The sequence below is a fragment of the Ollibium composti genome, assembly GCF_004801285.1.
Taxonomy (GTDB): domain Bacteria; phylum Pseudomonadota; class Alphaproteobacteria; order Rhizobiales; family Rhizobiaceae; genus Mesorhizobium; species Mesorhizobium composti.
In genome coordinates, this window is the sequence record NZ_SSNY01000003.1 from 453,933 (window position 1) to 510,945 (window position 57,013).

Below are 57,013 nucleotides of genomic sequence, written 5' to 3' on the forward strand. Positions count from 1 at the left end.
GCACGGCGCTGAGGTTGGCCATGAAGAAATCGTTGGCGTAGGTGATCGCCTCATCATCGGAGGCGCCCGACGAAATGTAGCGGGCCGTGGCGATGCCTGCGGCGTCGAGCGCGTTCAGCGTATCCTGTTTTTCACGCACCATGCCGGTGTAATCGACCGCCAGCGCCACCGCACCCATGATGGGAACCAGGGCAAAGGCCGTCAGCATGCCGAAGTTGCCTCGCCGATCTTTCCAGAAACTGCGCAACATGATTTTGATCCCGCCACCCACGCGATGGCGGTAACATCGCAGAAAACCTTAAATTTCAGGTTCCTGAAATGCCGGTAAAGCTGAACGCGCCGTTGCACCTTCGTTAACCCTGTCGCATGCGGATCGCCTCGCACCGGTTCGGCTGTATCGCGATGCGCGGGGCGAAAGCTGGTGACAGGATGGAAAGCTTCGGTTAATTCGGGCTGCCGGCCGTCCGCCGGCACTATCCGGAAGCATGGCGCATGGGACGCGGTATGGCGCAGTTGCCCGAAACGATCGGTTCTCTCGATGCGCTCAGCCCCCGCTATGCGGCGCTGCTGTGCGACGTCTGGGGCGTGGTCCACAACGGCGAGACGCATTTTCCGGCTGCCGCCGCCGCCTTGCAGCGCGCGCGTGGGGCCGGGCTGGCGGTCGTGCTCATCACCAATTCGCCGCGGCGCAGCGCCGACGTGGCGGCCCAGATCCGCGCCATCGGCTTTCCGACTGAGGCCTTCGACCGCGTCGTCTCGTCCGGTGACGTCACCCGCGACCTGATCGCCCAGGGGCCGCGCAAGGTGCTGCATATCGGCCCCGAGCGGGATTTCAGCCTCTATGACGGGCTCGACGTCGAACTGGTCGAGGAGTTCGAGGCGCAGGCTGCCGTCTGCACCGGCCTCTACGACGACGAAACCGAGACGCCGGAAGATTATCGTGACCTGCTCATGCGGTTGCGGGCGAGGAACCTGCCGTTCATCTGCGCCAACCCCGATATCGCGGTGGAACGGGGCGAGCGGCTGATCTGGTGCGCCGGCGCGATTACCCGCGACTATGCCCAACTGGGCGGCCGTACCCTGATCGCCGGCAAGCCGCACGCGCCGATCTACGACGTCGCGCTGAGGGTGGCCGGCGAGGTGCTCGGCCGCGAGCTTGCGCGCGGCGAAGTGCTGGCAATCGGCGACGGTATGATGACGGATGTGAAGGGCGCCGCCGACAACGGCTTCGACGTGCTCTACGTCTCCGGCGGCCTGCACGCGCGCGAATACGGCGAGCCGTCGGCGCCCGATCCCGTGCGCCTTGCCGCCTTCCTGGAAACGCATGGCGGCTACCGTCCGGTGGCGATCATGCCAAAGCTGCGGTAGGCCGTCCATGGCAGGCTCGTTCACGCATCTTCCGGCCGATGCGCCGCTGCCGCAGCATCTGCGCGGCGGTGTCGTCGCCATCGGCAATTTCGACGGCGTCCATCGCGGCCACCAGGCCGTCCTCGGCCGGGCGCTGGAGGAAGCGGCGCGGCGCGGCGTGCCGGCCCTGGTGCTGACCTTCGAGCCGCATCCGCGAAAAGTGTTCCGGCCGGACCAGCCGCTGTTCGTGCTGACGCCGCCGCCGATGAAGGCGCGGCTGCTGTCGCTGCTCGGCTTCGATGCCATGGTCGAGCAGGCGTTCACGCGCGCCTTCGCCGCGCAGTCGCCCGAAACCTTCATCACCGACGTGCTGGAGCGGTGCCTCGGCGTCACCCATGTCGTCACCGGCTTCGATTTCCATTTCGGCAAGGACCGCCAGGGCGGGCCGGCCTACCTCATGGAAGCGGGCGAGCGGCACGGCTTCGGCGTGACGCTGGTGGACGCCTTTCGTGACGAGGGCACGGACGTGATTTCGTCGAGCCGCATCCGCAAGCTGCTCACCGAAGGAGACGTGGCCGAGGCCGCCGGCCTGCTGGGTTATCGTTTCACCGTCGAGGCCGAGGTCGTCGGCGGCCAGCAGCTTGGCCGCACGCTCGGCTTTCCGACCGCGAATATGGCTTTGCCCGCCGATACGGCCCTGCGGCACGGCATCTATGCGGTGCGCTTCCGCCGCGCCGACGGCACGCTGCACGATGGCGTGGCCAATTTCGGCCGCCGCCCGACCGTCGACGACAACGGCGCGCCGCTTCTGGAAACCTTCCTGTTCGATTTCTCCGGCGATCTCTATGGCGAGACGTGCGCGGTGTCGCTGTTCGGCTGGCTGCGCGGCGAAGAGAAGTTCGACGGGTTGGATGCGCTGGTCGCCCAAATGAAGCGCGACGACGCGGAAGCGCGGGCGCTGCTTTCAGGGGTGCGCCCGTTGTCGGAACTCGACGGGAAAATTACCTTTTAGATCGCCTTCTTCAACGCCAGGCCGAAGGCGATGAAGGTCCAGCCCTGGAACACCAGGTCGATGGCCAGGAACAGGCCGAGCACCCACAGGCTGTTGACCGGCCAGTGCATGGCGATGACCAGGCCGGCCAGCGCGGTGACCACGCCGGCGGTGACGATCCAGCCGGAACCCTTTTCCGACCAGTGCTGGTAGCCGACCCAGACCCGAAGCAGCCCTGCGGCGATCAGCGCGACCGCCAGCAGGAATGTGAACACCGTCGAGGCGAGCAGTGGATTGTAGAAGGCGAAGAAGCCGGCCACGGCGTAAAGCAGGCCGGACAGGAACCAGTAGAAGAACCGTCCCCACGTCTTCACGCCGAACGAATGGACGATCTCGATCGCGCCGGCGAACAGCATGAGCCAGCCGATCATGTAGACCGAGGCCACCGTGGCGATGAACAGGTTTCCGAAGGCGATGCCGCCGAAGATGAGCAGCAGCACGCCGAGCGCGATGAACCAGCCCCATTTGTCGCGGGTTTCGCCGATGGCTTTTTTCAGGGAGTCGCCTTGCAGTGTCATCGTTCCAGTCTCCGCCGCAGGAAGTTGAACCACGGCTGAAAAGCTAGCGCCGGTTGTGGTCGGCGTCCATGGGCAAGTTCGCGGCGGCCAGTTCCCGTGGATCGAGGGGAATTAAATCAAATTTTACGGAATCCGAGGCAAGGCTTCCGTCAACGGCAAGTTGTGCGTAAGGTGCCAGAATGACTCGTTCTTCGATGGTGGCTGCGGCCTCGGCTCTGCTTTTGATGGCGCCGGCGGCAGCCGGGGCGGGCGAGGGGGCATCCGGCTGGCTTTCCGGCGACTGGTATCTGACCGTCGGCGTGACCGGACTCGTCGCGCCGAATTTCGAGGGCGGCAAGAAGTATCTTCTCAGCGCCCAGCCGATCATTTCGCTCGGCAAGGCCGGCCCCGAGGCGCGTTTCTCCTCGCGCAACGACAACATATCGCTGGCGCTGGTCGACGACGGCCATGTGCGCGCCGGCCTGACCGGCAAGTTCCTGTGGGGGCGCGACAACTCCGCCGACAAACTCAAGGGGCTGGAGCCGGTGAAGTGGGGCGGCGAGGCCGGCGGCTTCTTCGAGTTCTATCCCACCGACTGGATGCGGGTGCGCTCCGAAGTCCGCCACGGCATCCGCTCCCATAGCGGCGTCGTCGCCGATTTCGCCGCCGACGCCTTTTACGACGTCACGCCGGACGTCCGTATTTCCGGCGGTCCGCGCCTGTCGCTGGCGACGGCAAAGTATTTCGATGCCTATTACGGCGTCGACGCGGCGGAATCGGCTGCTTCCGGTCTCAGCGAGTATCACCCGGGCAGCGGGCTGAAATTGGTCGGCGTCGGCGGCGCCATCACCTGGAAGGTCACCGACCCGATGACGGCGAGCCTGTTCGGCGAATATTCCCGCCTGATGGGGCCGGCGGCCGATTCCAGCCTGGTGAAGGAGCGCGGCTCGCCCGACCAGTTCATGATCGGTGTCTCGACCTCCTATCGTTTCGATTTCTCGATGTGACGGCTTTATTCCGGCCGTTTCATCCGCTAGAAGCCGGCCCATGACGTTCCGGCGTGCCATCGCGATACGAATTACCGGCCCGGTGTTCCGGGCGGCCTAAGGGTCATAGACCTGAGACGCCGCCGGAGCCGCCGGGATTTTTCGCGCGACGAACCCCTCGCGCTTTTTCCAGAACATGATAGTTCAACGCCCCGGGCTTTTTCGCGGCCTTTGGGCCAACGCATATGGCAGACCGATGACCGATACCGCCGACACGATCGACTATTCCAAAACGCTTTACCTGCCGCAGACGCAGTTTCCGATGCGTGCCGGCCTGCCGGAGAAGGAGCCGCTGCTGGTCAGGCGCTGGCAGGACATGGATCTCTACCGGCGCCTGCGCGAGACCTCCGCCGGCCGGCCGAAATACGTGCTGCATGACGGCCCGCCCTACGCCAACGGCAACATCCATATCGGCCACGCGCTGAACAAGATCCTCAAGGACATCATCAACCGCTCCTTCCAGATGCGCGGCTACGACGCCAATTACGTGCCGGGCTGGGATTGCCACGGTCTGCCGATCGAATGGAAGATCGAGGAGGAGAACTACCGCTCCAAGGGAAAGGCCAAGCCGGACCTCACCGACCCGGCGGCGATGATCGAGTTCCGCCGCGAATGCCGCGCCTATGCCGAGCACTGGATCAAGGTGCAGGGCGACGAGTTCCAGCGGCTCGGCGTCATCGGCGATTTCAAGAACCCGTACCTGACGATGAGCTACCACGCCGAGGCGCGCATCGCCGGCGAGCTGCTGAAATTCGCCGCCAGCGGCCAGCTCTATCGCGGTTCCAAGCCGGTCATGTGGTCCGTGGTGGAACGCACCGCGTTGGCCGAGGCCGAGATCGAGTACCACGACTACGAGAGCGACACGATCTGGGTGAAGTTCCCGGTGGCCGGTGGCTCCGGCGACTTCGTTGGCTCGTCCGTCGTCATCTGGACGACCACGCCGTGGACGATCCCCGGCAACCGCGCGGTGGCCTATTCCCCGCGCATCGCCTACGGCCTTTATGAAGTCACGGCGGCCGAGAACGATTTCGGGCCGCAGCCGGGTGAGAAACTGATCTTCGCCGACGCTCTGGCCGATCCCTCGGCCGAGAAGGCCAAGGTAACCCTGAGGAGGGTTCGCGACGTTTCCGCCGAAGCACTTGGAAGCCTTACGCTTTCCCACCCCTTCAAAGGGCTCGGCGGTGGCTACGAATTCGCCGTTCCGATGCTTGCCGGCAACCACGTTACCGACGACGCCGGCACCGGTTTCGTCCACACCGCGCCCGGCCATGGCCGCGAGGACTTCGAGGCGTGGATGGATCATGCCCGCGAGTTGCAGGGCAGGGGCATCGACCCGGCGATCCCGTTCACCGTGGACGACGGCGGTTACTTCACCAAGGACGCGCCCGGCTTCGGCCCGGATCGCGAGGGCGGCCCGGCGCGCGTCATCGACGACAACGGCAAGAAGGGCGACGCCAACAAGGCCGTCATCGAGGAACTGATCGCCCGCAACGCGCTGTTCGCGCGCGGCCGGCTGAAGCACAGCTACCCGCATTCGTGGCGTTCCAAGAAGCCGATCATCTTCCGCAACACGCCGCAGTGGTTCGTCTACATGGACAAGGCGCTGGGCGGGTACGGCCTTTCCACGGAAGGGAAAGCGGTTGCCTCTGGCGAATCCGACACCCTGCGCAACCGCGCGCTGAAAGCCATCGACGACACGCGCTTCGTGCCGGCGGCCGGGCAAACCCGGTTGAGGGCGATGATCGAGGAGCGGCCGGACTGGGTGCTGTCGCGCCAGCGCGCCTGGGGCGTGCCGATCGCCGTCTTCGCCGACGCCGACGGCAACGTCCTGAAGGACGAGGCGGTCAATGCCCGCATCGTCGAAGCCTTCGAGAAGGAAGGCGCCGACGCCTGGTTCGCCGCCGGCGCGCGCGAGCGCTTCCTCGGTTCCCGCGCCAACGAACCCTGGGTCATGGTCAAGGACATCCTCGACGTCTGGTTCGATTCCGGCTCCACGCACACCTTCACGCTGGAGGACAGGCCTGACCTGAAATGGCCGGCCGACGTCTATCTCGAAGGATCGGACCAGCATCGCGGCTGGTTCCATTCCTCGCTGCTGGAAAGCTGCGGCACGCGCGGCAGGGCGCCCTACAACGCCGTCATCACCCATGGCTTCACCATGGCAGAGGACGGCCGCAAGATGTCGAAATCGCTGGGCAACCAGGTGTTCCCGCAGGACGTCATCAAGCAATCGGGCGCCGATATTCTGCGCCTGTGGGTCGCCACCACCGACTATTGGGAAGACCAGCGCCTCGGCAAATCGGTGATCCAGACCAATGTCGACGCCTATCGCAAGCTGCGCAACACGGTCCGCTGGATGCTGGGCACGCTGGCGCACGACGAGGGCGAGGACGTGCCGCTGGCCGAGATGCCCGAACTTGAGCGGCTGATGCTTCACCGCCTGTCGGAATTGGACGAGATCGTGCGCGCCGGCTACGACGCCTTCGACTTCAAGCGTGTCGCCAAGTCGCTGCTCGATTTCATGGTGGTGGACCTGTCGGCCTTCTATTTCGACATCCGCAAGGACGCGCTCTACTGCGACGGGCCGTCGAGCGTGAAGCGCAAGGCCGCCTTGCAGGTGGTGCGCCACCTGTTCGAGTGCCTGACGAAATGGTGGGCGCCGATCCTGCCGTTCACCACCGAGGAGGCGTGGCTGGACCGTCATCCCGATGCGCAGTCGCTGCATCTCGACCAGATGCCGGATGTGCCGGCGACGTGGCGCAACGAGGCGCTCGCCGGAAAATGGCGTAAAGTCAGGCAGATGCGGCGTGTCGTTACCGGAGCGCTGGAAATCGCGCGCGCCGAAAAGCGCATCGGCTCGTCGCTGGAGGCCGTGCCGGTGGTCTATCTCGGCGACCGCAAGCTGGAACAGGAACTCGCCGGCGTCGACATGGCCGAGATCGCCATCACCAGCGGTCTCGTCTTTTCCTATGACGGCGCACCCATCGATGCTTTCAGGCTCGACGACGTCGAGGGTGTCGCCGTGGTGGTCGAGCGGGCCGAGGATCAGGGTCTGCGCAAATGCGCGCGGTCCTGGCGCTACACCGACGATGTCGGTTCCGACCCGGCGTTTCCTGACGTGTCGGCCCGCGACGCCGCGGTGCTGCACGAACTGCAGGCGCTCGGCCGCCTGTAGGCGGTGCACAAATGTCACGGCCGGATCGATAAGACCGGCCGTGCGTTGCCCCCGGCTAGCTGTTGAGATAAACACGCCCGAGCCGTGCCGGACAACGTGCAAGACAAATTGTCGCCGGATTTCCGTTGGATGAGCGGGCGGGAACGATGTCGGCAACGGCGGCACGGCAGAGAGCGAGAGTGGGATTTGGGCATGAACCACGGACATTGCAGGCGCGCGGCTCTTGTGGCGCCGCTTGTCGTCTCGGCGCTGGCACTGGCCGGATGCATGAGTTCGCCCACCTACGGTACCGACAAGACGGCCAGCGAACAGCTCGTCGGCGACCTCAGCAGCGCCCTCTCGCTGGCGCCGCAGGAGCGTGAGCACATCGACTACAGGCCGCGTCCCGAACTGGTGAAACCGGCGCCGGGGCAGAAAGAATCGCTGCCGCAGCCGCAGGACAGCATCACCCAGACGGCGAGCGCCCAGTGGCCCGAGTCGCCGGAGCAGCGACGCCAGCGCTTGCGTGACTATGCCACCGAGCATCGGGGCGATATCAACTACGATCCGCAGATCGTCAACGATATGGGGGCCAAACCGGAAGTGCCCCAGCAGGTGACGAACGGCCCCGGTTCGATCACGACGAAGAGTTCCGGCAACGGAACGGCGCGCCGCGCCGAGATCAATCGCCGCCTGGCCGAGAGCAGGCAGGGCGATCCGACGACGCGAAAGTATCTGAGCGAGCCGCCGCTGACCTATCGCCAGCCCGCTGCCGATGCTCCGCAAGACGACATCGGCGAGGACGAATACAAGAAGGAGCGCCGCCTGAGGGCGGAGGCGAAGGGCAAGAGCAGCTGGGGCGACTGGTGGCCCTGGTAAGGGCGGTCGCGTAAGGATCGCTGCCCGTCGGGCAGACGGCCCCGCGAGGCTTTTCGTCAGCGCCGACTGCCGAAGAATGTCCTGAGCATTGCCGCCGATTCGACTTCACCCAGGCCGGCATAGACGTCCGGGACGTGGTGGCAGGTGGGCTGGGCGAAGAAGCGCACGCCGTTCGTCACCGCGCCGCCCTTGTCGTCGGCGGCGCCGAAGTAGAGCCGCCGCAGGCGCGCGAAGGAGATGGCTCCCGCGCACATGGTGCAGGGCTCCAGCGTCACATAAAGGTCGCAGCCGTTGAGCCGTTCGCTGGCAAGCGCGCGGCAGGCTTCGCGGATCGCCAGCATCTCGGCATGCGCGGTCGGATCGGCGAGCTCGCGGGTGCGGTTGCCGGCCGAGGCGACGACCTTATCGCCCTGGGCGACGACGGCGCCGATCGGCACTTCGCCGCGCGCCGCCGCCGCTTTTGCCTGTTCCAGCGCCAGGGCCATGAAATTCGGTCGTTTCACGCGTTGTCGGGTCCCGATTAACCTCGCCTCCCGGCGACGATCCTGTTATCTAGCCGCGCAAACGGGCAAAGACCATGGACGATAGAGACAACAAACCGCCGCGCGGCCGCAAGCCGGGCGGACAACGCCCCTCAGGTGCAGGCCATTCCGGCCCGCGCTCCCCTGGCGCCGGCAAGGGCGGCAAGCCCGCCTTTGGCGGCGGCAAGAAGCAGTTCGGCAAGCCGCGCACGGCTGCCGGCGGGCCGGAGCGCGATTTCAAGCGCGACCGCAAGCCCTACAAGCCGCGCGAAGAGCGAAGCGGCGAGCCCGGCGAACGGCCGCAGCGCGCCTTCGGCGGCGAGCGTCCTTTCCGCAAGGATGCGGCGGCCGAAGGCGGGGCGCAAGCGCGGCCTTTCCGCAAACCGTACCAGAAGCGCGAAGGCGATGACCGGCGCTCGTCCGCCGGCGACAAGCCTTACCGGACGCGGGAGGGCGGCAAGCCCTACGAAAAGCGCGATGAAGGGCGCAAGCCGTTCAGGCCACGCGGCGAGCGTCCGGCCGGCAATGACGGCGAAAGGACGGGACGCCCGTTTCGACGCGACGAGCGCCCCGAAGGCGAAAGGGCAGGCGGCGGATTTCGCGGCGATCGCAAGCCGTTCCAGAAGCGCGAAGGGGACGACAGGCGACCGTCCGGTCCACGCCCCGGCCGTTTCGAGCGCAGCGCGGCGCGTAGCGGTACCGATGCGGTGCGCGGCGAACGTCCGCCGCGGCAATTCTCCGACGGGCCGAGGCCGCCGCGCAAGCCGTACGACAAGCCCGCAGGCGGAGAGCGGGAGGCTCGCTTCGACGAGCCCAAGCGCGACTTCGGCGACCGCCCGAAGCGCGATTTCGAAGATCGCCCCAAGCGTGACTTCGGTGACCGTAAGCCCGGCGGCTTCAGGTCCCGTCCGCGCATCGAGGATGCGGCCGAGGAAAGCGGCGAGCGCATCGCCAAGCGGCTGGCGCGCGCCGGCATCGCCTCGCGCCGCGACGCCGAGGAACTGATCGCCGCCGGCCGGGTGAAGGTGAATGGCAAGGTCGTCGAGACGCCCGCCTTCAACGTCTTGGCAAGCGATGTCATCCATCTCGACGGCATGGAGATCCCGCCGGTCGAGCGCACGCGCCTGTTCCTGTTCCACAAGCCGGCCGGCGTGGTGACCACCAACCGCGACCCGGAAGGGCGCAAGACCGTGTTCGACGTCCTGCCGGTCGACCTGCCACGGCTGATGACGGTCGGGCGGCTCGACATCAACACCGAGGGCCTGCTGCTTCTGACCAATGACGGCGGCCTGTCGCGTGTCCTGGAACTGCCGGCCACCGGCTGGTTACGCCGCTATCGCGTCCGCGTCCACGGCAAAGTGGAAGAGCAGGCTCTGGCCGGTCTGAAGGACGGCATCGCCGTCGACGGTGTCTTCTACGGCGCGGTCGAGGCCTCGCTGGAGCGCACGCAGGGCACCAACGCCTGGCTGACCATCGGCCTGCGCGAGGGCAAGAACCGTGAGGTCAAGAACATCCTCGGCGCGCTCGGCCTCGACGTGACGCGGCTGATCCGTATCTCCTACGGGCCGTTCCAGCTCGGCGAACTGCCGGAAGGCCATGTGCTGGAGATCAAGGGGCGCACGCTGCGCGAACAGCTCGGCGAGCGGCTGGTCGAAGAGTCCGGCGCGAATTTCGAGGCCGACGTGCTGAAGCCCTTCTCCAACAAGCCGGTGCGCCGGACGGAGCCGAGGCCGGAGCAGCCCGAGCGCGCGCGGCCCATGCGCGACGGCAACCGCCAGCCGATCGGCGAAGGCGGGCTCATCAAGGCGCGCAAGCGCCGCGAAAACAGCCGCGACGAGGCGCTTGGCAAGCTTTCGACCCGGCCGGAGCGAGGCGGCTTCGGCGAAAAATCCGGGTTCGGCGGCAGGCCGGGCCGGGATTTCTCCGACAAGCCCAACCGGGGTCCCGACCGTGGCCCGGCGCGTGGTGGCAAACGCGAGCGCGATGAGCGCCCGATGGACCCGCCTGGCCAGCGCCGTGCCAATGTCTGGATGGCGCCGGGGGCGAGGCCGCAAAGCAAGAAAGCCGAGGGCGAAGAAAACCGCAAGCCGCGCAACGCCCGGCCGCCTCGCTCCGGATCGGGTGGCGATCGGCCACGCCCGAAGTCGGGCGGACCGAAGAAGCGCTGATGCGCATCGTTGGCGGCGCCTTGCGCGGACGGCCGTTGGCCACGCCGCGCGATCACTCCATCCGCCCGACCACCGACCGCGCGCGCGAGGCCGTCTTCAACGTGCTGGCGCATCGCTTCGCGGATCGGCTGGAGGGCGCGCGGGTGCTCGACCTGTTCGCCGGCACCGGCGCGCTGGGGCTGGAGGCGCTGTCGCGGGGAGCTGGCTTTGCGCTCTTCATTGAGGAATCGGCCGAAGGCCGCGGCCTGATCCGCTCCAATGTCGAGGCCTTCGGGCTCACCGGCCGCACCAAGATCTTCCGCCGCGACGCCACGGCATTGGGCGAAGCGGGCACGATGGCGTCTTTCGGTCTGGTCTTCGCCGATCCGCCATACGGCAAGGGGCTGGGGGAGCGCGCGCTGCGCTCGGCCGCCGACGGCGGCTGGCTGGCGCCCGGCGCCCTGTGCGTGGTCGAGGAGGCGGCCTCCGCTCCGTTCGAGCCGGGAACCGGCTTCGCGATCATCGACGAACGCGGCTACGGCGAAACCGTCATCCGCTTCATCGAGGCCGAATGACGGCGCTTTGCCCGACTTCGGCCGCGTTTGCCGGGCAGATGACGGATAATTCATTTCCCGCGCCTTTGCGCCCAACCTATCGTTTCGCAATGATTTTCCACCGGAGTCGTCGATGACAATGCTGGCCGCGCGGCTCCGCTCCTGCTTCGTCGTCCTGGTGCTGGTGGCAGGCTCCGTCATTCCGGCGGCGGCCGAGCAGAAGGCCGGGCAGGCCGATATCACCGATTTCACGCTGGCCAACGGCATGCAGGTCGTCGTCATTCCCGACCGCCGCGCGCCGATCGTCACCCATATGGTCTGGTACAAGGTGGGCAGCGCAGACGAACCGCCCGGCAAGTCCGGCATCGCCCATTTCTTCGAGCACCTGATGTTCAAGGCGACGAAGACCTATCCGGAAGGCGCCTTCGACAAGGCCATCGCGGCCATCGGCGGCAGCAACAACGCCTTCACCTCCTACGACTACACTGCCTTCTATGAGACCGTGCCGCCTGCGGCGCTGGGCGAGATGATGGCGTTCGAGGCCGACCGGATGCGCAACCTCATCCTCGACGACAAGACCATCGTCACCGAGCGCGACGTCATCCTGGAAGAGCGCCGCGCCCGCGTCGACAACGATCCGGGCTCCCTTCTGGAGGAGGAAGTGGACGCCACGCTGTGGCAGAACCAGCCCTATCGCATCCCGGTCATCGGCTGGAAACAGGAGATCGAGAAGCTGGACCGCGCCGACGCGCTGACCTTCTACGACCACTATTATCGCCCCAACAACGCGATCCTCGTGGTGGCCGGCGACGTCGATGCCGAGACGGTGCGCGCGCTGGCGGAAAAGTCTTACGGCAAGCTGGAGCGCGGACCGGACCTGCCGCCGCGCATTCGCCCTGTCGAGCCCGAGCAGAATTCGCGCCGCACGGTGACGCTGACCGACGCGCGCGTCGGCGAGCCGAGCTTTTCGACGCAATGGGTGGTGCCGTCCTACCATACGGCGAAACCCGGCGAGGCCGAGGCGCTGGACCTGTTGTCGGAAATCCTCGGCGGCGGCCCGCGCAGCCGGCTCTACCAGGAACTGGTGGTCAGGAAGAAGATCGCCACCAGCGCCGGCGCCTCCTTCCAGGGCAACATGCTGGACGATACCAATTTCGCCGTCTACGCCGAGCCGCGCGACGGCAACAGCGTCGCCGATGTCGAAGCGGCGGCGAATGCCGAGGTGGCGCGCATCGCGACCGGCGGCGTCACCGAAGAGGAACTCGACCGCGCGAAGGACCGTTTTATCCGCTCGACCGTTTTCGCCCGCGACAGGCAGGATGCGATGGCCAACATGTATGGCGCGACGCTCGCCACAGGCGGAACGATCGAGGATATCACCGGCTGGCCCGACCGCATCGCCAAGGTGACGGCAGACCAGATCAAGACGGCTGCGGCGCGTTATCTGGTGCCGGACCGCTCGGTGACGGGCTATCTTCTGCCCAAGACGCAGGTGGCCAACTGATGGAAGCCGCTCCGAAGCCTTTCCATGCACGCCTTGTTCTCGGCGTCGCCACGCTTTTCCTGTCGGCTTTCTTCCTGATCCTGCCGGCGCTCTCGGCGCGCGCGGCCGTCGCCATCCAGGAAGTGAAATCGGACAAGGGCGTCACCGCCTGGCTGGTCGAGGATTACACGGTGCCGATCGTGGCGGTCCGTTTCGCCTTCGACGGCGGTTCGACACAGGACCCGCCCGGCAAGGAGGGACTGGCGAACCTGATGACCGGCCTGTTCGACGAGGGCGCGGGTGATCTCGACAGCGACGCCTTCCAGACGAGCCTCGACGACGCCGGCGCCGAGATGAGTTTCAACGAGACGCGCGACGCCGTCTACGGCTCCATGCGCATGCTGGCGGAGCGCAAGGACAAGGCCTTCGACCTGCTTCGGCTGGCTGTGCAGCATCCGCGTTTCGACAAGGCGCCGATCGACCGCATCCGCGCCCAGATCGTCGCCGGCATCGTTTCGGGCGAGCGCGATCCCGATACGGTCGCCGCCCGCAAATGGGCCGAGGCGATCTATGGCGGCCATCCCTATTCGCGCTCCGGGCAGGGCACGAAAGAAAGCGTCGCGTCGCTGACCGCCGAAGACCTGCATGCCCTGCACAAGGCGCTGTTCGCCCGTGGCGGCCTGCATGTGGCGGTGGTCGGCGCCATCGACGCGGCGACGCTGAAGCGCAAGCTGGACGAAGTATTCGGCGACCTGCCGGCGGAGCCCGCGCTGCAAGCCGTGCCGGACGCCGAACTCAAGCTCGGCCAGCGGCTTGAGGTGAACTACGACCGCCCGCAGACCTCGCTGCAATTGGCCTGGCCGGGCGTTCCCCGCGATGCACCGGAATTCTACGCGGCAGCCCTGATGAACGAGATCCTCGGCGGCGGCACCTTCACCTCGCGGCTGTTCAAGGAAGTGCGCGATAAGCGCGGGCTCGCCTACAGCATCAGTTCCGGGTTGATGAACAGCGAGCATTCGTCCTCGCTGGTGATCGGCACGGCGACCCGCTCCGACCGCGCCGCCGAGACGCTGGCCGTCATCCGCGACGTGGTCAAGGGCATGGCCGGGCAGGGGCCGACCGAGGAGGAACTTGCCGCCGCGAAGGCCTACACTGTCGGCGCCTACGCCATCAACAACCTGGATTCCTCCGCGTCGATCGCCTCGACGCTGGTCGAACTGCAGATCGAAGGGCTGGGCATCGACTATATGCAGCGGCGCGCCGGCTATATCGACGCGGTGACGCTGGACGAGGTGAAGGCCGTCGCCAGAAAGCTTCTTTCGGTCGATCCCGCCGTCATGGTCGTTGGCCCGCCGCTACCCGACGGGAGCAAGGGATGAGCCCGACCTTCGGCATCGCCTTCGGCGGCGGCGGTGCGCGCGGCCTTGCCCATATCCATGTCATCGAGGCGCTGGACGAACTGGGCATCCGCCCGGTCGCCATCGCCGGTTCGTCCATCGGCGCCATCATGGGGGCCGGCATGGCCGCCGGCATGAAGGGCCGGGACATCCACGACCATGCCCGTTCCATTCTCGGCACCCGCGCGCAGGTGGCGAGCCGCATGTGGAAGGCGCGGCCGGGCAGTTTCGCCGAAGCGATGCAGGGCGGCCTGCATGTCAGCCAGTTCAATGTCGAGCGCATCCTCAAGGCGTTCCTGCCGGAAGCCGTTCCGGACCGTTTCGAGGACCTCGCGATTCCGCTGAAGGTGACGGCCACCGACTATTTCGGCCATGAACTGGCGGTCTTCGACAGCGGCGACCTGCATTCGGCGCTTGCCGCCTCGGCGGCGATCCCCGCTGTCTTCCGGCCGGTCTCGCGTGACGGCCGCCTGTTGATCGACGGCGGCATCTACAACCCGGTGCCGTTCGACCTGATCGAGCGCGACGCCGACATCGTCGTCGCCGTCGATGTCGTCGGCGCGCCCTCGGAGGCCGAGCGCAAGCGGCCGAGTTCGGTCGACCTGATGTTCGGCGCCACGCAGCTGATGATGCAGTCGATCATCGCCAACAAGCTGATGCAGTGCCGCCCGGATATTTTGATCCGGCCGCCGGTCTCGCGCTTCCGCGTCCTCGATTTCCTCAAGATCGACGCGGTCATGGCGGAGACGGTTGCCGTGAAGGATGAAGTGAAGCGCGAGGTCGAGCGGGCCCTGGCCGCGCACTACCAGCCGCAGAAGCACTGAGGTGCAGCCGGCGGCGCCCACCATTGCACAAGCCGGATCGGAACAATAGATGGTGGTCCGGGAAACAGGAAAGTGGACATGACCGACAGGCTGGATTCGGCCAAACTCACCGATCGCGTCGCGGCCCTCGTCGAGGCCGCCACGCGCGCCGGCGCCGATGCGGCCGATGCCGTGGTGGTGCTCGGCCGCTCCACCGGCGTCTCGGTGCGGCTGGGCAAGGTGGAAAACACCGGCGCTTCCGAGAACGAGGACGTTTCCCTGCGCGTGTTCGTCGGCAAGCGCGTCGCCTCGGTGTCTGCCACCGCCTCCTCCGACCCGAAGGCCCTGGCGGAACGCGCCGTGGCGATGGCGAAAGTCTCGCCGGAGGACCCCTATCAGGGATTGGCCGATCCGGCGCTGCTCGCAAAGGCGCCGCGTGACCTTGACCTTTTCGATGCCACCGAGGTGTCGGCGGAGCAGTTGAAGAACGATGCGCTGGCCGCCGAGGAAGCAGCCCTCGCAGTGAAGGGCGTGACCAATTCCGCCGGCAGCGGCGCCAGCGCCGGCATGGGCGGACTGGTGCTCGCCACCTCGCACGGGTTTCTCGGCCAGTATGTCGCCACCCGCTTCTCGCGCTCCGTCAGCGTTATTGCCGGCGAGGGCACCGGCATGGAGCGTGACTACGAATTCTCCTCTCGCCAGCATTTCTCCGATCTCGACGCGCCCGACTGGATCGGCCGTTCGGCCGGCGAGCGGGCGGTGAAGCGGATCGGCGCGCGCAAGGCCGCGACCGGTCCGGTCGACGTGGTGTTCGATCCGCGCGTGGCGCGCGGCATCGCCGGCCACCTTGCCGGTGCGGTCAACGGCGCTTCGGTCGCCCGCAAGACCAGCTTCCTGCGCGACATGATGGGCAAGCAGGTGGCGTCAGCCGCCATCACCGTCACCGACGAGCCGCTGCGCGTGCGCGGCCAGGCGTCCCGGCCGTTCGATGGCGAGGGCGTCGAGGGCGAGCGGCTGCTGCTGATCGAGAACGGCGTCTTGAACCACTGGACGCTTTCCACCTCGGTCGGGCGCGAACTCGGGCTGGCGACCAACGGGCGCGGCGCGCGCAGCGGCTCGCAGGTGTCACCGTCCTCCACCAACCTCGCCATCGAGCCCGGCAGCCGCACGCCGCGGGACCTGATCGGCTCGCTGAAATTCGGCTTCTACGTGACGGAGGTGTTCGGGCAGGGCGTCAACATGGTGACGGGCGAGTATAGCCGCGGCGCTTCCGGCTTCTGGATCGAGAACGGCGAACTCGCCTACCCGGTATCTGAGGTAACCATCGCCTCCAATCTCAAGACGATGTTCCTCGCCATGGAAGCCGCGAACGACCTCGACCGCAATTTCGGCACCGCGGCGCCGACCCTGATGATCACGGGCATGACCCTTGCCGGAAGCTGAGACACGAGCGCGGATCGCTCCGGAAGCCGACCTTGCCCTACTGCGCGACGCGGCGCGGCAGGCGGGGGCGATCGCCTTGCGCTATTTCGGCAAAGACCCGCAGGTCTGGATGAAGGAAGGCGCTTCGCCGGTCAGCGAAGCCGACTACGCCGCAGACGCCTATCTGCGCGAGACGTTGCTTGCCGCCCGTCCCGACCATGGCTGGTTGTCGGAGGAAACCGCCGACGATCCGGCCCGGCTAAAGGCGCGGCGCCTGTTCGTCGTCGATCCGATCGACGGCACGCGCGGCTTTCTTGAAGGGAAGGATACCTGGTGCGTCAGTGTCGCCCTTGTCGAGGACGGCCGCACCATCGCCGGCGTGCTCGAATGCCCGGCCAAGCGGGAAACCTATTGGGCGCTGCCGGGGCAGGGCGCGTTCTGCAACGGCAGGCGCATCACGGTGCGCGCTGACTCGGCGCGGCCCGATGTCGCCGGCCCGAAGCCGATGCTGGACGCCTTGCCGCCGGAGTGGAGCGAGCGCATCCATCGCGCCGCCTATGTTCCCTCGCTCGCCTATCGGCTGGCGATGATCGCCAACGGTTCGCTCGACGCGACCTTCGTCAAGCCGAACGCGCATGACTGGGACATCGCCGCTGCCGACCTCATCCTGCACGAAGCGGGCGGGCGCCTGCTCGACCGTGAAGGCCGCCGGCCCCGCTACGGCGGTGCGGAAATCCGCCACGGTGCGCTTTGCGCGGGCAGCGGCGCGCTGCTGGACGTCATGGCCGGGATCGTCGCCGGCTACGGTCGTTGACGTTTCGATGGTTTCAAAGTGACGCGCTTTGTTCTAGAGCATTTTGCAGCCGGGCGGAATCGTCAGGCGTCGCATGAATGCGGCAAGGGAAATCAGGCTGGAGCAGCGGCATCGCGTTCGCCGGAACGCACGCTGCTTTGAAGCGCCCAAATCGAAAAGATGCGAAGGACGGTCCATGACCGGCGAGAATGCGAACAAGCAACTGCTTCACCTCGTCTTCGGCGGCGAGCTGAAGACGCTCGGCGGGACAGAATTCCGCGACCTCGACCAGCTCGATATCGTCGGCATCTATCCCGACTACGAGAGCGCGAAGACCGCCTGGAAGGCCAAGGCCCAGGCAAGCGTCGACAACGCCCACATGCGCTATTTCGTCGTGCATCTGCACCGCCTGCTCGACCCTGAAAGCAAGGCCGGCGCGTGACGATGGACGAACGGGCGGCCGATCCGCGGGCAGGGCAGGCTTCGGCGCCGAAGAAGCGCGGGGCGGTCAAGACCCTGTGGAAGCGGGTTCGCGCGCCGCTGGCGCAGTCCAGCCTGGTCAAGAACATGATCGCCAGCCTGATCAAGCTCACCATGCACTTCATCCGGCTGACCAATCCGAAGGTGGCCGGCCAGCCGGCCTTCGAGAACACCGTCTTCGAGCGGGAGGAGCCGGCGATCCTGGCGCTGTGGCACGGTCAGCACATCCTGCTGCCGGCCTTCTATCCCAGCCGCAGGCCGCTGGTCGCCATGGTGTCGCGCAGCGCCGACGCCGAGGTCAACGCGCTGGTGGTCGAGAAATTCGGCATCGAGACCGTGCGCGGCTCCGGCGGCCGCGAGAGCGCCCGCAATCTCGACAAGGGCGGAGCGAAAGCCCTGATCGCCCTGAAAAAGGCGCTGGTGGCGGGCAAGAACGTCTGCATGATCGCCGATATCCCGCACGGCACGCCGCGCGACGCCGGTCTTGGCGTCATCCTCCTGGCCAAGCTCTCCGGCCGGCCGATCTATCCGGCCGCCCTTGCCACCAGCCGCCGCAAGGTGCTGGAGAAAAGCTGGGACAAGACCACCATCAACCTGCCGTTCGGCCGCTCGGCCCTGATCGCGGCCCAGCCGATCTTCGTGGCGTCCGACGCCGACGAGGCGGAGATGGAGCGCAAGCGCCTTGAGGTTACCGACGCGCTGAACGCCGCCACCGCCGAAGCCTACCGCATGGTGGACGGCACGAAATGAGCGAACGCCGGGCCCGCGCGCTGCTGTCCATGTACCGGTTCGCCGGCGCGGCGGCCTATCCGCTGATCGGCCCCTACGTCGCCTGGCGCGCTTCCAGGGGCAAGGAAGACCGCGCCCGCAGCCGCGAACGCTATGGTTTCGCCGGTCGCCCGCGCCCGGAAGGGCCGCTCATCTGGGTGCATGCCGCCAGCATCGGCGAGATGATCGCCGTCGTATCGCTGGTGGAAAGCATCCTCGACCACGGCGTCAACATCGTGCTCACCACCGGCACGGTGACGTCGGCCAGGATCGCGGAGGAGCGCCTGGGCGGACGCGTCATCCACCAATATGTGCCGCTCGACCTCAAGCCGGCGGTCAGCCGTTTCCTCGACCACTGGCAGCCCGACCTCGCCGTCATCGCCGAATCGGAAATCTGGCCGATGACCATCCTCGAACTCGGCGCGCGCAGCGTTCCGCAGGTGCTCGTCAACGGCCGCCTGTCCGACCGCTCCTTCGCCTCGTGGAAGAAGCGACCCAGCCTGGCCGAGGCGCTGTTCGAGAACCTCGCCCATGTCGTTGCCCAGTCGGATATCGACGGCGAACGCTTCCGGGCGCTCGGCGCGCGGCCGGTGACGGTTTCCGGCAACCTCAAAGTCGACACGCCGCCGCCGCCGGTGGATGAGCGCGCGCTGGCTGCCTTGCAGCGGCAGATCGGAGATCGCCCGAGCTGGGCGGCCGTTTCCACCCATGACGGCGAAGAGATGATCGCGGCGGAAGTGCATGTGACGCTGCGCCATCGCCATCCCGGCCTGCTCACCATCATCGTCCCGCGCCATCCCGATCGCGCCGAAGCGCTGCTGACCGCCTTCGAGGGCATGGAACTCAAGGTGGCGCAGCGCAGCAAGGGCGAAAAGATCACTGCCGACACCGACATCCTGCTCGGCGACACGGTGGGCGAAATGGGCCTCTATCTCAGGCTCACCGAGATCGCCTTCGTCGGCCGCTCGCTGACCTCCGAAGGCGGCCAGAACCCGCTGGAACCGGCCATGCTGGACACCGCCGTGCTGGCCGGGCGCAATGTGCAGAATTTCCGGGAATCCTACCAGAAGCTGCTCGACAGCGGCGGCGCCAAGCTGGTGCGCGACCGCAACATGCTGGCCGGCGCGGTCAATTTCCTGCTCTCCAACGAAGCGGCGCGGCACGACATGATGGCCGCCGGTGCGGCGACCGTGGAGGAGATGCGCGGCGCGCTCGCTCGGACCCTGAAGGCGCTGGAGCCGTTCATCCAGCCGCTCATCGTCAAGGCGCGCCTCAAGGGCGCCAACGGGAAGTAATGGCGAGCGAAGCGCCCCCTTTCTGGTGGGAGAAGGCGGACTGGCGCGCTTTCGCCCTGTCGCCGCTGTCGCTCGCCTACGGCATGGTCGCCGGCCGCCGCATGAAGAAGGCGCGGCGGCAAAAGGTCGGCGCGCCGGTGCTGTGCGTCGGCAACTTCACCGTCGGCGGCAGCGGTAAGACGCCGGTGGCGATTGCACTGGCCGGGCAGGCGAAGCGCATGAATCTGAAGCCCGGCTTCCTGTCGCGCGGCCATGGCGGCAGCTTTTCCGAGCCGCATGTCGTCGATGCCTCGCACGACAGCGCCAGGCATGTCGGCGACGAGCCGCTGTTGCTGGCCGAGCACGCGCCGGTCGCCGTGACGGCCGACCGCGCGGCCGGAGCGCAACTGCTGATCGACCGGCACGGATGCGACTTCCTCATCATGGACGACGGTTTCCAGAGCGCGCGCATCCATATCGATTTCGCGCTGCTGGTGGTAGACGCCCGCTACGGGCTGGGCAACGGCCATGTCATTCCCGGCGGGCCGTTGCGCGCGCGCCTCGGCGATCAGCTCCTGTTCGCCGACGCGCTTTTGAAGGTGGGCGAGGGAACGGCGGCCGACGCGGTGGTGCGCCGCGCCGCACGCGCCGGCAAGCCGATTTTCGACGCCCGCACGCGCCCGCTCGACGGTCAGGATCTCGCCGGCCGGCGCTTCCTCGCCTTCGCCGGCATCGGCCATCCGGACAAATTCTTCGCCAGCGTCGCGGAGGCGGGCGGCGAGGTGGCGATGGCCCGCGCCTTCCCCGATCATCATTTCTATGCTGCCGACGAACTCGACGAACTGGCTTCGACGGCGCGCAAGGAGGGGCTGTCGCTCATCACCACCGCGAAGGACGCGGCGCGCCTTTCCCACGACACGGCGCCGCCGGCGCTGCTCGACCACCTCGAAATCCTGCGGATCGGCACGGTCTTCGACCTCGACCATGCGCCCCAGCGCATCGTCGAGGAAACTCTTTCCGCCTGGCGGCGGCGTAAGCTGGCTGCGCTCGAAAAGGGCCAATAAGTCCGGCGCTCAGCGCCGGCTGCGCAGGTCGGGGTTCATCACGATCTCGCGGTCGAGCGAAACGGCGGCGCTGACATACGGCTCCTGCCGGGCGACGCTCCAGTAGCGCAATTCGTCGAGCGGAATGGATTCGCCCGTCACCGCGCAGCGCACGAAGGCGCCCGGACTGGTGACCTGGAAATCGCCGTCGAGATAGCGGATGCCGGCCTCGCGGCCGCCGGGGCCTTCAAAGCGGTTCATCATTGCGCAGGGTCCATCTTCATGCCCGCCATCGGCCACAAATGCGCGGCGAGGTCAAGCGGACACGACGCCCGCGGATATGCGCCATCCTATTCCTCGGCGGCAAGGAAGGCCTCGATCCGCTCCGCCGGAACACCGGCCATGCGGCCCAGGCGATGCGCCAGTTCGCCGGCTGCCGCACGCGGCCGGCCGATCGGCCGGTCGAGCCAGTAGGAGACCGGGTTGAGAACCTTGCGTTCATCCACCGGCACGATACGGCCGGCGGCCAGCTGCCGCTCCGTCAACGGCGGGCGGGCGAGCGCGATGCCGAGCCCGTAGGAAGCGGCGTCGAGAACGAGGTTGTAGTCCTCGAAACGGCGGTCCTGCGGCCGGGGATGGTAGTTCATGCCGAACTGGCCGAACCATGCCCGCCATCCGGAAGCGTCGGAATCGTTGATGAGCGGATAGTGCAGCAGGCGCGCCGGCTCGCCACCGCCGATCTTTGCCGCCAGCTCCGGCGACGCGACGGGGAAGATGTGTTCTTCGAACAACTGAAGGGATATGCGTTCGGCGATGCGCCCGCGGCCGCAGCGGATCGACAGGTCGAAGCCTTCGTCGGCGAGGTCCGACTGGCGAATATCGATGTCGAGCATGATGCGCAGGCGGGTGTCGCCGTTCTCCAGCACTGAGAGCCGAGGCATCAGCCACAACCCGCTGATCGAGGGGATCGAGGTGAGCTTGACGACGGCGCTGCCGCGCGGTTCCACCCAGCGGTCGGAATGGCTGGAAATCAGCGCGAAGGCCTCGCTGACGCGGATATGCAGCCGGTTGCCCTCGATGGTGAGGGAAACGCCGCGCGCGCCGCGCTCGAACAATTTGAGGCCGACCCAGCCCTCCAGCTTGGCGATCTGCCGGCTGACCGCGCCATGCGTCAGGTTCAGCCGCTCCGCCGCCGCCGAGAAACTGCCGGTGCGCGCCGCCGCGTCGAAGGCGCGCAGCGTTTCCAGTGGCAGCATCGCTTCCAAGCTGTGATCCATGCTCACAGCTGATCCTCGATCAACTCGTTTGTCAACGGCGCGAAACAGGTGTCATGTGCCGGGCGAAAACGCTACAGCAGCACGAATTTCCCAAGGAAATCATCCGAGGGAACGCACAAGGGCCGTTCGATGAGCACGACGACAGCGACCAGCGACGCGAAGGGCTTCGACATCGTGGCCGCCGCCGCCATCACCTTGACGGTGATCGGCTGGGCGTCCGCCTTTCCCGGCATCCGGGCGGGGCTCACCGCATTCGCTCCGCTGGAGCTCGGAGCGCTGCGCTTCGCCATCGCCGCGGTGCCCGCCGCGCTCTTCCTGGCCGTCCGCCGCCCGGCTATGCCGCGGCTCGGCGACTGGTGGCGGCTGGCCTTTGGCGGCGCCGTCTTCGTCGCGCTTTACACGGCCGTGCTCAATATCGGCGAGACGATGGTTTCGGCGGGCGCCGCCGCCTTCATCATCAATGTCAGCCCGATCCTCACCGCCTTGATGGCCATGCCGCTGCTCGGCGAGCGGTTCTCGACATGGGCGTGGATCGGCACGTTCCTGTCCTTCGCCGGCATCGGCATCATCGCCATGGGCGAGGGACACGGGTTTCATATCAACGCCGGCGCGCTGCTGGTGCTGGTCGCGGCGCTGTGTTCCTCGCTCAACACCATCGTACAGAAGCCGCTGTTCCTGCGCCTCAAGCCGCTGGACGTGGCGGCCTCCAACATGGTGCTAGGCGCGCTTTGCCTGTCGCCCTTCCTTCCCGAGGCACTGGCCCAGGCACGGGTGGCCGACACGGCCGGTCTCGGCGCGGTGATCTATCTCGGCATCGTGCCGAGCCTCATCGCCTATGCGGCCTGGGCGGTGGCGCTATCGCGCCTGCCGGCCGCGCGCGCCACGAACTTCCTCTACATCGTCTCGCCGACCGCCGTGCTGATCGGCTATTTCTGGCTGGGCGAGGTGCCGACGCTGATGGGCATCGTCGGCGGCGTGCTGGCGCTCGGCGGCGTGGCGATCGTCAACCTGAAAAGGTAAACCGTCATCGCCGCCCGAACAGTCTTTCGATATCGGCGAGCTTGAGTTCGATATAGGTCGGACGGCCGTGGTTGCAGGTGCCGGAGCCGGGCGTCGCCTCCATCTGCCTCAGCAGCGCGTTCATCTCTTCCGGCTTGAGCAGCCGTCCCGAACGCACTGAACCGTGGCAGGCCATGGTGGCGGCGATGTGGTCGAGCCGGTCCTTCAGCGTGTCGACGGTGTCGTTGTCGGCGATCTCGTCGGCGAGGTCGCGCACCAGCCGTCCGATATCGACCTCGCCCAGCATGGCGGGTGTCTCGCGCACCGCCACCGCGCCCGGCCCGAAGCGCTCCAGCCTGAGCCCGAAGCGGGCCAGCGTGTCGCCGTGCAGCGCCAGCCGCTCGGCGTCCTCCTCGGGCAGGTCGACGATTTCCGGCAGGAGCAGCATCTGCGAGGGCAGGGGGCGCGAATGCAGCGCCTGTTTCAGCGCCTCATAGACCAGCCGTTCGTGTGCCGCGTGCTGGTCGACGATGACCAGCGAATCGCGCGTCTGCGCCACGATGTAGTTCTCGTGCACCTGTGCGCGGGCAGCACCCAGGTCGGTGTCGAGCAGCGATTCCTCGACAATGCCGTGGCCGGCGCGGGCATCGGCGCTGGCGAGCGGGCCGGTGTCGAGGATCGCTTGGGCGGCCTCGGCGAAGCCGTTGGCGCGAGGCGCCTCGAACGGCCGGTAGGGAGAGCGGGCCGCGTCGAAACCGACTGGGCCTGAGGCTCGAAAAGCCGTGTCATAACTACGATGGCCGTTGGCCTGCGCGGGATGGTCGTAGGCGGGGCCGCCCGGCCGGAACGCCGCCATCATGCCGGCGGCGCCCGTGGTGGCGGGGCGGATTCCGGCACCGGCAAGCGCGGCGCGAATGGCGCCGACGATCAGCCCGCGCACGAGGCCGGGATCGCGGAAGCGCACGTCGGCCTTGGCCGGATGCACGTTGACGTCGACCAGCGCCGGCTCGAGTTCGAGGAACAGCGCCGTCACCGCGTGGCGGTCGCGCGGCAGCACGTCGGCATAGGCGCCGCGGATGGCGCCAGCCAGCAGCCGGTCGCGCACCGGCCGCCCGTTGACATAGACATATTGCAGCAAGGCGTTGGCGCGCGTGAAGGAGGGGATGGAGACGTGGCCGGTGAGCCGCACGCCCTCGCGTTCGGCGTCGATGGCCAGCGCATTGTCGGGAAACTCCGCCCCCATCACCTGCGCGACGCGGGCAAGCCGGTCGTTTTCGGTGACGGCCGGCAGTTCCAGCGTCGAGCGGTCGGAGCCGGCCAGCGTGAAGCGCACCGCCGGGAAGGCGACGGCGATGCGCTTGACCACGTCGGTGATGGCAGTGGCCTCGGCGCGCTCGCCCTTCATGAATTTCAGACGGGCGGGCGTGGCAAAGAAAAGGTCGCGCACCTCCACCGTCGTGCCGCGGTTGGCGGCGGCGGGGCGGACCGCCGAGACGTGGCCGCCGTCGATGCCGATCTCGGCGGCGCTGTCGCCGGCTGCGGTGCGCGAACGGATCGACAGCCGCGCCACCGAGCCGATGGACGGCAGGGCCTCGCCGCGGAAGCCGAGCGAGCGGATGTCGTGAATGTCGTCGGAGAGTTTCGAGGTGCAGTGGCGGGCCACCGCCAGCGCAAGCTCGGGTTCGGCGATGCCGCCGCCGTCGTCGGTGACGCGGATCAGCGACAGGCCGCCGCCGGCCGTCACCACCTCGATGCGCCGCGCGCCGGCGTCGAGCGCGTTCTCCACCAGTTCCTTGACCACGCTCGCCGGACGCTCGATGACCTCGCCGGCGGCGATCTGGTTGATCATCGTTTCGGAAAGCTGGCGGATGGGCATGATCGCAGTATAGGAAGATTCGCCGGCCAAGAGCAGTCGAAGCAGGGCTTGGCCGCAAAAAAGCCGGGATGACGGGGGCTGTCTGTGGACAGCCGGGTCAAGTTCGAGGGAACGGGAATGAAACGCGCGTCGATTGCCGCTCTTGTGTGCCTGCTCGCGCCGTCGGCGGCGTTTGCCGGACCGGCCTCGAACGCGGTGAAATTCTTCTATACGCCTGACGTGCGTTTCGAGCCTGACCCAAAGTACCGCGACCGCTTCACCGAACCGGTGACGAAGCTGTTCGAACTGAACGATGAAGCGGTCCGGAAAAACCCGGACGTGATCGCCTGCATCGATTTCGATCCGGGCCTCGACGCGCAGGATTTCGACCAGAAGACGGTTTCGAAGACGCTCAAGCTCGTCGAGGCGCTGGACGGAGATACCGGCACCGTGACCGCGACGTTCACGCTCTTTCCGGCCGATGCCGGAATGGAAGGTGCCGCCCGCGAGATGGTCTGGTCGGTGAAGAAGGTCGACGGCAAGTGGAAGATCGCCGACATTGCTTCCAAAACCAACGGCTGGACGCTCAGCCAGCTTCAATGCATGACCGGCCAGAGCCTGGAATAGGTCGATGCGCGTGACCGTCCGGCTGCTGCTCGCCCTTGCCTGCGCGGTGGGATGGTGCAACGCCGCCAGCGCGGACGCCTTGCAGGGCGCTGCACCCGCCAAGCTATCGTCGGCGTCGCCGTCGAGCGGAAATACCCCGGTCGCGGCTCAGCCGGGCTCGCCGACCGCCCTGATAAAACCCTTCTATGAGCATTTCGGCCTCGAACGCGATCCGGCCCAGCGCGCCAACTTCGTCGATCCGGCGAAGAAGGTGCTGGACGACGCCGAGGCGCTGGAAAAGTCGGGGCAAGGCGAATGCCTCGACCCCAACATGGCACTCGACAACGCCGACGCCGACAAGGACGCCATCGCCGGCAGCCTGAAGATGCTGGAGGCGATCAACGGCTACCGCGCCAAGGTGGTCGTCGCCTTCGCCGAAGGCGGCCACCCGCACCGACTGGAATGGAAGCTCGAAAAGGTCGGCGACGCCTGGAAGATCGCCGACCTGCTTTCCGTCACCGGCGAATGGGAACTCAGCCAGTACCAGTGCGAGTAGTTCAGCCGCGCCCGCGATAGGGCGCAACGCCCATATCCGGCAGCCAGGCGCCTTCCGGCGGTGCGCCGGTCTGCCAGAACACGTCGATCGGGATGCCGCCGCGCGGATACCAGAAGCCGCCGATGCGCAACCACAGCGGCTTCGTCGCTGTCACGATGCGCCGTGCGATCGTCACCGTGCAATCTTCGTGGAAGGCCCCATGGTTGCGGAACGAAGTCAGGAACAGTTTCAGCGACTTCGATTCGACCAGGAGCGTGTCCGGCGCATAGTCGATGACGATATGGGCGAAATCCGGCTGCCCGGTGACCGGGCAGAGCGAGGTGAATTCCGGGCAGGCGAAGCGCACGATGGCCGGCGGGCCGTCGCCTTGGCTGAACGGCACCGTTTCCAGGACCGCTTGATCCGGGCTTTCTGGCGTCTCGACCCGGGCGCCGAGTTGAGTAAGCTTCTCTGTGATGGTCATCGGGCAGGCTCCTTTGCGGGCGGCTCCTAACATGCAATCGGAACGCCAGCATATGAACGCCAGCAACGATCCGCTTCTTCAACCCTATCAGCTAAAACACCTGACGCTGAAGAACCGCGTCATGTCGACCAGTCACGAGCCGGCCTATTCCGAAGACGGCATGCCGAAGGCGCGCTACCGGCTTTACCATGCCGAAAAGGCCAGGGGCGGCATGGCGCTGACCATGACGGCGGGTTCGGCGATCGTCAGCAGAGACAGCCCGGCCGCCTTCGGCAATCTGCATCTCTATGACGACGCCATCGTGCCGTGGCTCAAGGAACTGGCCGACGACTGCCACCAACACGACTGCAAGGTGATGATCCAGATCACCCATCTCGGCCGCCGCACCGGCTGGAACAAGGCCGACTGGCTGCCGGTGCTTTCCGCTTCGCCGGTGCGCGAGCCGGCGCACCGCGCTTTCCCCAAGACGGCGGAGGACTGGGATATCGAGCGCATCGTCGCCGACTACGCGTCGGCCGCACAGCGCTGCCAGGAGGCCGGGCTGGACGGCATCGAGTTCGAATCCTACGGCCACCTGATGGACGGCTTCTGGTCTCCGGCTACCAACCACCGCGACGACGAATTCAACGGTTCGCTGGAGAACCGCCTGCGCTTCACGCATCTGGTGCTGGACGCCGTGCGCAAGGCAGTGGGCGAGAAATTCGTCGTCGGCATCCGCATGGTCGCCGACGAGGATCTTTCCGCCGGCCTGTCGAAGGAGGAAGGCATAGAGATCGCCCGGCAGCTGGCCAATTCCGGCAAGGTCGATTTTTTGAACATCATCCGCGGCACCATCGAGACGGATGCCGCCCTGACCAAGGTGATACCCGTCACCGGCATGCGCTCCTCGCCGCACCTCGACTTTGCCGGTGAGGTCAGGGCGGCGACCAAGTTCCCGACCTTCCATGCCGCGCGCATCTCCGACGTCGCCACCGCGCGCCATGCCATCGCGACGGGCAAGCTCGACATGGTGGGCATGACGCGCGCCCACATCGCCGACCCGCATATCGTGAAAAAGGTGATGGAGGGCAGGGAGCATGAAATCCGCCCCTGCGTCGGCGCCACCTACTGCCTCGACCGCATCTACGAAGGCGGCGAGGCGCTATGCGTCCACAACGCGGCGACCGGCCGCGAGGCCTGGATTCCGCACACCATCCGCAAGGCGGAAGGGCCGGCAAGAAAGATCGTGGTGGTTGGCGCCGGCCCGGCCGGGCTGGAGGCGGCGCGGGTGACGGCCGAGTGCGGCCATAAGGTGACCGTACTGGAAGCATCCGGACAGGCCGGCGGGCAGGTGCGTCTGGCCACCCACAATCCACGCCGCAAGGAACTGATCGGCATCGTCGACTGGCGCCTTGCCGAGCTTGAGCGGCTCGGCGTCGAGATTCGCTACGACACCTGGGCGGAAGCCGGCGACGTGCTGGCGCTGTCGCCCGACGTCGTGATCGTCGCCACCGGCGGCCTGCCGCAGAACCCGCCGCTGGAGGTGGGCGACGACCTGGTGACGTCGAGCTGGGACATCATGGCCGGCAGCATCAAGCCGGCCGAAACCGTCCTGCTCTACGACGACAATGGCGGGCATCAAGGCATGGGCGCGGCCGAACTGATCGCCAATGCCGGCGCAAAGCTGGAACTGGTGTCGCCGGAGCGGTTTTTCGCGCCGGAAATGGGCGGCATGAACCATGTGCCCTACATGAAAGCCTTCCACGAGAAGGGGGTGACCGTCACCATCAACACTCGGCTGAAAGCGGTACGGCGTGAAGGAAATCAACTGGTTGCGACGTTGTCTTCGGATTTTGCCAAAGATTGGAACGCCGAACGGCACGTCGACCAGGTGGTGGTCGAGCACGGCACCGCGCCGCTCGACGATCTCTATCTGGCACTGAAACCGCTGTCGAAGAACCTCGGCGCGGTGGACTACGAGCGGCTGGTGAAGGGCGGCGCCATCTTCCCCGACCGGAACGCCGATGGCCGCTTCGTTGTCTTCCGTATCGGCGACGCTGTCGCCTCGCGCAACATCCACGCGGCGATCTACGACGGCATCCGCTTCGGCATCAGGGTCTGAATGCGCGCGGCCGTCGGCACGAGAGCCATGTGCCGGTGGCCGCGCGCTGCGCACGCCGGTTGCATGGACCTTGGCCCATGCGGGGGCGAGCGCCGTCGGGCAGGTTTTCAGAACATCCGCGCGATCGCCATGCACAGCACCGTCAGGGCGAGCAGTCGGGCCGCGACGCGTTCGCCCTTCGCCATCGTGCCGCGCAGCGCGGCGGTCGTCGCTTCGTCCGCGCCGGCAAGTTGCCGGCGGGCCGGACCGACAAGCGCGCCGAGCACCCCTGCCGCCGCAAGGGCGGCGAGGATGCCGATCCCGAGCACCAGTTCCATGTTGCCGAAGACGCCCTGGTGGAAGAAATACCAGAGCAGGGCGCCGGTGATCAGGGCCAGCGTTGCGGACCCCATCTGCGGGCCGAAGAAGCGCTCCGCCTTGATCTCCGGATCGCGGGCAATGGTAAAGGTCGTGCCGGCCCAGAAGACGCCGGCCATGACATGCAGCCCGAGAACGACGATATAGACATATTCCATGATCCGTTCCTCGCTTCCGTTCATGCATATTGATAGATATCGAATGATTAGACGTCAATTGTTTTGGGTGAATTTGCTGTTATGATCCTGCCATGAAGCTGACATCCGTCCCCATCGGAATGGACCTTTTCCGCACCACGAAAGTGCTTTCGCAGGCTTTCGAGGCGAGGCTTGTCGAGGCCGGCGGCGGCCTGCCGACATGGCTCACCTTGCTGTCGGTCAAGTCGCAGGCGTCCGCCAACCAGCGGGAACTGGCGGGCATGATCGGCATCCAGGGCGCGACCCTGACGCATCATCTCAACGCGATGGAAAAGCAGGGCTTGTTGACGCGGCGGCGCGATCCGGCCAACCGGCGCGTGCACAGGGTCGAGCTGACGGATGCGGGGGAAGCGCTTTTCCTACGCCTGCGCGATGTTGCGGTGGCATTCGACAAACGGCTGCGTGCCGGAATTCCGGACGACCAGGTCGCTCAGGTCGCGGCCATGCTTGCGACGTTTCGGGCCAACGTGGGGGACTGAACGCCGCCGCCGGCTCCGTCAGGCGACGTTGCCTTGCACGACGGTGAGCTTCGCCTTCTTCGGCGCGCGGGCGGCGAGCCAGGCGCGCGCCTCCTCCTGCGGCATCGGGAAAGCAACGGAATAGCCCTGTACCTGCTCGCAGCCGATTGCGAGCAGGGAATCGAGTTCGGCTTCGGTCTCGGCGCCCTCGGCGACGATGGAGATGCCGAGCCCGCGTGCCAATTCGGTGATGGCGCGCACGATCTTGGAGTTGTCGCCGTTCTGGTGGATGTTCTGGACGAAACGGCGGTCGATCTTGAGGCGGTCGATCTCGTTCGGGTTGACGTGGCTGAGCGAGGCATAGCCGGTGCCGAAATCGTCGAGCTCCAGATGCACGCCGGCCGAACGGATGTGCCTGAGCTTGGCGGCGATACCCGTCTTTTCGTCGTCGAGGATGACGGATTCGACGATCTCCAGCGACAGTCTGTCTGCCGGCAACCCGGCCTCTTCAAGGGTGCGAAACAGGAAGGCGTCGAAATCCGGTTCACGCAGTTCCGTGCCGGAGACGTTGACGGCCAGCCGCCCGAAGCCGATGCCGGCGCGGTGCCACTCCGCCGCCTCCGCCACCGCCTTGGCGATGACGATACGGCCGATATCGGCCATCAGGCCGCATTTTTCGGCGACGGGAATGAATTCGCCGGGCGAAACCATGCCGCGCGTCTTGTGCTTCCAGCGCACCAGCGCCTCGACGCCGCCGATCGAACCGTCGACAAGCGAAACCTGCGGCTGGAAAAAGACCTGGAAGCCTTTTTCGGCGATGGCCATGCGCATATCCTGCTCGAGCTGCTTACGATGGTCGAGCTCGCGGCGCAGCTCTTCCGAGAAGAAGGAGAAGGTGCCGCCGCCGAGCTTCTTGGCCGAGTAGAGCGCGAGATCCGCATGCACCATCAGATCCTTGGCGTTGTCGGCGTCGACCGGATAGACGGCGATGCCGGCGCTCGCGCCGGGCAGGATGGTGGTGCCCTGGAAAACGATCGGCTGGTTGACGCGCGACAGGATGCGCCGGGCCACCATGTTGATGTCTTCAGTGTCGCCCGCCCCGTTGAGGATGATGACGAATTCGTCGCCGCCGAGCCTGATGCACAGATCGGAGGCGCGGCAGGATTCGCGCATGCGCTGGGCGGTCGCCACCAGAACGTAGTCGCCGGCCGCATGGCCCAGCGTGTCGTTGATCTGCTTGAAGCGGTCGAGGTCGAGCTGGACCACCGCCAGCCGCTCGCGCCGGCGATATGCACCCTTGATGAGCGTGTCGAAATGGTCGGTGAGGAAGGCGCGGTTGTGCAGCCCCGTCAACCCGTCGTGCACGGCGATGAAGGCCATGGAATTGCGTGCGTCGATGAGTTCGTGGGTCTTGCGCAGGATGGCGTTCGACATCGGCCGGAAAATGAACAGCGCGACCAGTATGATGACGCCGATGGTGGCGAAGAACAGGTTGCGATGCAGGTTGAGCATGCCCTGCGAGCGCCGTTCGGCCATGGCGCTGATACGCTGGCCGAGGGCCGAGTAGCCTGACAGCGTGGCGTTGGCGAGCGAAGGGTCGAGAGCGGTATATTCGCCGCCGGCCTTGCGGGAGTTCGCGCCGGCATAGCTGCGATCGAGCTCCGCTTCGAGCGCAGCCGTCAGCCGTCGCCCATTGGCGGCGAGGCCGACGGAGAAATAGTCGAGATGAAACGGCTTGCCGTAGAGCACGCTTTCGATCGAATTCGGGTCGTAGCGTGCCGGTGACGTCGGGTCGGCGTCCGTGTCGTCGACAAACAGGTCGTAGTTCTTCTCGAATTCCTCAGTGGCAACCTTGAGGTCGCGGACGAAGGCCGGCTTCCTGTTGGGCGAAGCCGCTTCCGCGGCGCTTGCGAGGAAGACGATGCGCTGCGACAGCGCTTTTTGCGTCGACACCATGTCGAGCAAGGCGCCGTCGCGCTGCTGGGCCGCCATCATCTCCTGCAGGAGCACGAAGGAGGCGACCGCCATGGCCGCGATGATGAGCAGGGCAACCCAATAGGCGCTCTTGATCAGGAGCACGAGCCGGCCGGAAACGGCGGCTTGCACGGATGGCTGCGACATCGACCGGATTGCTTTCCCAAGATGCGTTCTGCGAGGGATCGTGGGCAGGCAATGGTTAAGGTGTGAAGAAAACACGCCGCCTGCGCCGTGCCGTCGATGCCGAAAAGATGTGCAATGGTTATCGACTGGTTGCGAAAAGCGCATGCTTTGCCGCAATTTCCGCGATCGCGTGTTTTGCGGTGGATTTTTGTTGCGCCCGGCGCGACAGTCGCCCGCGACAAAAGGGGGAGCGCATGACCAACGCATTTCTTTCCCACATCGATGCGGAGCTCGAAGGATTGAAGGCCGCAGGCCTCTACAAGGCCGAGCGCGTCATCACCTCCATGCAGTCGGCCGAAATCGAGGTGGCGGACGGCGCCAGGGTTTTGAACTTCTGCGCCAACAACTATCTCGGCCTCGCCGACAACGCCGAACTCAGGCAGGCGGCGAAGGCCGCCCTCGACCGCTACGGCTACGGCATGGCCTCGGTGCGCTTCATCTGCGGCACGCAGGAGGAGCACAAGCAACTGGAGGCGAGGATTTCATCGTTCCTCGGACTGGAGGACACGATCCTCTACGGCTCCTGCTTCGACGCAAACGGCGGCCTGTTCGAGACGCTGCTCGGCGAGGAGGATGCCGTCATCTCGGATGCCTTGAACCACGCCTCGATCATCGACGGCGTGCGGCTGTCCAAGGCCAAGCGCTTCCGCTACGCCAACAACGACATGGCGGCGCTGGAGGAAGAATTGAAGAAGGCGGAAGGCTGCCGCTTCAAGCTGATCGCCACGGACGGCGTGTTCTCGATGGACGGCATCATCGCCAACTTGAAGGGCGTATGCGACCTGGCCGAGAAATACGGCGCCATGGTCATGGTCGACGACAGCCACGCCGTCGGCTTCGTCGGCGCTCACGGACGCGGCTCGGCCGAGCATTGCGGCGTCGAGGGCAGGGTGGATATCGTCACCGGCACGCTGGGCAAGGCGCTCGGCGGCGCCTCGGGCGGCTATACGTCCGGCAGCCGACAGGTGGTGGACTGGCTGCGCCAGCGTTCGCGGCCCTACCTGTTCTCCAACACGCTGATGCCGGCCATCGCCGCCGCCTCGCTGAAGGTCTTCGACCTGATCGAACATGGCGACGGGCTGCGCAAGAAGCTCACCGACAATGCCGCGCGCTTCCGCTCGTCCATGACGAAGCTCGGCTTCACCCTTGCCGGCGCCGATCACCCGATCATTCCGGTGATGCTGGGCGACGCCGCACTTGCGCAGCAGATGGCGCAAAAGATGCTGGAGCGCGGCATCTTCGTGATCGGCTTTTCCTTCCCCGTGGTGCCGAAAGGGCAGGCCCGTATCCGCACGCAGATGTCGGCCGCGCATTCGAGCGCCGACATCGACCGCGCGGTGGACGCTTTCGGGGAAGTGGGCAAGGAACTGGGGATTATCTGATGTCCAACATGATGCGTGCCTTGGTGAAGGCAAAGGCCGAACCCGGCATCTGGATGGAGCGGGTGCCGGTGCCGGAGATCGGCCCCAACGACGTGCTTATCAAGGTGAAGAAGTCCGCCATCTGCGGCACCGATGTCCATATCTACAACTGGGACCAGTGGGCTCAGAAGACCGTGCCGGTGCCGATGGTGACGGGGCACGAGTTCGTCGGCACCATTGCCGATGTCGGCTCGGCCGTGACCGAATACAAGGTCGGCCAGCGCGTCTCGGGCGAGGGCCATATCGTCTGCGGCCATTGCCGCAACTGCCGGGCGGGCAGGGGACACCTGTGCCGCAACACTTTAGGAGTCGGCGTCAACCGGCCGGGTTCGTTCGGCGAATATGTCGCCATTCCCCAGCACAATGTCGTGCCGATCCCCGACGACGTGCCGGACGAGGTGGCGGCGATCTTCGATCCGCTCGGCAATGCGGTGCATACGGCACTTTCCTTCGACCTCGTCGGCGAGGACGTGCTGGTGACGGGCGCCGGCCCCATCGGCATTATGGGCGCGCTGGTGGCGCAGTGCGTTGGCGCGCGCAAGGTGGTCATCACCGACATCAACCCTTACCGGCTCGACCTCGCCCGCAAGGTCGGCATCCACCACGTCGTCGATGCCTCGAAAGAAAAGTTGCGTGACGTCATGCTGCAGGAAGGCATGACCGAGGGCTTCGACGTCGGGCTGGAAATGTCGGGCTCGGCGGTCGCCTTCCGCGACATGATCGACACCATGAACAACGGCGGCAAGATCGCCATCCTCGGCATCGCGCCGACCGGCTTCGAGATCGACTGGAACAAGGTCATCTTCAAGATGCTGACGCTCAAGGGCATCTACGGTCGCGAGATGTTCGAGACCTGGTACAAGATGATCGCGCTGGTCCAGGGACCGCTCGACGTCACCGGCCTGATCACCCACCGCATCGGCATCGACGACTACCAGGCCGGTTTCGAGGCGATGAAGAGCGGCAATTCCGGCAAGGTTGTGATGGACTGGTGAAAGCTGTCGGCCGCCGTCATTCCTCGCCCTCGCGCATGAATTCTTCCAGCCGCTCCAGCCCGTAGTCGAATTCGGCAAGGCGCGCGGCGCCCATGGCCTGCGAGAGACGCCGCTCGAACGCCTTGGCCAGCGGCACCATCTCTCCATAGGCGGCCAGCCCGGCTTTGGTCAGCGTCAGATGCTCGATGCGGCGATCGTTTTCATCAGGGGTGCGCGACAGCCAGCGCCGCCGCTCCAGTTCGGCGACGGCGCGAGACACCTTGGTCTTGTGCATGGCGGACTGTTCGCCGAGCGTCTTGGCCGTCAAGGAGCCGTGCTGGCCGAGCCCCGCCAGCACGCGCCATTCCGGCCGCGTCAGGCCGAGCCTGTCCTTGTAGACGGCGGCGAATTCGCGGCTGACCAGATCGGCCAACCGGTAGAGCCGGTAAGGCAGGAAACTTTCCAGTTCGAGGATTTTGTCGTTCATCGCATGATGTCCAATTGTGCGTCCTTCGAGGCTCGCTCCGCTCGCACCTCAGGATGAGGACCGCAGGGTGCCAACCTCGGCAAAGGAGCACCTGCGCCAACCTCCCTCATCCTGAGGTGCGAGCGGAGCGAGCCTCGAAGGACCGCACCACCAAGCCGTTGATAGTTACAAAATCGATGGTTACAGATGAAACAAATACGGTCAATCCGGGAGGATGCGATGGCCTTTTCCTACATGCCGGGCTTCGGCAACGATTTTGAGACGGAAAGCCTGCCGGGCGCGCTGCCGCAGGGGCGCAATTCGCCGCAACGGCCGGCCTACGGGCTCTATGCCGAACAGCTTTCCGGCTCACCCTTCACCGCACCGCGCGGCACCAACGAGCGCTCCTGGCTCTATCGCATCCGCCCGAGCGTCAAGCACACCGGCCGCTTCAAGGGCGCCAGCTATCCACATTGGAAAACGGCACCAAACCTCGGCGACCACGAGTTGGCCCTCGGCCAGTATCGCTGGAATCCGACGCCGATGCCGTCGGAGCCGACCGATTTCATCGCCGGCATCCGCACCATGACGACGGCCGGCGACGCGCTCGGTCAGTCCGGCATGGCGGCGCATGTCTATATCGCCAACAAATCGATGGCGGACGACCATTTCTTCAACGCCGATGCCGAGATGCTGATCGTGCCGCAGGTCGGCCGGCTGAATTTCGTCACCGAGATGGGCGTGATCGAGATGGCACCGGGCGAGGTCTGCGTGCTGCCGCGTGGGCTGACCTTCAAGGTTGAACTCGTCGACAGGCAAGTGCGCGGTTATATCTGCGAGAACTACGGCGCCAAGTTCACCATGCCCGATCGCGGGCCGATCGGCGCCAACTGCCTGGCCAATCCGCGCGACTTCAAGACGCCCTGCGCCTGGTTCGAGGAGAAGGAGACACCCTGTCGGCTGATCGTCAAATGGTGCGGTGCCTTCCATGAAACCATGCTCGACCATTCGCCGCTCGACGTGGTCGCGTGGCACGGCAACTACGCGCCCTACAAATATGATCTCGCGACGTTTTCACCGGTCGGGGCGATCCTGTTCGACCATCCCGATCCGTCGATCTTCACCGTGCTGACCGCGCCGTCCGGCGAGGAAGGCACGGCCAATGTCGATTTCGTCATCTTCCCGCCGCGCTGGCTGGTGGCGGAAAATACCTTCCGGCCGCCCTGGTATCACCGCAACATCATGAGCGAGTTCATGGGCCTGATCCACGGCCAGTACGACGCCAAGGAGGAGGGTTTCGTGCCCGGCGGCATCTCGCTGCACAATATGATGCTGGCGCATGGGCCGGACGCGCCGGGCTTCGAGAAGGCATCAACCGTCGAACTGAAGCCGGTGAAGCTCGACCACACCATGGCCTTCATGTTCGAGACGCGCTTTCCGCAGATGCTGACGCGCTTCGCCGCCGAGGCGCCGACCTTGCAGGAAGATTACATCGACTGCTGGAAAGACCTGAAAAAGCGCTTCAACGGGACTGTGGAAGGGGATTGGAGTTAGGCGCCGACCCTGTATTAATGAGGTGCGTCCTTCGAGGCTCGCTCCGCTCGCACCTCAGGATGAGGGAAGCCGGCGACTGCCTCTCAGGAGAAAGCAGCGCAAACGGTCCTCATCCTGAGGTGCGAGCGGAGCGAGCCTCGAAGGACGCACGACAGAATGACCAAAACAGCGCGATTTGGGGAAAAGAACCGCATGAAACTCGCTACCTTGAAGGACGGCAGCCGCGACGGGAAACTGGTCGTCGTCTCGCGTGACCTGACGCGCTGCACCGATGCCTCGTTCCTCGCCCGCACGATGCAGGCCGCGCTCGACGACTGGACCCGCGTCGCGCCGCACCTGGCAGCATTGGCCGAGTCGCTGGAACACGGTTCGGTGCCGTCCGAGCGCTTTCACGAGAGCGATGCGCATTCGCCACTGCCGCGCGCCTACCAGTGGGCGGACGGCTCGGCCTACGTCAATCACGTCGAACTGGTGCGCAAGGCGCGCGGCGCAGACATGCCGCCGAGCTTCTGGACCGATCCGCTGATCTATCAGGGCGGCTCGGACGCCTTCGTCCCGCCGCGCGATCCGATCCGCATGGCCGACGAGGCCTGGGGCATTGACTGCGAGGCAGAAGTGACGGTGATCGTCGATGACGTGCCGATGGGTGTCGGCGCCGAGGAAGCCAAGGATGCCATCCGCCTCGTCATGCTGGTCAACGACGTGACGCTGCGCGCGCTGACGGGACCGGAACTCGCCAAGGGGTTCGGCTTCTTTCAGTCCAAGCCTTCCTCGGCCTTCTCGCCGGTCGCGGTGACGCCGGACGAACTCGGCGACGCCTGGGATGGCGGCAAGGTTCATCTGCCGCTGATGGTGGATCTGAACGGCAAGCCGTTCGGCCGCGCCAATGCCGGCATCGACATGACGTTCGATTTCCCAGCCCTGATCGCCCATGCGGCGCGGTCGCGGCCGCTTTCGGCCGGCACCATCATCGGCTCCGGCACCGTTTCCAACAAGATGGACGGCCAGCCGGGCAAGCCGGTATCGGAAGGCGGCGCCGGCTATTCCTGCATCGCCGAGCAGCGCGTCATCGAGACGATCCAGCTTGGCGAGCCGAAGACGCCGTTCCTGCGCTTCGGCGATACGGTGCGCATCGAGATGAAGGACAAGGCCGGACATTCGATCTTCGGCGCCATCGAGCAGACGGTGGAGAAATACGAGCGCTGAGCGTGCTACACGGCATTGCCGCGTGCTGACACAGTCTTGGCAGGAACGTCGCGGGTTCGCGTTGTAGCGCGGCTGCTATGCGTCTATTCAATGCCATGGCTGATCTGCTCGACCATTTTCGCCGCATGGCGGCGAACAACCTGTGGTCCAACGACCGTCTTTACCGAGCTGTTCTCGCCCTGAGAACGGGCGAATTCGAAACCGAGCGGACGAGCTTCTTCCCGTCGATCCGGGAAACGCTGAACCATATCCTTGCGGTCGATCTGCTCTATCTCGATTTCCTGGAGGAGGGGCCGCTCGGCGCGGCCGCATTCGACGATTTCGTCGCCTTCCATGCGCCGGCTCCGCTGTTCGAGGCGCAAACGGCTGCGGACCGGCGGCTGATGGTGTTCTGCGAGAAAATTACTTCCGCCGATCTCGATCGCCGTGTCGAAACCGACCGGCGCGAGCATGGAAAAATTCCCGAGCGCATCAGTGACCTGCTGGCGCATCTGTTCATCCATCAGATCCACCATCGCGGCCAGGTACACGCCATGCTCGCCGGCACGTCGGTGCCGCCGCCGCAACTGGACGAATTCTTCCTCGACTATGACTGGAAGCTCAGGAAGGAGGAGGTCGAGCGGCTCAAACTGTGAGCCGCTCAACGGAAAAGATCACTCCGCCGCCTCGACCTTGATGACGCCGCGGCGGATCTGGTCCTCCTCGATCGATTCGAACAATGCGCGGAAGTTGCCCTCGCCGAAACCTTCGTCGCCCTTCCTCTGGATGAACTCGAAGAAGATCGGGCCGATGACGGTCTTGGAGAAGATCTGCAGCAGGATCTTGGTCATGCCGCCGTCGACCACGCCTTCACCGTCGATCAGGATGCCGTGCTTCTTCATGCGCTCGACCGGCTCGTCATGGCCGTTCACGCGCTCGAACGACTTTTCGTAATAGGTGTCGGGCGGACCGGGCATGAACTTCAGCCCGTTGGCGTCGAGCTTGTCGGTGGCGTCGTAGATGCCATCGGTGCCGACGGCGATGTGCTGGATGCCTTCGCCCTTGTATTTCTTCAGGTATTCGACGATCTGGCTCGTCTCGTCCTTGGATTCGTTCAGCGGAATGCGGATTTTCCCACAGGGCGAGGTGATCGCTCGGCTGACGAGGCCAGTGATGCGGCCGTCGATATCGAAATAGTGGATCTGCGTGAAACCGAACAGGTCGCGGTAAAAATCCCACCACTTGTCCATGTTGCCGCGATAGACGTTGTGGGTGAGGTGGTCGAGATAGTAGAAGCCGACGCCCTCAGGCTTCGGGTTCTTCTCGCCGATCCAGTCGAACTCGGCATCGTAGGCCGAACCCTTCGCGCCATACTTCTCGATGAAATAGATCAGCGAGCCGCCAATGCCGACGATGGCCGGCACATCGAGCGCCTTGTCGGTGCCGGTGTAGGGCGTGGCACCCTTCGACACGGCATGGTCGAAGGCATGCTTGGCGTCCACAACGCGCCAGGCCATGGAGGCGGCGCAGGGGCCGTGCTCGTCGACGAACTTCATCGCATGCGAGCCGGGTTCGGCGTTGACGACGTAGTTGATGTCGCCCTGCCGCCAGACGGTGATGGCCTTCGTCCGGTGCTTCGCGACAGGTGCGTAGCCCATGCGCGCGAACAGTTCCTCGAGCTTCTGCGGCTCCGAATGGGCGAATTCGACGAACTCGAAGCCGTCCGTGCCGGCCGGGTTCTTTTCGGTGATCTTTGCCGGCGGCGCGTCGTGCGGGAAGGGGCCCATGGCGGTTCTCCGTTGATTTGGGTGCGTCCTTCGAGGCTCGCTCCGCTCGCACCTCAGGATGAGGACCGCCTGCGCTAAGCTCTCCAGAGAGATGGGCACCGGCCTCCCTCATCCTGAGGTGCGAGCGGAGCGAGCCTCGAAGGACGCACTGCTGTTCAATGCGATGATAGGCCGAACGGCCCGCACGGTGCTTGCATTCAACCGCTTCGAATGACCCTTACATGCATGAATTGTGCATGATATGATAAGTTCATGGCGGAGAGAGAAGATATAGACCAATTCGACCGCAAAATCCTCGCGCTTCTGCAGGCCGACGCGCGGCTTACCAACAACGATCTGTCGGAGCGGGTGAACCTGTCGCCGTCGCAATGCTCGCGCCGCCGCCAGCGGCTGGAGGAGAGCGGCGCCATCAAGGGCTATCGCGCCGTGCTCGACCGCGACCGGCTGGGCTTTCCGCTGGTCAATGTCATTTCGGTGACGCTGGCCACCCACAACCGCGACAATGCCCGCCGTTTCGGCGAGTTGCTGGCGCGGCTGCCGGAGGTGCAGGAGGCGCATGCGCTGACGGGCGAGATGGACTACATCCTGAAGGTCGTGACGCCGGACCTGAAGTCGCTGTCGGACTTCGTCAACGGCGTGCTGTTGCCGCACGAGGCCGTGCAGCACGTCAAGACGGCGATCGTCCTGGAAACGCTGAAAGAGACCGGAGAACTGCCGCTCGCCGGCAGTTGAGATCAGACGAAGCCGACCGCGACGCCTTTCTTCCTGAAATAGGATTGCATCAGCTTGCGGCCCTGCCGGTTCGGCTGGACGAGCTTGCTCGTCTCGAAGGTGGCCTCCTGCACGCCCTCCCGCGCCATGGCGCCCTTGAGCGCGGCAATGTGAGTGTCGATCTCTTCATTGTCGTTGCGAAGGGAGGTGTAGATGGCCTCGATGGCTTGGGCGACGGTGATATCGGTCACGGGATTCGATCCTTGAGAGTGCCGCGTGACTAGCCGCGCTTCCGCTCTTGCACAAGAGCATAGAGGTTGGTGCAGCGCGCACCGGAGCGGCAGAAGGCGAGCACCGGCGCTTCGAGTTCGTCCAAAGCCTCGGCTTGGTCCTCGACATTCTCCACCGTCATCTGGCCGCTGACGACCGGAATATAACGAAAGGCGAGGCCGGCGGCCTCGACCGCAGCCTTGATGGCGTCGTGCGACGGTTGGCCGGGCTGTTCCTCGTCCGGCCGGTTGCAGATGACGCTCTTGAAGCCGGCCGCCTTGATGGCGCCGACGTCTTCGGCCGCGATCTGGCCCGATACGGCGTAGTCTTCGGTGATCTGGCGATATTCCATGACATCCTCGCAAGCGTAAACGTGGCGCGCAGTCTTGCCAGTCCCGCGTCGCGGCGGCAACGGTTTTATCGGCCGTCAGGCCGTCTTGTGGGACGCGAGGCGCGCTTTCAGCGCACGGGCGACGATAATGCCGGCGACCACCGCCGCCACGAAGACCGGCACTTGCCAATAGCCGAGGCCGAGCGCGGGTATGGAGGCGCCGGGACAGAAGCCGGCAACGCCCCAGCCAATCCCGAACAGCGCCGCGCCGCCAACCAGTTCGCGGTCGATGCTGTTACGGGTGGGCAGCGAAAATGACGGCTCCAGAACAGGTCCCCTGCGGCGACCGAAGACCAGCCGGTAGCCGGGCAGGGCGACGGCAAGCCCGCCCGCCATGACGAAGGCCAGGCTCGGGTCCCATGTGCCGGCGATGTCGAAGAAGTTCAACACCTTGGCCGGATCGATCATGCCGGAAATGGCGATGCCGAGGCCGAACAGGCCGCCGATGAGGAAGGCTGAAACGACTTTCTGCATCGTCATGCCCCGATCAGGTGGCGGATCACGAAGACAGTGACGAACGCGGCGGCCATGAAGGTGGCCACGGCGGCGAACGAGCGCGGCGACAGGCGGCCTATGCCGCAGATACCGTGGCCGCTCGGGCAACCGCCGCCGAAATGCACGCCGATACCGACGAGGAAGCCGCCCACGATCAGCGCCGCCGGCGAGACTGGGGCGTCGAAGGAAAAGCTTCCGCCGACGGCCATGTAGACGAACGGGGCGACAATCGCGCCGGCAGGGAAAGCGGCCCGCCATGGCCAGTCGGCGGCAAGCGGCGGGATCAGGCCGGACAGGATTCCGGTCATGCCGGCGATGCGCCCGTTGAACGCCATCAGAAGCACCGCCGCGAATCCGATCAGGGCGCCGCCGAACAGCGATTGCCAGGGGGTGAAGTCGGTCATGGCGGAAACCCTTTCGATGCGGGCAGATATAGGTTGCCCACATCGATCGTGCGAGTGGCATCCGTTCGACGGGTCAGCTTCCCAGGATCGCGCCTTTGATCTGGCGGATGTTGTTTTCCATCATGTCGATATAGGTCGCCGCCGGGCCGTCTGGACCGGACAGCGCATCCGAATAGAGTGAGCCGCCGACCTTGATGCCGGTCTCGGCGGCGATCTGCTCGATCAGGCGCGGATTGGTGATGTTTTCCACGAAGATCGCCGCCGCCTTGTCGTTTTTCACCTGCTCGACCAGCCTGGCGACGTCCGCGGCGGAGGGGTCCGACTCCGTCGATATGCCCTGCGGTGCAAGGAAAGTCAGGCCGTATTCGTGCTCGAAATAGCCGAAGGCGTCATGCGAGGTGATGACCACGCGTTTTTCCACGGGAATGGCGGCGATGGCCGCGCGCACCTCGTCATCGAGCGCCTTGAGTTTTTCCATGTAGGTCTCGGCGTTCTTCCGATAGGCGTCGCAGCCCTCGGCATCGGCCGCGCAGAAGGCGTCGGCGATGTTGCGGACGTAGATCTCGGCATTCGGAATGGACTGGAACGCATGCGGATCGGTCGCGCCGTGATCGTGGCTGTGAGCCTCGTCCTTGTCATGATCGTGGTCGGCAAGGCCTTCGTCCGCTTCGGCGAATTCCGGCTTGAACTCGATCGTGGTGACGCCCTTCGACAGTTCGATGGTCATGGCCTTGGTGGCACTGGCATCGACCAGCCGCTTGAGGAAGCCTTCGAAATGCAGGCCATTGACCAGCACGACATCGGCCTTGCTCATCGCGACGGCATCCGCCGGGCTCGGCTCGTAGACATGCGCGTCGCCGTTCGGTCCGACGATGGTGGTGATGGCGACGCGATCGCCGCCGACATTCTTGGCAAGATCGGCGATGACGGTGAAGGAGGCCACCACCTTCAGCGGTTCTGCGAAGGCCTGCGATCCTCCGAGTGAACTTAATGTTATAACAGTCAGAGCAAGGACGCGGCGAAAGGTCTTCAGCATGAGCGTGTCTCCTTGGGTCAGGCGGTTCTGTGGCGGTGGGTGACCAGACGGGCGCGCAGCGCGCCCCGCGTGCCGGCCAGCACGGAAACGAGATAGACCGCGCCGGCCGACAGGATGATGGCGGGACCGGAGGGCAGGGCGGCATGGTAGGACAGAAGCAGCCCGGCGACGCAGGAGGCGAAGCCGATCGCCACCGCCGCGACGCACATGGTCTCAACGCGGGCAGTCCAGAAGCGCGCGGCGGCGGCGGGCAGGATCATCAACCCGACCGACAGCAGCGTGCCAAGTGCCTGGAAGCCGCCGACGAGATTGATGACGACGAGCCCGAGGAAGATGAAATGCACCGGGCTGCCCAGCCGGCTGACCGAGCGCAGGAACAGCGGGTCGAGGCATTCCGCCACCAGCGCGCGCCAGAAGACGAATAGGGAAGCGAGCGTCACCGCCGCAATGGCGCCGATCAGGCCGAGCGCTTCGTTGTTGAGCGCCAGCACAGTCCCGAACAGGACATGCATGAGGTCGACGCTGGAACCTCGCACCGAAACCAGCAACACGCCGAGCGCCAGCGAGATCAGGTAGAAGGCGGCCATGGAGGCGTCTTCGCGCTGCACGGTGAAGCGCGAGACGGCGCCGGCGCCGAGCGCCACGACGATGCCGGCAATCAGACCGCCAACGGTCATCGGCAGGATTTCCAGTCCGTAGAACAGGAAGCCGGCGGCGGCGCCCGGCAGGATGGCGTGCGCCATGGCGTCGCCGGACAGGCTCATGCGCCGCAGCATCAGGAAGACGCCGACCGGACAGGCGCCGGCCGACAGAAGCAGCGAACCGAACAGCGCCTTCTGCATGAAGGCGTACTCCACGAACGGGGCGACGAGGAGCGCGTAGAGGGTTTGCATCACGCCGCCTTCGGTCCGTTGGCGGAGGCAAGGGCATCGGCGTCATGCGCGTGATGATGGTGGGCGTGACCATGATCGTGCGCATGATGATGGGCGTCCGGCCCGCACCACGGCGCGTCGTCCTCCCAGGCTTCATGGAAACGCCTTGCGCGCGCCATGTTTTCCGGTCCGAGGGCGGTCGCCGTCGCGCCCCATGCCACGCGCTGGCGGGCGAGCAGCAGCGTTTCGGGGAAATTGTGCCGCACGAGATCGAGATCGTGCGCCACCACCATGACGGTCCGTTCCTCGCCGTGCCAGCGCTTGATGAGCGCGATCAGGTCGCCGACCGTCTTGGCGTCGACGGCATTGAACGGTTCGTCGAGCAGGATCAGCCCCGCATCCTGCACCAGCACGCGCGCGAACAGGGTGCGCTGAAGCTGGCCGCCTGACAGCGTGTCGAGCGCGCGCGTCTCGAAACCTTCCAGCCCGACGGCGGCCAGCGCCTCGGCGACCGCCGCCCGGTCTTGTGCCGTGTGACGGCCCAGCAGGCCGCGGCGAGGCCAGAGTCCCAGCGAAACCAGGTCGACCACCCGCGCGGGAAAAGACCGGTCGAGTTCCGATTGTTGCGGCAGGTAGGCGATGCGCACGCCGTCCGCCTTCGTGACGGTGCCGGCCATCGGCTTCAGGGCGCCGACGATTCCCTTCATCAGTGTCGATTTGCCTGAACCGTTGGCGCCGACGACCGCCGTCAGCGATCCCCTGCGCACCACGCCGTCGAGGTGGTGCACGGCCGGATGGCTGCCGTAGCCGAGCGTCAGGTCACGAAAGGTGAGGCAGGCCTGGTCCATCGGTCATCCAGCAGGAAGTGGTTCGGTGCTGGGTATGTGATGTTATTACATTTGTCAATCGCCGCGTCGCTTCTTTCCCTCGGGACGAGAATGCGCGGCGAATGGCTGGCTGGACCCACAGATCGCTGCCGCGCATGACTTGCCGCGGGCGGCTGGCGCCACTACACAGGCGCCGAAGCAACCCGGAACCTTGAAAGGAACTATCCATGACCGTTCGTCGCATCGATGTCGGCCCGCGCATGAGCCAGATCGTCATCCACGGCAACACCGTCTACCTGGCTGGCCAGACCGGCGAGGGCGAAGGCGTCGGCGCGCAGACGCGCGACATCCTCAAGTCCGTCGACGAGCTGCTGGCCAAGGCCGGCACCGACAAGACGAAGATCCTCCAGGCCATCATCTGGCTGTCGGACATGGCGACCTTCGACGAGATGAACAAGGAGTGGGAAGCCTGGGTGCCGCAGGGCCACACGCCGGCCCGCGCCACCGGCGAGGCGAAGCTCGCCGCACCGAAATACAAGGTGGAAATCATCATCACCGCGGCGATCTGAGCCGGCTTTCGGTTTTCATCCGGCGGCCCGCGCGACCATCGCGCGGGCCGTTTTCGCAAGATGGATGCAAAACGATTAAAACCTGTCTTGAAGTGTTATCGGCGGGTTCGTGGAATCCGGGCCTGCTGACGACGCCGCATCACGAAAAAGCCCCAATCCTTTCCCTTCGATCCGCCCGGCATGTGCAGGGGTGCATGCCCGGAGGTTGTCGGGGGGACAACGCCTGCTATTGTGCGTCGGGATGAAAGCGCTGCCTCACTCGACATCCATCGCAATGCAACCAATCGCAGTCGCATCGGTTTTCGCACTACGATCCGCGGCACCGTCGCGGGTCATTCCCGCCTTTTGGACTCTTCGATGAACATTCAGACCAGCCCCAAGCAGCTAGAAGCGACCGGCACGGGGTTTCCCGCTTCGCCGGAAGATCCGATCCGCGCGCAGTTCCTTCCCGAGGAACGCCTGCGCTCGCTCGGCGAGAAGCTGGCCAGGGGTGAGGTCACGGAGCTCGAAGGACTGGAGGTTTTCGATTTCCAGGCGCGCATCCGCGACAACGCCAAAAAGATCCTCGAGGTCTACCGCACCGTCAACGCCGCGCAGGGCAAGGGCGAAACGGTCACGCCGGCGGCGCAATGGCTGCTCGACAACAATTATCTGGTCGAGGAAACGATCTATCAGATCAAGCGCGACCTGCCGCGCCGCTTCTACCGGCAATTGCCGAGGCTGCAACTTGCGAACGGCAAGAGCGTGCCGCGCGCGCTCGCCCTTTCGTGGGCCTATGTCGCGCATTCCGACAGTTCGGTGTCGGCCTCCATGTTCAAGGCGATCGTCGAGGGGTTCCAGTCCGTCGAACCGATGAAGATCGGCGAGATCTGGGCGCTGCCGTCGCTGCTGCGCTTCGTGCTGATCGAGAACCTGCGGCGGCTGGCCGTGCGGGTTGCCCGCTCGCGCTCGATGCGGCTGATCGCCAACGAGGTCGCCGACAAGGTTCTGGCCGACCGCAAGGACGACGATCTGGCGCTGCTTTCGCCCTATGCCGCGCATGCTCGCGACACCACCTTCGCCACCCAGCTTCTCTACCGGCTTCGCGACGGCTCGCAGAACGCCGGCAGGGCGCTGGAGTGGCTGGAGGGCGAACTGGAGAAGTCGGGTTCGGACGCCGAGGAAATCATCATCGCCGAGCACCAGACGCTGTCGAGCGGCAACGTCACCACCGGCAACATCATCCGCGGCCTCAGGCTCATCAACGACGTCGACTGGACGGTCTGGTTCGAGGAGGTCAGCCGCATCGATGCGCTGCTTCGCGAGCGCACCAATTTCGCGTCGCTCGATTTCGCCTCGCGCGACCAGTACCGCCAGGAAATCGAGGAACTGGCCAAGCGTTCGGACAAGTCGGAATATGTCGTCGCCGAAAAGGCGACCGAACTTGCCGGCTACGCCCAGCGGCCGGGCGTCGCGCAAGGTGACGTCCTGCCGGCAGAGTGCGTCGATGTCGGCTTCTTCCTGGTCGGGCCGCGCCGCCTCGAGCTTGAGCAGGCGATCGATTTTAGGCCGGCTTTCGGCCTGCAATTGAAGCGTGCCTTCGGCCGGGCTGGCTGGCTCGGCATCGTCGTGCCGGTCTTTCTGCTGACCGTCCTGTTGATGTGGATGGCGGGCAGCGCGCTCGCCGCCCTGAACCTTCTGTCGCCGACCGCCATCGGGCTGATCCTCGTCCTGTTCGCCGTGCCGGCCAGCGAGGGCGCGCTGGCCTTCTTCAACACGATGGTGCTGCTGTTCCTGAAGCCGTCGAGGCTTGTCGGCTATGAATACAAGGACGGCCTGCCGGTCGAGGCGCGCACGCTGGTGGTGGTGCCCTCGCTGATCGGCTCGCGCGACGACGTCGAGGAAAACATCCGCAACATCGAGGTGCATCACCTCGCCAACATGTCGGACGAACTCCACTTCGCCTTGCTCTCGGATTGGCCCGACAGCAGGCAGGAGATCAGCGCCAACGATACCGAGATCCTTCAGTTCGCCCGCGAGCAGGTCGCCCGGCTGAACATGCGCTATCCCGCCGAAGGCGGCGTGCCGCGCTTCCACCTCCTGCACCGCCGCCGGCTCTACAACCCCGCCCAGGAGTGTTGGATGGGCTGGGAACGCAAGCGCGGCAAGTTGCATGAGCTGAACCTTTTGCTGCGCGGTGACAGCGACACCACCTTCATGCCGCTCGACGCGCCGCTGCCGGAAAACATCGTCCACGTCATGACGCTCGACGCCGACACCCGCACCACGCGCGACGCGATCGTGCGGCTGGTCGGCAAGCTGATGCATCCGCTGAACAGGCCGCAATTCGACGCCGGGCGCCGCACCGTCACCGCCGGCTACACGATCCTGCAGCCGCGCATCACCCCCTCGCTCACCACCGGGGACGAGGCCTCGTTCTTCCAGCGCGTGTTTTCCGCCAACCGGGGGCTGGACCCCTACGTTTTCGCAGTCTCCGACCTTTACCAGGATGTGTTCGGCGCCGGTTCCTTCACCGGCAAGGGCCTCTATCACATCGATGCCTTCGAGGCGGCGCTGAAGGACCGCATCGACGAAAACACCGTGCTCAGCCACGATCTCCTGGAAGGCGCGCTGGCCCATTCGGCGCTCGTTACCGATGTCGAGCTGGTCGAAGACTATCCCACCCGCTACTCGGTCGATGCCTCGCGCCAGCACCGCTGGGCGCGCGGCGACTGGCAGCTGCTCAATTTCATCCTCGACCCGCGCTCCGGCGTGCCGGCGCTGTCGCGCTGGAAGATGGTCGACAACCTGCGCCGCTCGCTGACGCCGATCTTCTGGGTCATGGCCTCCATCGCCGGCTGGACGCTGCTGCCCTTCACGCAGGCGGCGCAATGGCAGGCGGTGCTGATCCTGACCCTGTTCATGGCGCCCACCTTCGACATCGTGAACGCCATGGTGCCGAAGAACCTGGACGCGACGGCGCGCGGCCACTTCTCGGCACTCGTGCGCGACGTCGCTTTCGGCACCGCCATGGTGGCGCTCAAGGTGGTGCTGATGGCGCATCTCGCCTGGATGATGGGCGACGCCATCGCACGCACGCTCTACCGGCTGTTCGTCAGCCGCAAGAACCTGCTCGAATGGCGCACCGCCTCGCAGGCCTACAAGAGCGGCAGCAACGACTTCGGTTCCTATTACGGCATGATGTACGGCGCCGTCGTTATCGGCGTGATCGGTCTGGCGATCCCGGTGCTGGCCGACTCGACCGGCGCCTTCGTCGCCTTCTTCTTCGCCCTGTTCTGGATCGGCTCGCCCGCCTTCGCCTGGCTGATCAGCCGTTCGGCCGAGACGGAGGACCGACTGCACCTGTCGCCGCAGGACGTGCATGCGCTGCGCATCGCGGCGCGGCGCACCTGGCACTATTTCGAGACGTTCGTGACGGAAGAGCATCACCACCTGCCGCCGGACAATTTTCAGGAAAATCCGCTTCCCGTTGTCGCGGCGCGCACCTCGCCGACCAATGTCGGCGTCTATCTCCTGTCGGTCGTGTCGGCGCGCGATTTCGGCTGGATCAGCCTCACCGACGCGGTCGCCCGCATCGACGCCACGCTCTCGACCATCGAGGGCATGCCGCGCAGCCGCGGCCATCTCTACAACTGGTATGAAACACGCGACCTCAAGCCGCTCTATCCACTCTATATTTCGGCCGTGGACAGCGGCAATCTCGCCGGTCATCTGGTCGCCGTGGCCGCCACCTGCGCGGAATGGGCGGAAGCGCCCTCGGTGCATCTCCAGGGCGATTTCGACGGCATCCTCGATATCGTCTCCATCCTGGAGGAGAGCCTTGACGAGCTGCCGGATGACCGGCGCCAGCTCAGGCCGCTGAGGCAGCGGCTGTCCGACCGGCTGGACGGCATGCGCCGCACCGTGCGCACCATCAAGTCGCAGCCGGAAATGGCATCGATCCGCACCATCAACCTGGCCGTCCTGGCCGGCGAGATCCGCAAGCTCGCCGCCGCCATCCACACGGAGGCCGGTTCGACGCACAGCGATATCATCGCCGATTGGGCGGCAAGGCTGGAGGCGACCTGCGAGGCGCATGTCAGCGACGCTCACAGCGACGACAAGGCGGTGGAAGGCTTGCGCGCCAAGTTGCTGGAACTGCGCGAGCGCGCTCGCCGCTTCGCCTTCGAGATGGATTTTTCCTTCCTCATGCGGCCCGAGCGCAAGCTTCTGTCGATCGGCTACCGGGTGGAGGAACACCAGCTCGACGAGGCCTGCTACGACCTTCTGGCCTCCGAGGCGCGGCTGACCAGCCTGTTCGCCGTCGCCAAGGGCGACCTGCCGACCGAGCATTGGTTCAAGCTCGGCCGCCCGATCGTCGAGATCGGCTTCCGCGGCGCGCTGATGTCGTGGTCGGGCTCGATGTTCGAATACCTGATGCCGCCGCTGGTGATGAAGGAGCCGGCCGGCTCCATCCTCAACCAGACCAGCAACCTCATCATCAAGCGCCAGATCCAGTACGGCCGGTCGAAGAACGTGCCGTGGGGCATTTCGGAGGCCGCTTACAACGCGCGCGACCGTGAGATGAACTACCAGTACACCAATTTCGGCGTGCCGGGCCTCGGCCTCAAGCGCGGCCTTGGCCAGAACACGGTGATCGCGCCCTATGCGACGGTGCTTGCCGCGCAGTTCATGCCGCGCGAGGCGGTAGAGAACCTGAAGCGCCTGAAAGCCATCGGCGCGCTCGGCCGCCACGGCTACTACGACGCCATCGACTTCACGCCGCAGCGCGTGCCGGAGGGCGCCACGCACGCCGTGGTGATGAACTACTTCGCACACCATTCCGGCATGTCGATCGCAGCCGTGGCCGACGCCGTGTTCGAGGGACGCCTGCGCGACCGTTTCCACAGCGATCCCGTCATCGAATCGGCCGAACTCCTGTTGCAGGAAAAGGCGCCGCGCGAGATTCCCGCCGACACCGTGCGCACCGAGGCGGAAGAGCGCACCTCCGTCGACGAGACGGTGGTGCAGAGCCCCGATACGCGCGTCATCCTCGACCCGTCGCTGGCGCTGCGGTCCACCAATCTCTTGTCCAACGGGCGCTATTCGGTGATGGTCAGCGCCACCGGCTCCGGCTACAGCCGCTGGGGCGAGCTTGCCGTCACCCGCTGGCAGCCGGACCCGACGGAAGACAGGCTGGGCTCCTTCGTCTTCCTGCGCGACGTCGAGACCGGCGACTGGTGGTCGGCGACCACCGAACCGCGCAAGGCATCGCACGAAACGGCGCAGGCGCTGTTTTCCGACGACAAGGCGAGCTTCATCAAGAGCGTCGGCTCCCTGCGCTCCGAAGTCGAGTGCATCGTCGTGTCGGAAGGCAACGGCGAGGGCCGCCGCGTCACGCTCTACAATGACGGAGCGACGGACCGCCACATCGAGGTAACGTCCTTCGCCGAACTCGTGCTGGGTTCGGAAGCTTCGGACAACGCCCACCCAGCCTTCTCCAAGATGATGGTGGAGACGGAGATTTCCGCCGACAACGGCACCATCTTCGCCACCCGCCGCAAGCGCGATGCCGGCGAGCCCGACATCGCCATGGCGCATTTCGTCACCGACCCGTCCAGTCTGGCCCGCGACACCGAAGCCGAGACGGACCGCCGCGCCTTCATCGGCCGCGGACGCAGCATCGCAGACGCGGCGGCCTTCGATCTGGGTGCGCGGCTGAGGGGCAGCGCCGGTTTCACGCTCGATCCCATCGCGGCACTGCGGCGGCGCGTGCGCGTGCCGGCCAACAAGAAGATATCGCTGGTGTTCTGGACCGTCGTCGGCGCCAACCGCACGGAAGTGGAGGAGGCGAGGGCGCGGCTGGACCACGGCGAAAGCTTCGCCCGCCAGGCCATGCTCGCCTGGACGCGCTCGCAGGTACAGACGCGCCATATGGGCCTTTCGCTTACCGACGCCGCCAACGTGCAGCAGCTCGGCCGTTACCTGATCTACCCCGATCCGTTCCTGAGGCTGCCTTCGGAAGCGATCTCGTCGGGGCTGGGCAAGCAGTCCAGCCTGTGGCCGACCTCGATCTCGGGCGATTTCCCGATCCTCGCGGTGCGCATCGCCGATGTCGCCGACCTGGAGATCGTCGCCCAGGCGCTGCGCTTCCAGGAATATCTGCGTGCTCGCGGGCTGATGGTGGACCTCGTCGTCGTCAACGAGCAGGCCTCGTCCTACGTGCAGGATCTCCAGCAGGCGATCGAAGCGCTGTGCGAGAACAGCCGCGTGCGCGGCACTGAGCTCGGACCGCGCCAGCACATCTTCGCCGTGCGCCGGGACCTGATGGACGAGCCGACCTACCGTACGCTGCTGGCCGTCGCGCGCGTCGTCCTGCATACCCGCAACGGCACCATCTTCGACCAGATCGAGCGGGCCGAGGCGACCGCCTTGCAGGCGCGCGACGAGATGCGCGCCCTCGGCGGCGCCGAACCCGCCAAAGCGCAGCCGGCGCGGCAAGAAACGATCAAGGACGTCGCGGCGGACGGATCAGGCCTCGACCACTGGAACGGCTTCGGCGGCTTCGATGGCGACGGACGCCATTACGTCACCCGCCTGACCGGCCGGCGCACCACGCCGCAGCCCTGGATCAACGTCATTTCCAACGCCGCCTTCGGCTTCCATGTCTCGGCCGAAGGGGCGGCCTTCACCTGGAGCCGCAACAGCCGCGACTATCAGTTGACGCCGTGGTCGAACGATCCGGTCACCAACCGGCCGGGCGAGGGCGTCTATATCCACGACCTCGACAGCGGCGAGGCCTTCTCGCCGATGGCGGCCGTCGTGCGCGATCCCGCCGTGACCTACGAAACCTGGCACGGGCAGGGGTTCTCGACGTTGCGCGCCACGCGCGGGCCGCTCGCCATGGACCTGACCCATGTGGTCGACCCCGACGATCCGGTGCGCGTCTCGCGTCTGCGCATCCGCAATGAGGGCTCGTCGCCGGCAAGGCTGCGCATCTATGCCTATGCCGAATGGGTGCTCGGCACTCACCGCTCGAAGACGGCGGGCACTATCGTTCCGTCGCAGGACGCCGCGACCGGCGCGTTGTTCGCGCGCAATCCCTACGGGCTGGATTTCGGCGGCCGCATAGCCTTCCTCGCGGCTGACGAACAGCCGCAATCCGTCACCGCCGACCGCCAGGAATTCCTCGGGCGGCATGGATCGAGCGAGAAGCCACAGGCGGTGCTCAACGGCACGGCGCTTTCCGGCCGCATCGAGGCAGGCGACGATCCTTGCGCGGCTTTGGCGCGTGACGTCGAGATTCCGGCGGGCGGCAACGTCACGCTGCTGTGGCTGCTGGGCGATGCGGCATCGCCGGAGGAAGCCGGCGAGTTCATCCGCCGCAATCGCGAGAAGGATTTCGACCAGCGGCTGGCCGACAACGAACGCGACTGGCGCGCCTTCCTCGATACCGTCCAGGTCGAGACGCCGGACAAGGCGCTGAACGCCGTGGTCAACCACTGGCTGCCCTATCAGGCGGTCGCCTGCCGCATCCGCGCTCGCTCGGCCTTCTACCAGGCAAGCGGCGCCTTCGGCTTCCGCGACCAGTTGCAGGACACGCTGTCGCTGCTCATGCACGACCCGGCGCTGGCGCGCGAGCAGATCCTGAACGCGGCCGGCAGGCAGTTCCCGGAGGGCGACGTGCAGCACTGGTGGCTGCCGCGCACGGGCGCCGGCGTACGCACGATGATCTCCGACGACGTCGTGTGGCTGGCCCACGCGGTCAGCCGCTATGTCACGGTGACCGGCGACAGCGCGATCCTCAAGGAGCCGCTGCCCTTCATCGACGGGCAGGTTCTGGCCGAGGGCGAGCACGACGCTTTCTTTGCGCCGGAAGTCTCAAAGCGCTCGGTTTCGCTCTATGAGCATTGCGCCCGCGCGCTCGACCTCGCCATCAAGCGCAGCAGCCCGGCCGGCCTGCCGCTGATCCTCGGCGGCGACTGGAACGACGGCATGAACCGCGTCGGCGAAAAGGGCAAGGGTGAGAGCGTGTGGCTCGGCTGGTTCCTGCTCGGTACGCTGCGCGACTTCGCCGCCGTCGCCAAGGCGGAGGGCGACGACAAGCACGCCAAGGCCTGGGAAAAGCATGCGGACATGCTGAAGCGTGCGCTGGAGAACACCGCCTGGGACGGCGAATGGTATCGCCGGGGCAGTTTCGACGACGGCACGCCGCTCGGCTCGCACGACTCTGCCGAATGCAAGATCGACTCGATCGCCCAATCGTGGAGCGTATTGTCGGGCGAGGGCGATCCGGCGCGCTCGCGCACGGCCATGGATCAGGCAAGACGCATGCTGGTCGACGAGGATCTCAAGATCGTCAAGCTGTTCACGCCGCCTTTCTCCAAGACGGACAAGGACCCCGGCTATATCAAGAGCTATCCGCCGGGCGTGCGCGAGAACGGCGGCCAGTATACCCATGCCGCGACTTGGTTCGTGATCGCGCTGGCCGAGATGGGGCAGGTCGACGAGGCCTATCGCTGCCTGTCGATGCTCAACCCGGTCAACCACGCGCTGGACGAGGCGGCTGCCGAGCACTACCGCGTCGAGCCTTATGTGGTTGCCGCCGACATCTATGCCGGCGACAAGGGCGGGCGCGGCGGCTGGACATGGTATACCGGCTCGGCAGGCTGGCTCTACCGCGCCGCCGTCGAGCATGTCCTGGGCATCGAACGGCAAGGCAGGCGCATCGCCTTCAACCCGAAAATCCCAAGCGATTGGGATGGTTATTCGGCCAAGCTCACCTTGCTCGGCGCGCGCTGCTCGGTGCGCGTGGTGCGCGCCAAGGCGGCCAAATCCGTCTCGCTCGAGGTCAATGGCGCAAAGGTGAAAGGCGCCTCCCTGGACCTGAAGAAGGGCGGAAACTTCGACGTCGTGGTAAAAATCCCCGGCTGAAACAGCCTTTTCACGGCCGCCCGGACCGGGCGGCCGAAAGCGCGCCGCTCAAAATTGCCGCAACGGCAGCGGTTGCCGCAATTTCGCCGCAGAGCAGGCATTTCACCTTTTATCTCAACTCGTTACCGTTCACGGCAAATTTCCGGCCGTTGCCATCTTTTGTTCGCCGAATCGGAACGCAAGGGGCTTTCGGCCATTGTTTTCCGACCTGCCGAACGATAGTTGTTCACGCCGAATGGGACAGCGCACAACTGATAGGTTCGTGGAGTAGCCAAGGTGTCCATCCTTCAGATCTACTGGCGAGCGCTGGGTTATCTTGCCGCCGACAAGAAGCGGGTGTTCTTCATCTGCTTCGCCAACGTAGCCCTCGCGGTCATCGCCATCCTTGAGCCGATCATGTTCGGCCACGTGATCGATTCCATTTCCGACCACACGGACGTCGTGCCGCCGCTGGCTATGTGGGCCGGCCTCGGCGCCTTCAACATCGTCGCCTTCGTGCTGGTGGCGCGCAGCGCCGACCGCTTCGCCCATGCCCGCCGCAGCGAGGTGCTGTGCGAGTCCTTCGAGCGCATCATCACCATGCCGCTCTCGTGGCATCACCAGCGCGGCACGTCCAATTCCCTGCACACGCTGCTCAGAGCCGTCGAGACTCTGTTCAGCCTGTGGCTGGAGTTCATGCGTCTGCACCTCTCCACCGTCGTGGCGCTGGCGCTGCTGATCCCGACCGCGCTGTCGCTGGACTTGCGCATGTCGGTGGTGCTCATCGTGCTCGGCGTTCTCTATTTCGCCATCGGCCGCCTCGTCATGCGCCGCACCAAGGAAGGCCAGGCCAGCGTCGAGCGCCATTACCACAAGGTGTTCGCGCATGTGACCGACTCCGTCACCAACATTTCGGTCCTGCAGAGCTACAACCGCATCGGCCACGAGACCGAGGCTCTGAAGCGCTACGCCACCGATCTCCTGAAGGCCCAGAACCCGGTGCTCGACTGGTGGGCCATCGCCAGCGCGCTGAACCGGCTGTCGTCCACCATCTCCATGATGGTGGTGCTGATGATCGGCGCCTATCTGGTCACGCAGGGGCAGTTGCGCATCGGTGAAGTGATCGCCTTCACCGGCTTCGCCACGCTGCTGATCGCGCGTCTCGACCAGGTCTCGGCCTTCGTCAACCAGATTTCCGAGGCCCGGGCCAAGCTGGAGGAGTTCTACCGTCTGGAAGACTCCGCCGTCGACGAGGCCGAGCCCGAAGGCCTGCGTGACCTGAACGCCGTCACCGGCCATATCCGCTTCGAGAACGTCGGCTTCGAGTTCGCAGCTTCCAGCCAGGGCGTCGAGGACGTGTCCTTCGAGGTGCAGGCGGGCCAGACGGTCGCCATCGTCGGCCCGACGGGTGCGGGCAAGACGACGCTCATCAACCTCCTGCAGCGCGTCTATGCGCCGCAGAAGGGCCGCATCCTGATCGACGGCGTCGACACGCGCACCGTGACCCGCAAGTCGCTGCGCCACGCCATCGCCACCGTGTTCCAGGATGCCGGCCTGCTCAACCGCTCGATCGAGGACAACATCCGCATCGGCCGCGCCGACGCCAGCAACGATGACGTCCACGCCGCCGCCGAGGCCGCCGTGGCGCAGGATTTCATCCTCGCCAAGAGCGAAGGCTACGACACCATCGTCGGCGAACGTGGCGGCCAGCTTTCGGGCGGCGAGCGCCAGCGCATCGCCATCGCCCGCGCCGTCCTGAAGGATGCGCCCATCCTGGTGCTGGACGAGGCGACGAGCGCGCTCGACGTCGAGACCGAAGGCCGCGTCAAGGAGGCCATCGACGACCTGAGGCGCGACCGCACGACCTTCATCATCGCCCACCGGCTCTCGACCGTGCGCGATGCCGACCTTGTGATCTTCATGGACAAGGGCCAGGTCGTCGAGCAGGGCGGCTTCGTCGAACTGTCGATGCGCAACGGTCGCTTTGCATCGCTGCTGCGCGCCGGCGGCCTGCTCAACGACGAGGAGGTTCGCCGCATGAGCCGCCTTTCCGCCGTGCAGGACGCTGCCGCCTGACGAGCCCTGTCCGGGCGGCGGCGACCTGAAAGCACCGCCGCCGCGACAAGCCGTCGATTGCCCGAACCGTCGCGCCGGTTTATGTAGCGGCCTATGAGCGAGACGAGCGCACGCCCGACCGGCTGGATGGACCTGGCGAACCCGACCCGGTTCGTCGCCTTTGCCACGCGGCTGGCGCCGTGGCTGTGGACGATAGCCGCAATCATCCTGATCGGCGGGCTTTACCTCAGCTTCGCCGCGCCCGGCGACTTCCAGCAAGGCATCACCGTGCGCATCATGTATATCCACGTGCCGTTCGCCTGGCTGGCGATGCTCTGCTACACGCTGATGGCCGTCTCGGCGCTCGGCACGCTGGTGTGGCGCCACCCGCTGGCCGACGTCGCGCTGAAATCGGCCGCTCCCATCGGTGCCGCCTTCACCGCGCTGGCGCTGATCACCGGGTCCATCTGGGGCAAGCCGATGTGGGGCACATGGTGGGTGTGGGATGCCCGGCTGACCTCGGTCTTCGTGCTATTCTTGATGTATCTCGGCATCATCGCGCTGACGCGCGCGCTCGACGATGCCGGCCGCGCCGCATGGGCGGCTGCCGTCATCACGCTGGTCGGCTTCGTCAACATCCCCATCATCAAGTTTTCGGTCGACTGGTGGAACACGCTGCACCAGCCCGCCTCGGTGTTCAGGCTGGATGGCCCGACCATCGACATCTCCATGCTTGTGCCGTTGCTGGTCATGGCGGTCGGGTTCACCGTGCTCTTCTTTGCGCTGCACCTGACGGCCATGCGCACCGAGATCCTGCACCGGCGTATCGTCGCCATGCGCCGCATGGCAGCACGCCAGGCGAGCGTATAAGCGGCATCGACACGCCCGGACCATTCCGCTAATGCGGACAGGTCGTCCAGCCGAGTCCGGGAACACCCATGAAACGGTCCGCCGTCAACGCCATCATCCGTGAAGCCGACGCCTTCATCCGCTCCTTCGGCTATGTCATGCCGCCCTTCGCCTACTGGTCGCCCGATGAGATGAAGGCGCGCCGGCAGAGTTCGGCCGGCATCTTTTCGTCCCGTCTCGGCTGGGACATCACCGACTACGGGCAGGGCAAGTTCGATAAACTCGGCCTGTTCCTGTTTACCGTGCGCAATGGCCGCTTCGAGGACATGAAGAAGGGCGCCGGCATGCTCTATGCCGAAAAGATCATGATCTCGCGCAAGGACCAGCTTTCGCCGATGCACCGGCACGTCATCAAGGCGGAAGACATCATCAATCGCGGCGGCGGCAAGCTGGTGCTGGAACTGTTCATGCCCGATGCCGATGGCGGTATCGACCCGAAGGCCGAGGTCTCGGTGCCGGTGGACGGCACCATCCGCAAGCTGCCGGCCGGCGGCCTGTTGAAACTCG

At 65.9% G+C, this 57,013-nt stretch carries 50 protein-coding genes (2 of these 50 only partly in view); 32 read left to right on the forward strand and 18 right to left on the reverse strand.

The window, feature by feature from the left end; translation table 11 throughout:
• Window positions 1-250, reverse strand: partial view of a TadE/TadG family type IV pilus assembly protein gene (locus E6C48_RS07890; RefSeq protein WP_136355788.1) — the 5' portion only. It extends 1,670 nt beyond the left edge of the window; the window shows 250 of its 1,920 coding nt (coding positions 1-250); its start codon is at window positions 248-250; its stop codon lies beyond the left edge, outside the window.
• A 254-nt stretch (window positions 251-504) separates the two neighbouring features.
• Here E6C48_RS07890 and E6C48_RS07895 point away from each other — a divergent pair, with 254 nt between their 5' ends.
• On the forward strand, window positions 505-1,368 hold the full coding sequence (locus E6C48_RS07895; RefSeq protein ID WP_136355959.1) for a TIGR01459 family HAD-type hydrolase: 864 nt from the start codon (window positions 505-507) through the stop codon (window positions 1,366-1,368).
• 7 nt (window positions 1,369-1,375) lie between these two features.
• Window positions 1,376-2,359: a bifunctional riboflavin kinase/FAD synthetase gene (locus E6C48_RS07900; protein WP_136355790.1), complete on the forward strand. Its 984-nt coding sequence runs from the start codon at window positions 1,376-1,378 to the stop codon at window positions 2,357-2,359.
• On the opposite strand, the gene E6C48_RS07905 is transcribed toward E6C48_RS07900, so the two are convergent.
• On the reverse strand, window positions 2,356-2,916 hold the full coding sequence (locus tag E6C48_RS07905) for an HdeD family acid-resistance protein (RefSeq protein ID WP_136355792.1): 561 nt from the start codon (window positions 2,914-2,916) through the stop codon (window positions 2,356-2,358). The genes E6C48_RS07900 and E6C48_RS07905 overlap by 4 nt on opposite strands.
• Window positions 2,917-3,095: 179 nt before the next feature.
• On the opposite strand from E6C48_RS07905, the gene E6C48_RS07910 reads away from it, so the two are divergent.
• The 3 genes from E6C48_RS07910 (at window position 3,096) to E6C48_RS07920 (ending at window position 7,974) form a co-directional block, all read left to right on the forward strand.
• On the forward strand, window positions 3,096-3,902 hold the full coding sequence (locus E6C48_RS07910) for a MipA/OmpV family protein (protein WP_136355794.1): 807 nt from the start codon (window positions 3,096-3,098) through the stop codon (window positions 3,900-3,902).
• Window positions 3,903-4,137: 235 nt separating this feature from the next.
• Entirely contained in the window at window positions 4,138-7,116 is a 2,979-nt protein-coding gene (gene ileS / locus E6C48_RS07915) for an isoleucine--tRNA ligase (protein WP_136355796.1), read from the forward strand.
• Between the two features lie 192 nt (window positions 7,117-7,308).
• Window positions 7,309-7,974, forward strand: coding sequence for a hypothetical protein (locus E6C48_RS07920; RefSeq protein ID WP_136355798.1), 666 nt, complete (start codon window positions 7,309-7,311; stop codon window positions 7,972-7,974).
• A gap of 56 nt (window positions 7,975-8,030) precedes the next feature.
• Here E6C48_RS07920 and E6C48_RS07925 read toward each other — a convergent pair whose 3' ends face one another.
• A complete protein-coding gene (locus E6C48_RS07925) occupies window positions 8,031-8,477 on the reverse strand; it encodes a nucleoside deaminase (protein ID WP_136355800.1) in 447 nt (148 codons plus the stop codon).
• Between the two features lie 74 nt (window positions 8,478-8,551).
• Here E6C48_RS07925 and E6C48_RS07930 point away from each other — a divergent pair, with 74 nt between their 5' ends.
• The 11 genes from E6C48_RS07930 (at window position 8,552) to lpxK (ending at window position 20,680) form a co-directional block, all read left to right on the forward strand.
• The gene (locus E6C48_RS07930; RefSeq protein WP_136355802.1) at window positions 8,552-10,663 is read left to right on the forward strand and encodes a pseudouridine synthase; all 2,112 of its coding nucleotides are present in this window, start codon (window positions 8,552-8,554) and stop codon (window positions 10,661-10,663) included.
• Window positions 10,663-11,217 (forward strand): 16S rRNA (guanine(966)-N(2))-methyltransferase RsmD, encoded by a 555-nt coding sequence (gene rsmD / locus E6C48_RS07935; RefSeq protein ID WP_136355804.1) that lies wholly within the window; start codon window positions 10,663-10,665, stop codon window positions 11,215-11,217. Before E6C48_RS07930 ends, rsmD begins: the two co-directional genes overlap by 1 nt.
• A 112-nt stretch (window positions 11,218-11,329) precedes the next feature.
• Window positions 11,330-12,700, forward strand: coding sequence for a M16 family metallopeptidase (locus E6C48_RS07940; protein ID WP_136355806.1), 1,371 nt, complete (start codon window positions 11,330-11,332; stop codon window positions 12,698-12,700).
• Window positions 12,700-14,058: a M16 family metallopeptidase gene (locus tag E6C48_RS07945; protein WP_136355808.1), complete on the forward strand. Its 1,359-nt coding sequence runs from the start codon at window positions 12,700-12,702 to the stop codon at window positions 14,056-14,058. Before E6C48_RS07940 ends, E6C48_RS07945 begins: the two co-directional genes overlap by 1 nt.
• Entirely contained in the window at window positions 14,055-14,900 is an 846-nt protein-coding gene (locus E6C48_RS07950) for a patatin-like phospholipase family protein (protein ID WP_136355810.1), read from the forward strand. The genes E6C48_RS07945 and E6C48_RS07950 overlap by 4 nt, the downstream gene beginning before the upstream one ends.
• 78 nt (window positions 14,901-14,978) lie before the next feature.
• A complete protein-coding gene (locus E6C48_RS07955; protein WP_136355812.1) occupies window positions 14,979-16,322 on the forward strand; it encodes a TldD/PmbA family protein in 1,344 nt (447 codons plus the stop codon).
• A complete protein-coding gene (locus tag E6C48_RS07960) occupies window positions 16,309-17,115 on the forward strand; it encodes a 3'(2'),5'-bisphosphate nucleotidase CysQ (RefSeq protein WP_136355814.1) in 807 nt (268 codons plus the stop codon). The genes E6C48_RS07955 and E6C48_RS07960 overlap by 14 nt, the downstream gene beginning before the upstream one ends.
• A 175-nt stretch (window positions 17,116-17,290) precedes the next feature.
• Complete coding sequence (locus E6C48_RS07965) at window positions 17,291-17,536, forward strand: DUF4170 domain-containing protein (RefSeq protein ID WP_136355816.1); 246 nt, start codon at window positions 17,291-17,293, stop codon at window positions 17,534-17,536.
• Between the two features lie 2 nt (window positions 17,537-17,538).
• Complete coding sequence (locus tag E6C48_RS07970) at window positions 17,539-18,324, forward strand: lysophospholipid acyltransferase family protein (protein WP_136355818.1); 786 nt, start codon at window positions 17,539-17,541, stop codon at window positions 18,322-18,324.
• Window positions 18,321-19,637, forward strand: coding sequence for a lipid IV(A) 3-deoxy-D-manno-octulosonic acid transferase (gene waaA / locus E6C48_RS07975; RefSeq protein WP_136355820.1), 1,317 nt, complete (start codon window positions 18,321-18,323; stop codon window positions 19,635-19,637). Before E6C48_RS07970 ends, waaA begins: the two co-directional genes overlap by 4 nt.
• Window positions 19,637-20,680 carry a tetraacyldisaccharide 4'-kinase gene (gene lpxK, locus E6C48_RS07980; protein ID WP_136355822.1) on the forward strand — a complete coding sequence of 348 codons (1,044 nt, stop codon included), beginning with the start codon at window positions 19,637-19,639 and terminating at the stop codon, window positions 20,678-20,680. Before waaA ends, lpxK begins: the two co-directional genes overlap by 1 nt.
• A gap of 9 nt (window positions 20,681-20,689) precedes the next feature.
• Here the strand turns inward: lpxK and E6C48_RS07985 are convergent, their stop codons facing one another.
• Together E6C48_RS07985 and E6C48_RS07990 are read right to left on the reverse strand one after the other, a co-directional pair.
• Window positions 20,690-20,923, reverse strand: coding sequence for a DUF2093 domain-containing protein (locus tag E6C48_RS07985; RefSeq protein WP_136355824.1), 234 nt, complete (start codon window positions 20,921-20,923; stop codon window positions 20,690-20,692).
• Window positions 20,924-21,009: 86 nt separating this feature from the next.
• Entirely contained in the window at window positions 21,010-21,936 is a 927-nt protein-coding gene (locus E6C48_RS07990; RefSeq protein ID WP_136355826.1) for a LysR family transcriptional regulator, read from the reverse strand.
• A 129-nt stretch (window positions 21,937-22,065) separates the two neighbouring features.
• Between E6C48_RS07990 and E6C48_RS07995 the strand changes: the two genes are divergently transcribed.
• A complete protein-coding gene (locus tag E6C48_RS07995) occupies window positions 22,066-22,956 on the forward strand; it encodes a DMT family transporter (protein WP_136355828.1) in 891 nt (296 codons plus the stop codon).
• A gap of 4 nt (window positions 22,957-22,960) precedes the next feature.
• On the opposite strand, the gene mutL is transcribed toward E6C48_RS07995, so the two are convergent.
• Window positions 22,961-24,811, reverse strand: a complete 1,851-nt coding sequence (gene mutL, locus E6C48_RS08000) for a DNA mismatch repair endonuclease MutL (RefSeq protein ID WP_136355961.1) — start codon at window positions 24,809-24,811, stop codon at window positions 22,961-22,963.
• 117 nt (window positions 24,812-24,928) lie between these two features.
• Here mutL and E6C48_RS08005 point away from each other — a divergent pair, with 117 nt between their 5' ends.
• Both E6C48_RS08005 and E6C48_RS08010 read left to right on the forward strand, forming a co-directional pair.
• On the forward strand, window positions 24,929-25,417 hold the full coding sequence (locus tag E6C48_RS08005; RefSeq protein ID WP_136355830.1) for a DUF3828 domain-containing protein: 489 nt from the start codon (window positions 24,929-24,931) through the stop codon (window positions 25,415-25,417).
• Between the two features lie 4 nt (window positions 25,418-25,421).
• Entirely contained in the window at window positions 25,422-25,952 is a 531-nt protein-coding gene (locus E6C48_RS08010) for a hypothetical protein (protein WP_136355832.1), read from the forward strand.
• A 1-nt stretch (window position 25,953) separates the two neighbouring features.
• Here the strand turns inward: E6C48_RS08010 and queF are convergent, their stop codons facing one another.
• Window positions 25,954-26,415 carry a preQ(1) synthase gene (queF, locus tag E6C48_RS08015; RefSeq protein WP_136355834.1) on the reverse strand — a complete coding sequence of 154 codons (462 nt, stop codon included), beginning with the start codon at window positions 26,413-26,415 and terminating at the stop codon, window positions 25,954-25,956.
• Between the two features lie 52 nt (window positions 26,416-26,467).
• Between queF and E6C48_RS08020 the strand changes: the two genes are divergently transcribed.
• Window positions 26,468-28,516, forward strand: coding sequence for an NADH:flavin oxidoreductase (locus E6C48_RS08020; RefSeq protein WP_136355836.1), 2,049 nt, complete (start codon window positions 26,468-26,470; stop codon window positions 28,514-28,516).
• A gap of 107 nt (window positions 28,517-28,623) precedes the next feature.
• Here the strand turns inward: E6C48_RS08020 and E6C48_RS08025 are convergent, their stop codons facing one another.
• Window positions 28,624-29,031: a hypothetical protein gene (locus E6C48_RS08025; RefSeq protein ID WP_136355838.1), complete on the reverse strand. Its 408-nt coding sequence runs from the start codon at window positions 29,029-29,031 to the stop codon at window positions 28,624-28,626.
• Window positions 29,032-29,123: 92 nt separating this feature from the next.
• Between E6C48_RS08025 and E6C48_RS08030 the strand changes: the two genes are divergently transcribed.
• Window positions 29,124-29,549 (forward strand): MarR family winged helix-turn-helix transcriptional regulator, encoded by a 426-nt coding sequence (locus E6C48_RS08030; protein ID WP_136355840.1) that lies wholly within the window; start codon window positions 29,124-29,126, stop codon window positions 29,547-29,549.
• An 18-nt stretch (window positions 29,550-29,567) separates the two neighbouring features.
• Here the strand turns inward: E6C48_RS08030 and E6C48_RS08035 are convergent, their stop codons facing one another.
• A complete protein-coding gene (locus tag E6C48_RS08035) occupies window positions 29,568-31,649 on the reverse strand; it encodes a putative bifunctional diguanylate cyclase/phosphodiesterase (RefSeq protein ID WP_136355842.1) in 2,082 nt (693 codons plus the stop codon).
• Between the two features lie 233 nt (window positions 31,650-31,882).
• Between E6C48_RS08035 and E6C48_RS08040 the strand changes: the two genes are divergently transcribed.
• The gene (locus E6C48_RS08040) at window positions 31,883-33,070 is read left to right on the forward strand and encodes a glycine C-acetyltransferase (protein WP_136355844.1); all 1,188 of its coding nucleotides are present in this window, start codon (window positions 31,883-31,885) and stop codon (window positions 33,068-33,070) included.
• On the forward strand, window positions 33,070-34,104 hold the full coding sequence (tdh, locus tag E6C48_RS08045) for an L-threonine 3-dehydrogenase (protein WP_136355846.1): 1,035 nt from the start codon (window positions 33,070-33,072) through the stop codon (window positions 34,102-34,104). The genes E6C48_RS08040 and tdh overlap by 1 nt, the downstream gene beginning before the upstream one ends.
• A 16-nt stretch (window positions 34,105-34,120) precedes the next feature.
• On the opposite strand, the gene E6C48_RS08050 is transcribed toward tdh, so the two are convergent.
• Window positions 34,121-34,570, reverse strand: coding sequence for a MarR family winged helix-turn-helix transcriptional regulator (locus E6C48_RS08050; RefSeq protein ID WP_136355848.1), 450 nt, complete (start codon window positions 34,568-34,570; stop codon window positions 34,121-34,123).
• A gap of 219 nt (window positions 34,571-34,789) precedes the next feature.
• On the opposite strand from E6C48_RS08050, the gene hmgA reads away from it, so the two are divergent.
• The 3 genes from hmgA to E6C48_RS08065 all read left to right on the forward strand — a co-directional run bounded on the left by hmgA (window position 34,790) and on the right by E6C48_RS08065 (window position 37,944).
• Complete coding sequence (gene hmgA / locus E6C48_RS08055; protein WP_136355850.1) at window positions 34,790-36,103, forward strand: homogentisate 1,2-dioxygenase; 1,314 nt, start codon at window positions 34,790-34,792, stop codon at window positions 36,101-36,103.
• Window positions 36,104-36,295: 192 nt separating this feature from the next.
• On the forward strand, window positions 36,296-37,309 hold the full coding sequence (locus E6C48_RS08060) for a fumarylacetoacetate hydrolase family protein (RefSeq protein WP_136355852.1): 1,014 nt from the start codon (window positions 36,296-36,298) through the stop codon (window positions 37,307-37,309).
• A 95-nt stretch (window positions 37,310-37,404) separates the two neighbouring features.
• On the forward strand, window positions 37,405-37,944 hold the full coding sequence (locus E6C48_RS08065; RefSeq protein WP_136355963.1) for a DinB family protein: 540 nt from the start codon (window positions 37,405-37,407) through the stop codon (window positions 37,942-37,944).
• 18 nt (window positions 37,945-37,962) lie between these two features.
• On the opposite strand, the gene hppD is transcribed toward E6C48_RS08065, so the two are convergent.
• Window positions 37,963-39,075 carry a 4-hydroxyphenylpyruvate dioxygenase gene (hppD, locus tag E6C48_RS08070; RefSeq protein WP_136355854.1) on the reverse strand — a complete coding sequence of 371 codons (1,113 nt, stop codon included), beginning with the start codon at window positions 39,073-39,075 and terminating at the stop codon, window positions 37,963-37,965.
• 252 nt (window positions 39,076-39,327) lie between these two features.
• Between hppD and E6C48_RS08075 the strand changes: the two genes are divergently transcribed.
• A complete protein-coding gene (locus E6C48_RS08075) occupies window positions 39,328-39,807 on the forward strand; it encodes an Lrp/AsnC family transcriptional regulator (protein ID WP_136355856.1) in 480 nt (159 codons plus the stop codon).
• 2 nt (window positions 39,808-39,809) lie between these two features.
• Here E6C48_RS08075 and E6C48_RS08080 read toward each other — a convergent pair whose 3' ends face one another.
• The 7 genes from E6C48_RS08080 to aztA form a co-directional block, all read right to left on the reverse strand.
• Window positions 39,810-40,037: a hypothetical protein gene (locus E6C48_RS08080; protein WP_136355858.1), complete on the reverse strand. Its 228-nt coding sequence runs from the start codon at window positions 40,035-40,037 to the stop codon at window positions 39,810-39,812.
• Window positions 40,038-40,066: 29 nt separating this feature from the next.
• Window positions 40,067-40,408: a TIGR01244 family sulfur transferase gene (locus tag E6C48_RS08085; protein ID WP_136355860.1), complete on the reverse strand. Its 342-nt coding sequence runs from the start codon at window positions 40,406-40,408 to the stop codon at window positions 40,067-40,069.
• A gap of 75 nt (window positions 40,409-40,483) precedes the next feature.
• Window positions 40,484-40,921 carry a DUF6691 family protein gene (locus E6C48_RS08090; protein ID WP_136355965.1) on the reverse strand — a complete coding sequence of 146 codons (438 nt, stop codon included), beginning with the start codon at window positions 40,919-40,921 and terminating at the stop codon, window positions 40,484-40,486.
• A 2-nt stretch (window positions 40,922-40,923) separates the two neighbouring features.
• Window positions 40,924-41,346, reverse strand: a complete 423-nt coding sequence (locus E6C48_RS08095) for a YeeE/YedE family protein (RefSeq protein ID WP_136355862.1) — start codon at window positions 41,344-41,346, stop codon at window positions 40,924-40,926.
• A 73-nt stretch (window positions 41,347-41,419) separates the two neighbouring features.
• Window positions 41,420-42,382 (reverse strand): zinc ABC transporter substrate-binding protein AztC, encoded by a 963-nt coding sequence (aztC, locus tag E6C48_RS08100; RefSeq protein WP_136355864.1) that lies wholly within the window; start codon window positions 42,380-42,382, stop codon window positions 41,420-41,422.
• A 17-nt stretch (window positions 42,383-42,399) separates the two neighbouring features.
• A complete protein-coding gene (gene aztB, locus E6C48_RS08105; protein ID WP_136355866.1) occupies window positions 42,400-43,275 on the reverse strand; it encodes a zinc ABC transporter permease AztB in 876 nt (291 codons plus the stop codon).
• Complete coding sequence (aztA, locus tag E6C48_RS08110; protein WP_136355868.1) at window positions 43,275-44,102, reverse strand: zinc ABC transporter ATP-binding protein AztA; 828 nt, start codon at window positions 44,100-44,102, stop codon at window positions 43,275-43,277. Before aztA ends, aztB begins: the two co-directional genes overlap by 1 nt.
• Window positions 44,103-44,308: 206 nt before the next feature.
• Here aztA and E6C48_RS08115 point away from each other — a divergent pair, with 206 nt between their 5' ends.
• From E6C48_RS08115 to E6C48_RS08135, 5 genes are all read left to right on the forward strand, one after another.
• Entirely contained in the window at window positions 44,309-44,650 is a 342-nt protein-coding gene (locus tag E6C48_RS08115) for a RidA family protein (RefSeq protein ID WP_136355870.1), read from the forward strand.
• Window positions 44,651-45,007: 357 nt separating this feature from the next.
• Complete coding sequence (locus tag E6C48_RS08120) at window positions 45,008-53,563, forward strand: GH36-type glycosyl hydrolase domain-containing protein (protein ID WP_136355872.1); 8,556 nt, start codon at window positions 45,008-45,010, stop codon at window positions 53,561-53,563.
• Window positions 53,564-53,839: 276 nt separating this feature from the next.
• On the forward strand, window positions 53,840-55,618 hold the full coding sequence (locus E6C48_RS08125; RefSeq protein ID WP_136355874.1) for a glucan ABC transporter ATP-binding protein/ permease: 1,779 nt from the start codon (window positions 53,840-53,842) through the stop codon (window positions 55,616-55,618).
• Between the two features lie 93 nt (window positions 55,619-55,711).
• Window positions 55,712-56,467: a heme ABC transporter permease gene (locus E6C48_RS08130; protein ID WP_136355876.1), complete on the forward strand. Its 756-nt coding sequence runs from the start codon at window positions 55,712-55,714 to the stop codon at window positions 56,465-56,467.
• Between the two features lie 68 nt (window positions 56,468-56,535).
• Window positions 56,536-57,013: the 5' portion of a D-lyxose/D-mannose family sugar isomerase gene (locus tag E6C48_RS08135; RefSeq protein ID WP_136355878.1), read on the forward strand. Its footprint extends 209 nt past the window's final position; 478 of the gene's 687 nt are visible here — the first part of the coding sequence; it begins with the start codon at window positions 56,536-56,538; the stop codon falls past the right edge of the window.

Bases quoted from the DNA above. Each gene is read 5' to 3' on its own strand.
- E6C48_RS07895 (WP_136355959.1), top strand. From the start codon at position 505: ATGGCGCAGTTGCCCGAAACGATCGGTTCTCTCGATGCGCTCAGCCCC.
- E6C48_RS07900 (WP_136355790.1), top strand. From the start codon at position 1,376: ATGGCAGGCTCGTTCACGCATCTTCCGGCCGATGCGCCGCTGCCGCAG.
- E6C48_RS07905 (WP_136355792.1), bottom strand. From the start codon at position 2,916: ATGACACTGCAAGGCGACTCCCTGAAAAAAGCCATCGGCGAAACCCGC.
- E6C48_RS07910 (WP_136355794.1), top strand. From the start codon at position 3,096: ATGACTCGTTCTTCGATGGTGGCTGCGGCCTCGGCTCTGCTTTTGATG.
- ileS (WP_136355796.1), top strand. From the start codon at position 4,138: ATGACCGATACCGCCGACACGATCGACTATTCCAAAACGCTTTACCTG.
- E6C48_RS07920 (WP_136355798.1), top strand. From the start codon at position 7,309: ATGAACCACGGACATTGCAGGCGCGCGGCTCTTGTGGCGCCGCTTGTC.
- E6C48_RS07930 (WP_136355802.1), top strand. From the start codon at position 8,552: ATGGACGATAGAGACAACAAACCGCCGCGCGGCCGCAAGCCGGGCGGA.
- rsmD (WP_136355804.1), top strand. From the start codon at position 10,663: ATGCGCATCGTTGGCGGCGCCTTGCGCGGACGGCCGTTGGCCACGCCG.
- E6C48_RS07940 (WP_136355806.1), top strand. From the start codon at position 11,330: ATGACAATGCTGGCCGCGCGGCTCCGCTCCTGCTTCGTCGTCCTGGTG.
- E6C48_RS07945 (WP_136355808.1), top strand. From the start codon at position 12,700: ATGGAAGCCGCTCCGAAGCCTTTCCATGCACGCCTTGTTCTCGGCGTC.
- E6C48_RS07950 (WP_136355810.1), top strand. From the start codon at position 14,055: ATGAGCCCGACCTTCGGCATCGCCTTCGGCGGCGGCGGTGCGCGCGGC.
- E6C48_RS07955 (WP_136355812.1), top strand. From the start codon at position 14,979: ATGACCGACAGGCTGGATTCGGCCAAACTCACCGATCGCGTCGCGGCC.
- E6C48_RS07965 (WP_136355816.1), top strand. From the start codon at position 17,291: ATGACCGGCGAGAATGCGAACAAGCAACTGCTTCACCTCGTCTTCGGC.
- E6C48_RS07970 (WP_136355818.1), top strand. From the start codon at position 17,539: ATGGACGAACGGGCGGCCGATCCGCGGGCAGGGCAGGCTTCGGCGCCG.
- waaA (WP_136355820.1), top strand. From the start codon at position 18,321: ATGAGCGAACGCCGGGCCCGCGCGCTGCTGTCCATGTACCGGTTCGCC.
- lpxK (WP_136355822.1), top strand. From the start codon at position 19,637: ATGGCGAGCGAAGCGCCCCCTTTCTGGTGGGAGAAGGCGGACTGGCGC.
- E6C48_RS07985 (WP_136355824.1), bottom strand. From the start codon at position 20,923: ATGATGAACCGCTTTGAAGGCCCCGGCGGCCGCGAGGCCGGCATCCGC.
- E6C48_RS07990 (WP_136355826.1), bottom strand. From the start codon at position 21,936: ATGGATCACAGCTTGGAAGCGATGCTGCCACTGGAAACGCTGCGCGCC.
- E6C48_RS07995 (WP_136355828.1), top strand. From the start codon at position 22,066: ATGAGCACGACGACAGCGACCAGCGACGCGAAGGGCTTCGACATCGTG.
- mutL (WP_136355961.1), bottom strand. From the start codon at position 24,811: ATGCCCATCCGCCAGCTTTCCGAAACGATGATCAACCAGATCGCCGCC.
- E6C48_RS08005 (WP_136355830.1), top strand. From the start codon at position 24,929: ATGAAACGCGCGTCGATTGCCGCTCTTGTGTGCCTGCTCGCGCCGTCG.
- E6C48_RS08010 (WP_136355832.1), top strand. From the start codon at position 25,422: ATGCGCGTGACCGTCCGGCTGCTGCTCGCCCTTGCCTGCGCGGTGGGA.
- queF (WP_136355834.1), bottom strand. From the start codon at position 26,415: ATGACCATCACAGAGAAGCTTACTCAACTCGGCGCCCGGGTCGAGACG.
- E6C48_RS08020 (WP_136355836.1), top strand. From the start codon at position 26,468: ATGAACGCCAGCAACGATCCGCTTCTTCAACCCTATCAGCTAAAACAC.
- E6C48_RS08025 (WP_136355838.1), bottom strand. From the start codon at position 29,031: ATGGAATATGTCTATATCGTCGTTCTCGGGCTGCATGTCATGGCCGGC.
- E6C48_RS08030 (WP_136355840.1), top strand. From the start codon at position 29,124: ATGAAGCTGACATCCGTCCCCATCGGAATGGACCTTTTCCGCACCACG.
- E6C48_RS08035 (WP_136355842.1), bottom strand. From the start codon at position 31,649: ATGTCGCAGCCATCCGTGCAAGCCGCCGTTTCCGGCCGGCTCGTGCTC.
- E6C48_RS08040 (WP_136355844.1), top strand. From the start codon at position 31,883: ATGACCAACGCATTTCTTTCCCACATCGATGCGGAGCTCGAAGGATTG.
- tdh (WP_136355846.1), top strand. From the start codon at position 33,070: ATGTCCAACATGATGCGTGCCTTGGTGAAGGCAAAGGCCGAACCCGGC.
- E6C48_RS08050 (WP_136355848.1), bottom strand. From the start codon at position 34,570: ATGAACGACAAAATCCTCGAACTGGAAAGTTTCCTGCCTTACCGGCTC.
- hmgA (WP_136355850.1), top strand. From the start codon at position 34,790: ATGGCCTTTTCCTACATGCCGGGCTTCGGCAACGATTTTGAGACGGAA.
- E6C48_RS08060 (WP_136355852.1), top strand. From the start codon at position 36,296: ATGAAACTCGCTACCTTGAAGGACGGCAGCCGCGACGGGAAACTGGTC.
- E6C48_RS08065 (WP_136355963.1), top strand. From the start codon at position 37,405: ATGGCTGATCTGCTCGACCATTTTCGCCGCATGGCGGCGAACAACCTG.
- hppD (WP_136355854.1), bottom strand. From the start codon at position 39,075: ATGGGCCCCTTCCCGCACGACGCGCCGCCGGCAAAGATCACCGAAAAG.
- E6C48_RS08075 (WP_136355856.1), top strand. From the start codon at position 39,328: ATGGCGGAGAGAGAAGATATAGACCAATTCGACCGCAAAATCCTCGCG.
- E6C48_RS08085 (WP_136355860.1), bottom strand. From the start codon at position 40,408: ATGGAATATCGCCAGATCACCGAAGACTACGCCGTATCGGGCCAGATC.
- E6C48_RS08090 (WP_136355965.1), bottom strand. From the start codon at position 40,921: ATGCAGAAAGTCGTTTCAGCCTTCCTCATCGGCGGCCTGTTCGGCCTC.
- E6C48_RS08095 (WP_136355862.1), bottom strand. From the start codon at position 41,346: ATGACCGACTTCACCCCCTGGCAATCGCTGTTCGGCGGCGCCCTGATC.
- aztC (WP_136355864.1), bottom strand. From the start codon at position 42,382: ATGCTGAAGACCTTTCGCCGCGTCCTTGCTCTGACTGTTATAACATTA.
- aztB (WP_136355866.1), bottom strand. From the start codon at position 43,275: ATGCAAACCCTCTACGCGCTCCTCGTCGCCCCGTTCGTGGAGTACGCC.
- aztA (WP_136355868.1), bottom strand. From the start codon at position 44,102: ATGGACCAGGCCTGCCTCACCTTTCGTGACCTGACGCTCGGCTACGGC.
- E6C48_RS08115 (WP_136355870.1), top strand. From the start codon at position 44,309: ATGACCGTTCGTCGCATCGATGTCGGCCCGCGCATGAGCCAGATCGTC.
- E6C48_RS08120 (WP_136355872.1), top strand. From the start codon at position 45,008: ATGAACATTCAGACCAGCCCCAAGCAGCTAGAAGCGACCGGCACGGGG.
- E6C48_RS08130 (WP_136355876.1), top strand. From the start codon at position 55,712: ATGAGCGAGACGAGCGCACGCCCGACCGGCTGGATGGACCTGGCGAAC.